64 protein-coding genes (1 of these 64 only partly in view) are annotated in these 54,359 nt (G+C 70.4%); 27 read left to right on the plus strand and 37 right to left on the minus strand.

Annotated elements, in window-relative coordinates; translation table 11 throughout:
* The first annotated feature begins 79 nt into the window (after nt 1-79).
* Nucleotides 80-1,315 (plus strand): ribonuclease D, encoded by a 1,236-nt coding sequence (locus C8E96_RS32250; protein WP_091371466.1) that lies wholly within the window; start codon nt 80-82, stop codon nt 1,313-1,315.
* 3 nt (nt 1,316-1,318) lie between these two features.
* Here C8E96_RS32250 and C8E96_RS32255 read toward each other — a convergent pair whose 3' ends face one another.
* Nucleotides 1,319-1,765: a nitroreductase family deazaflavin-dependent oxidoreductase gene (locus C8E96_RS32255; RefSeq protein ID WP_091371247.1), complete on the minus strand. Its 447-nt coding sequence runs from the start codon at nt 1,763-1,765 to the stop codon at nt 1,319-1,321.
* Between the two features lie 152 nt (nt 1,766-1,917).
* On the opposite strand from C8E96_RS32255, the gene C8E96_RS32260 reads away from it, so the two are divergent.
* From C8E96_RS32260 to C8E96_RS32270, 3 genes are all read left to right on the plus strand, one after another.
* Nucleotides 1,918-2,616: a TetR/AcrR family transcriptional regulator gene (locus tag C8E96_RS32260; protein WP_091371245.1), complete on the plus strand. Its 699-nt coding sequence runs from the start codon at nt 1,918-1,920 to the stop codon at nt 2,614-2,616.
* 100 nt (nt 2,617-2,716) lie between these two features.
* Nucleotides 2,717-3,946, plus strand: a complete 1,230-nt coding sequence (locus C8E96_RS32265; RefSeq protein ID WP_091371244.1) for a thiolase family protein — start codon at nt 2,717-2,719, stop codon at nt 3,944-3,946.
* On the plus strand, nt 3,946-6,054 hold the full coding sequence (locus tag C8E96_RS32270) for a 3-hydroxyacyl-CoA dehydrogenase NAD-binding domain-containing protein (RefSeq protein WP_091371242.1): 2,109 nt from the start codon (nt 3,946-3,948) through the stop codon (nt 6,052-6,054). Before C8E96_RS32265 ends, C8E96_RS32270 begins: the two co-directional genes overlap by 1 nt.
* Nucleotides 6,055-6,064: 10 nt before the next feature.
* Here C8E96_RS32270 and C8E96_RS32275 read toward each other — a convergent pair whose 3' ends face one another.
* The gene (locus C8E96_RS32275; protein WP_228769724.1) at nt 6,065-6,547 is read right to left on the minus strand and encodes a methyltransferase family protein; all 483 of its coding nucleotides are present in this window, start codon (nt 6,545-6,547) and stop codon (nt 6,065-6,067) included.
* Nucleotides 6,548-6,566: 19 nt separating this feature from the next.
* On the minus strand, nt 6,567-7,226 hold the full coding sequence (locus C8E96_RS33650; protein ID WP_166658198.1) for a hypothetical protein: 660 nt from the start codon (nt 7,224-7,226) through the stop codon (nt 6,567-6,569).
* A 171-nt stretch (nt 7,227-7,397) separates the two neighbouring features.
* Between C8E96_RS33650 and C8E96_RS32290 the strand changes: the two genes are divergently transcribed.
* The gene (locus C8E96_RS32290) at nt 7,398-8,204 is read left to right on the plus strand and encodes a DUF72 domain-containing protein (protein ID WP_091371238.1); all 807 of its coding nucleotides are present in this window, start codon (nt 7,398-7,400) and stop codon (nt 8,202-8,204) included.
* A 20-nt stretch (nt 8,205-8,224) separates the two neighbouring features.
* On the opposite strand, the gene C8E96_RS32295 is transcribed toward C8E96_RS32290, so the two are convergent.
* The 6 genes from C8E96_RS32295 to dxs form a co-directional block, all read right to left on the minus strand.
* A complete protein-coding gene (locus C8E96_RS32295; RefSeq protein ID WP_091371463.1) occupies nt 8,225-8,617 on the minus strand; it encodes a type II toxin-antitoxin system VapC family toxin in 393 nt (130 codons plus the stop codon).
* Nucleotides 8,614-8,898: a type II toxin-antitoxin system Phd/YefM family antitoxin gene (locus tag C8E96_RS32300; RefSeq protein WP_091371237.1), complete on the minus strand. Its 285-nt coding sequence runs from the start codon at nt 8,896-8,898 to the stop codon at nt 8,614-8,616. Before C8E96_RS32300 ends, C8E96_RS32295 begins: the two co-directional genes overlap by 4 nt.
* 109 nt (nt 8,899-9,007) lie before the next feature.
* The gene (locus C8E96_RS32305) at nt 9,008-9,673 is read right to left on the minus strand and encodes a hypothetical protein (protein ID WP_091371235.1); all 666 of its coding nucleotides are present in this window, start codon (nt 9,671-9,673) and stop codon (nt 9,008-9,010) included.
* Between the two features lie 64 nt (nt 9,674-9,737).
* Nucleotides 9,738-10,868 carry a sensor histidine kinase gene (locus tag C8E96_RS32310; protein ID WP_091371234.1) on the minus strand — a complete coding sequence of 377 codons (1,131 nt, stop codon included), beginning with the start codon at nt 10,866-10,868 and terminating at the stop codon, nt 9,738-9,740.
* Nucleotides 10,865-11,539, minus strand: a complete 675-nt coding sequence (locus C8E96_RS32315; protein WP_091371232.1) for a response regulator transcription factor — start codon at nt 11,537-11,539, stop codon at nt 10,865-10,867. The genes C8E96_RS32310 and C8E96_RS32315 overlap by 4 nt, the downstream gene beginning before the upstream one ends.
* Before the next feature lie 45 nt (nt 11,540-11,584).
* On the minus strand, nt 11,585-13,504 hold the full coding sequence (gene dxs / locus C8E96_RS32320) for a 1-deoxy-D-xylulose-5-phosphate synthase (RefSeq protein ID WP_091371229.1): 1,920 nt from the start codon (nt 13,502-13,504) through the stop codon (nt 11,585-11,587).
* A 182-nt stretch (nt 13,505-13,686) separates the two neighbouring features.
* Here dxs and C8E96_RS33655 point away from each other — a divergent pair, with 182 nt between their 5' ends.
* Nucleotides 13,687-14,679, plus strand: a complete 993-nt coding sequence (locus C8E96_RS33655; RefSeq protein WP_166658199.1) for a hypothetical protein — start codon at nt 13,687-13,689, stop codon at nt 14,677-14,679.
* Between the two features lie 182 nt (nt 14,680-14,861).
* Here the strand turns inward: C8E96_RS33655 and C8E96_RS34355 are convergent, their stop codons facing one another.
* Entirely contained in the window at nt 14,862-15,491 is a 630-nt protein-coding gene (locus tag C8E96_RS34355) for a TetR/AcrR family transcriptional regulator (RefSeq protein ID WP_133794933.1), read from the minus strand.
* Nucleotides 15,492-15,631: 140 nt separating this feature from the next.
* On the opposite strand from C8E96_RS34355, the gene C8E96_RS32335 reads away from it, so the two are divergent.
* The 3 genes from C8E96_RS32335 to C8E96_RS32345 are packed head-to-tail and all read left to right on the plus strand — an operon-like array spanning nt 15,632 to nt 18,001.
* Nucleotides 15,632-16,057 (plus strand): hypothetical protein, encoded by a 426-nt coding sequence (locus C8E96_RS32335; protein WP_091371227.1) that lies wholly within the window; start codon nt 15,632-15,634, stop codon nt 16,055-16,057.
* Entirely contained in the window at nt 16,054-17,232 is a 1,179-nt protein-coding gene (locus C8E96_RS32340) for a PPE domain-containing protein (protein ID WP_091371225.1), read from the plus strand. Before C8E96_RS32335 ends, C8E96_RS32340 begins: the two co-directional genes overlap by 4 nt.
* The gene (locus tag C8E96_RS32345) at nt 17,225-18,001 is read left to right on the plus strand and encodes an ESX secretion-associated protein EspG (protein ID WP_166658200.1); all 777 of its coding nucleotides are present in this window, start codon (nt 17,225-17,227) and stop codon (nt 17,999-18,001) included. The genes C8E96_RS32340 and C8E96_RS32345 overlap by 8 nt, the downstream gene beginning before the upstream one ends.
* A gap of 204 nt (nt 18,002-18,205) precedes the next feature.
* On the opposite strand, the gene C8E96_RS32350 is transcribed toward C8E96_RS32345, so the two are convergent.
* Nucleotides 18,206-19,402 carry a class I SAM-dependent RNA methyltransferase gene (locus C8E96_RS32350; RefSeq protein WP_091371220.1) on the minus strand — a complete coding sequence of 399 codons (1,197 nt, stop codon included), beginning with the start codon at nt 19,400-19,402 and terminating at the stop codon, nt 18,206-18,208.
* Nucleotides 19,399-21,405 (minus strand): APC family permease, encoded by a 2,007-nt coding sequence (locus C8E96_RS32355; RefSeq protein WP_091371218.1) that lies wholly within the window; start codon nt 21,403-21,405, stop codon nt 19,399-19,401. Before C8E96_RS32355 ends, C8E96_RS32350 begins: the two co-directional genes overlap by 4 nt.
* Before the next feature lie 123 nt (nt 21,406-21,528).
* Between C8E96_RS32355 and C8E96_RS32360 the strand changes: the two genes are divergently transcribed.
* Nucleotides 21,529-22,194: a potassium channel family protein gene (locus C8E96_RS32360; protein ID WP_091371215.1), complete on the plus strand. Its 666-nt coding sequence runs from the start codon at nt 21,529-21,531 to the stop codon at nt 22,192-22,194.
* Nucleotides 22,194-22,850 carry a potassium channel family protein gene (locus tag C8E96_RS32365; RefSeq protein ID WP_091371213.1) on the plus strand — a complete coding sequence of 219 codons (657 nt, stop codon included), beginning with the start codon at nt 22,194-22,196 and terminating at the stop codon, nt 22,848-22,850. The genes C8E96_RS32360 and C8E96_RS32365 overlap by 1 nt, the downstream gene beginning before the upstream one ends.
* A 50-nt stretch (nt 22,851-22,900) precedes the next feature.
* Here the strand turns inward: C8E96_RS32365 and C8E96_RS32370 are convergent, their stop codons facing one another.
* From C8E96_RS32370 to C8E96_RS32380, 3 genes are all read right to left on the minus strand, one after another.
* Nucleotides 22,901-23,851, minus strand: a complete 951-nt coding sequence (locus C8E96_RS32370; protein ID WP_091371211.1) for an acyl-CoA desaturase — start codon at nt 23,849-23,851, stop codon at nt 22,901-22,903.
* A gap of 165 nt (nt 23,852-24,016) precedes the next feature.
* Nucleotides 24,017-24,727, minus strand: a complete 711-nt coding sequence (locus C8E96_RS32375; RefSeq protein WP_091371209.1) for a DUF3159 domain-containing protein — start codon at nt 24,725-24,727, stop codon at nt 24,017-24,019.
* On the minus strand, nt 24,724-25,101 hold the full coding sequence (locus C8E96_RS32380; RefSeq protein ID WP_091371207.1) for an OB-fold nucleic acid binding domain-containing protein: 378 nt from the start codon (nt 25,099-25,101) through the stop codon (nt 24,724-24,726). Before C8E96_RS32380 ends, C8E96_RS32375 begins: the two co-directional genes overlap by 4 nt.
* A gap of 64 nt (nt 25,102-25,165) precedes the next feature.
* Here C8E96_RS32380 and C8E96_RS32385 point away from each other — a divergent pair, with 64 nt between their 5' ends.
* Both C8E96_RS32385 and C8E96_RS32390 read left to right on the plus strand, forming a co-directional pair.
* A complete protein-coding gene (locus tag C8E96_RS32385) occupies nt 25,166-25,915 on the plus strand; it encodes an alpha/beta fold hydrolase (protein WP_228769723.1) in 750 nt (249 codons plus the stop codon).
* On the plus strand, nt 25,891-26,202 hold the full coding sequence (locus tag C8E96_RS32390; protein ID WP_228769722.1) for a hypothetical protein: 312 nt from the start codon (nt 25,891-25,893) through the stop codon (nt 26,200-26,202). The genes C8E96_RS32385 and C8E96_RS32390 overlap by 25 nt, the downstream gene beginning before the upstream one ends.
* 374 nt (nt 26,203-26,576) lie before the next feature.
* On the opposite strand, the gene C8E96_RS32395 is transcribed toward C8E96_RS32390, so the two are convergent.
* The 3 genes from C8E96_RS32395 to dut all read right to left on the minus strand — a co-directional run bounded on the left by C8E96_RS32395 (nt 26,577) and on the right by dut (nt 28,214).
* A complete protein-coding gene (locus tag C8E96_RS32395) occupies nt 26,577-26,948 on the minus strand; it encodes a single-stranded DNA-binding protein (RefSeq protein ID WP_091371200.1) in 372 nt (123 codons plus the stop codon).
* A gap of 147 nt (nt 26,949-27,095) precedes the next feature.
* On the minus strand, nt 27,096-27,737 hold the full coding sequence (locus C8E96_RS32400) for a DUF3710 domain-containing protein (protein ID WP_091371197.1): 642 nt from the start codon (nt 27,735-27,737) through the stop codon (nt 27,096-27,098).
* Complete coding sequence (gene dut, locus C8E96_RS32405) at nt 27,738-28,214, minus strand: dUTP diphosphatase (protein WP_176926727.1); 477 nt, start codon at nt 28,212-28,214, stop codon at nt 27,738-27,740.
* 24 nt (nt 28,215-28,238) lie between these two features.
* On the opposite strand from dut, the gene C8E96_RS32410 reads away from it, so the two are divergent.
* Nucleotides 28,239-28,733 (plus strand): DUF3093 domain-containing protein, encoded by a 495-nt coding sequence (locus C8E96_RS32410; protein WP_091371193.1) that lies wholly within the window; start codon nt 28,239-28,241, stop codon nt 28,731-28,733.
* 73 nt (nt 28,734-28,806) lie between these two features.
* Here C8E96_RS32410 and C8E96_RS32415 read toward each other — a convergent pair whose 3' ends face one another.
* Entirely contained in the window at nt 28,807-29,115 is a 309-nt protein-coding gene (locus C8E96_RS32415; protein WP_091371191.1) for a DUF4193 domain-containing protein, read from the minus strand.
* Nucleotides 29,116-29,629: 514 nt separating this feature from the next.
* On the opposite strand from C8E96_RS32415, the gene cei reads away from it, so the two are divergent.
* Nucleotides 29,630-30,313 carry an envelope integrity protein Cei gene (gene cei, locus C8E96_RS32420; RefSeq protein WP_228769721.1) on the plus strand — a complete coding sequence of 228 codons (684 nt, stop codon included), beginning with the start codon at nt 29,630-29,632 and terminating at the stop codon, nt 30,311-30,313.
* Here the strand turns inward: cei and C8E96_RS32425 are convergent.
* Nucleotides 30,310-31,110: an inositol monophosphatase family protein gene (locus C8E96_RS32425; protein WP_091371186.1), complete on the minus strand. Its 801-nt coding sequence runs from the start codon at nt 31,108-31,110 to the stop codon at nt 30,310-30,312. The genes cei and C8E96_RS32425 overlap by 4 nt on opposite strands.
* Before the next feature lie 80 nt (nt 31,111-31,190).
* On the opposite strand from C8E96_RS32425, the gene ppgK reads away from it, so the two are divergent.
* Both ppgK and C8E96_RS32435 read left to right on the plus strand, forming a co-directional pair.
* A complete protein-coding gene (gene ppgK, locus C8E96_RS32430; protein WP_091371184.1) occupies nt 31,191-31,940 on the plus strand; it encodes a polyphosphate--glucose phosphotransferase in 750 nt (249 codons plus the stop codon).
* A 175-nt stretch (nt 31,941-32,115) separates the two neighbouring features.
* Nucleotides 32,116-33,429, plus strand: a complete 1,314-nt coding sequence (locus C8E96_RS32435) for an RNA polymerase sigma factor (RefSeq protein WP_091371181.1) — start codon at nt 32,116-32,118, stop codon at nt 33,427-33,429.
* A gap of 65 nt (nt 33,430-33,494) precedes the next feature.
* Here C8E96_RS32435 and C8E96_RS34360 read toward each other — a convergent pair whose 3' ends face one another.
* The 3 genes from C8E96_RS34360 to C8E96_RS32445 all read right to left on the minus strand — a co-directional run bounded on the left by C8E96_RS34360 (nt 33,495) and on the right by C8E96_RS32445 (nt 35,089).
* Nucleotides 33,495-33,641, minus strand: a complete 147-nt coding sequence (locus C8E96_RS34360) for a hypothetical protein (protein WP_228769720.1) — start codon at nt 33,639-33,641, stop codon at nt 33,495-33,497.
* A gap of 67 nt (nt 33,642-33,708) precedes the next feature.
* Complete coding sequence (locus C8E96_RS32440) at nt 33,709-34,257, minus strand: phosphotransferase (RefSeq protein ID WP_228769719.1); 549 nt, start codon at nt 34,255-34,257, stop codon at nt 33,709-33,711.
* A gap of 7 nt (nt 34,258-34,264) precedes the next feature.
* Nucleotides 34,265-35,089, minus strand: a complete 825-nt coding sequence (locus tag C8E96_RS32445) for a hypothetical protein (protein WP_133794935.1) — start codon at nt 35,087-35,089, stop codon at nt 34,265-34,267.
* Between the two features lie 43 nt (nt 35,090-35,132).
* Here C8E96_RS32445 and C8E96_RS32450 point away from each other — a divergent pair, with 43 nt between their 5' ends.
* Nucleotides 35,133-36,146: a quinone-dependent dihydroorotate dehydrogenase gene (locus C8E96_RS32450; RefSeq protein ID WP_091371460.1), complete on the plus strand. Its 1,014-nt coding sequence runs from the start codon at nt 35,133-35,135 to the stop codon at nt 36,144-36,146.
* On the opposite strand, the gene C8E96_RS32455 is transcribed toward C8E96_RS32450, so the two are convergent.
* The 10 genes from C8E96_RS32455 to rimO all read right to left on the minus strand — a co-directional run bounded on the left by C8E96_RS32455 (nt 36,121) and on the right by rimO (nt 43,594).
* Nucleotides 36,121-37,392 carry a uracil-xanthine permease family protein gene (locus tag C8E96_RS32455; RefSeq protein WP_324187086.1) on the minus strand — a complete coding sequence of 424 codons (1,272 nt, stop codon included), beginning with the start codon at nt 37,390-37,392 and terminating at the stop codon, nt 36,121-36,123. The genes C8E96_RS32450 and C8E96_RS32455 overlap by 26 nt on opposite strands.
* A gap of 128 nt (nt 37,393-37,520) precedes the next feature.
* The gene (locus C8E96_RS32460; protein ID WP_091371174.1) at nt 37,521-37,817 is read right to left on the minus strand and encodes a hypothetical protein; all 297 of its coding nucleotides are present in this window, start codon (nt 37,815-37,817) and stop codon (nt 37,521-37,523) included.
* An 18-nt stretch (nt 37,818-37,835) separates the two neighbouring features.
* Entirely contained in the window at nt 37,836-38,096 is a 261-nt protein-coding gene (locus C8E96_RS32465; protein ID WP_091371172.1) for a hypothetical protein, read from the minus strand.
* 59 nt (nt 38,097-38,155) lie between these two features.
* On the minus strand, nt 38,156-38,929 hold the full coding sequence (pspM, locus tag C8E96_RS32470) for a phage shock envelope stress response protein PspM (protein WP_091371170.1): 774 nt from the start codon (nt 38,927-38,929) through the stop codon (nt 38,156-38,158).
* A 7-nt stretch (nt 38,930-38,936) separates the two neighbouring features.
* Nucleotides 38,937-39,779 carry a PspA/IM30 family protein gene (locus C8E96_RS32475; protein WP_091371168.1) on the minus strand — a complete coding sequence of 281 codons (843 nt, stop codon included), beginning with the start codon at nt 39,777-39,779 and terminating at the stop codon, nt 38,937-38,939.
* Between the two features lie 153 nt (nt 39,780-39,932).
* Complete coding sequence (locus C8E96_RS32480) at nt 39,933-40,319, minus strand: hypothetical protein (RefSeq protein ID WP_091574967.1); 387 nt, start codon at nt 40,317-40,319, stop codon at nt 39,933-39,935.
* A gap of 12 nt (nt 40,320-40,331) precedes the next feature.
* Nucleotides 40,332-40,772, minus strand: coding sequence for a helix-turn-helix domain-containing protein (locus C8E96_RS32485; RefSeq protein WP_091371164.1), 441 nt, complete (start codon nt 40,770-40,772; stop codon nt 40,332-40,334).
* A gap of 244 nt (nt 40,773-41,016) precedes the next feature.
* A complete protein-coding gene (locus tag C8E96_RS32490; RefSeq protein ID WP_091371161.1) occupies nt 41,017-41,526 on the minus strand; it encodes a CinA family protein in 510 nt (169 codons plus the stop codon).
* Complete coding sequence (gene pgsA, locus C8E96_RS32495; RefSeq protein ID WP_091371159.1) at nt 41,523-42,161, minus strand: CDP-diacylglycerol--glycerol-3-phosphate 3-phosphatidyltransferase; 639 nt, start codon at nt 42,159-42,161, stop codon at nt 41,523-41,525. Before pgsA ends, C8E96_RS32490 begins: the two co-directional genes overlap by 4 nt.
* A complete protein-coding gene (gene rimO / locus C8E96_RS32500) occupies nt 42,158-43,594 on the minus strand; it encodes a 30S ribosomal protein S12 methylthiotransferase RimO (RefSeq protein ID WP_091371157.1) in 1,437 nt (478 codons plus the stop codon). The genes pgsA and rimO overlap by 4 nt, the downstream gene beginning before the upstream one ends.
* A 198-nt stretch (nt 43,595-43,792) precedes the next feature.
* On the opposite strand from rimO, the gene C8E96_RS32505 reads away from it, so the two are divergent.
* Entirely contained in the window at nt 43,793-44,146 is a 354-nt protein-coding gene (locus tag C8E96_RS32505; RefSeq protein WP_091371156.1) for a VOC family protein, read from the plus strand.
* On the opposite strand, the gene C8E96_RS32510 is transcribed toward C8E96_RS32505, so the two are convergent.
* A complete protein-coding gene (locus tag C8E96_RS32510; RefSeq protein WP_091371154.1) occupies nt 44,147-45,355 on the minus strand; it encodes an acetyl-CoA C-acetyltransferase in 1,209 nt (402 codons plus the stop codon).
* A 120-nt stretch (nt 45,356-45,475) separates the two neighbouring features.
* Between C8E96_RS32510 and C8E96_RS32515 the strand changes: the two genes are divergently transcribed.
* The 8 genes from C8E96_RS32515 to C8E96_RS32550 all read left to right on the plus strand — a co-directional run bounded on the left by C8E96_RS32515 (nt 45,476) and on the right by C8E96_RS32550 (nt 51,009).
* On the plus strand, nt 45,476-45,751 hold the full coding sequence (locus C8E96_RS32515) for a hypothetical protein (protein ID WP_091371153.1): 276 nt from the start codon (nt 45,476-45,478) through the stop codon (nt 45,749-45,751).
* Between the two features lie 9 nt (nt 45,752-45,760).
* Nucleotides 45,761-46,261: an amino-acid N-acetyltransferase gene (locus tag C8E96_RS32520; protein ID WP_091371151.1), complete on the plus strand. Its 501-nt coding sequence runs from the start codon at nt 45,761-45,763 to the stop codon at nt 46,259-46,261.
* Nucleotides 46,262-46,324: 63 nt separating this feature from the next.
* Nucleotides 46,325-47,182: a MerR family transcriptional regulator gene (locus C8E96_RS32525; protein WP_091371149.1), complete on the plus strand. Its 858-nt coding sequence runs from the start codon at nt 46,325-46,327 to the stop codon at nt 47,180-47,182.
* A complete protein-coding gene (locus C8E96_RS32530; protein ID WP_091371147.1) occupies nt 47,179-47,961 on the plus strand; it encodes a hypothetical protein in 783 nt (260 codons plus the stop codon). Before C8E96_RS32525 ends, C8E96_RS32530 begins: the two co-directional genes overlap by 4 nt.
* Nucleotides 47,958-48,473, plus strand: a complete 516-nt coding sequence (locus tag C8E96_RS32535; protein WP_133794937.1) for a hypothetical protein — start codon at nt 47,958-47,960, stop codon at nt 48,471-48,473. The genes C8E96_RS32530 and C8E96_RS32535 overlap by 4 nt, the downstream gene beginning before the upstream one ends.
* The gene (locus tag C8E96_RS32540; RefSeq protein WP_091371144.1) at nt 48,470-49,669 is read left to right on the plus strand and encodes a YcaO-like family protein; all 1,200 of its coding nucleotides are present in this window, start codon (nt 48,470-48,472) and stop codon (nt 49,667-49,669) included. Before C8E96_RS32535 ends, C8E96_RS32540 begins: the two co-directional genes overlap by 4 nt.
* A gap of 5 nt (nt 49,670-49,674) precedes the next feature.
* Nucleotides 49,675-50,400 carry a nitroreductase family protein gene (locus C8E96_RS32545; RefSeq protein ID WP_091371142.1) on the plus strand — a complete coding sequence of 242 codons (726 nt, stop codon included), beginning with the start codon at nt 49,675-49,677 and terminating at the stop codon, nt 50,398-50,400.
* Between the two features lie 75 nt (nt 50,401-50,475).
* The gene (locus C8E96_RS32550) at nt 50,476-51,009 is read left to right on the plus strand and encodes a phospholipase (RefSeq protein WP_091371140.1); all 534 of its coding nucleotides are present in this window, start codon (nt 50,476-50,478) and stop codon (nt 51,007-51,009) included.
* On the opposite strand, the gene C8E96_RS32555 is transcribed toward C8E96_RS32550, so the two are convergent.
* The 3 genes from C8E96_RS32555 to C8E96_RS32570 all read right to left on the minus strand — a co-directional run.
* A complete protein-coding gene (locus tag C8E96_RS32555; RefSeq protein ID WP_091371139.1) occupies nt 50,937-51,383 on the minus strand; it encodes a hypothetical protein in 447 nt (148 codons plus the stop codon). The two genes, C8E96_RS32550 and C8E96_RS32555, sit on opposite strands and share 73 nt — an antisense overlap.
* A 105-nt stretch (nt 51,384-51,488) precedes the next feature.
* Nucleotides 51,489-52,142 carry a DUF5684 domain-containing protein gene (locus C8E96_RS34365; RefSeq protein WP_228769718.1) on the minus strand — a complete coding sequence of 218 codons (654 nt, stop codon included), beginning with the start codon at nt 52,140-52,142 and terminating at the stop codon, nt 51,489-51,491.
* A 138-nt stretch (nt 52,143-52,280) separates the two neighbouring features.
* Nucleotides 52,281-54,359, minus strand: partial view of a DNA translocase FtsK 4TM domain-containing protein gene (locus tag C8E96_RS32570; protein ID WP_091371137.1) — the 3' portion only. Its footprint extends 354 nt past the window's final position; only the last 2,079 of its 2,433 coding nucleotides appear in the window; the start codon falls outside the window, past its right edge; its stop codon occupies nt 52,281-52,283.

Consider the following 54,359-nt stretch of genomic DNA (forward strand, 5'->3'; position numbering starts at 1 on the left):
CGCGATCTTGCTCCGTCGTGCCGTAGGGTCATTCGCCGTGACTACCCCCGGACCAGGACCCAGCTCAGGCTCGGCAGCCATCGACCCCGCTGCTCCGGCTCCGGTGCTGCTCACCGAACCCCGAGAAGGCACCCCCGACGTCGTGGCCGACGCCGACGCCCTGCGTCGCGCGGCCGAGCGCATAGCCGCCGGATCCGGCCCCATCGCCGTCGACACCGAGCGAGCGTCGGGCTACCGGTACTCCCAGCGCGCCTATCTCGTACAGATCCGCCGTGAGGGCTCCGGCACGTGGCTGGTCGACCCGGTCGCGATCAACGACGAGATCGACCCCCTGATCGACGCGCTCGACGCGGACGAGTGGGTGCTGCACGCCGCGTCCCAGGACCTGCCGTGCCTGGCGGAGCTCGGCCTGCGGCCGCGCAAGCTGTTCGACACCGAGCTGGCGGGAAGGCTCGCCGGGTTCGACCGGGTCGCCCTGGGCACCCTGGTCGAGCTGCTGCTGGGCTACCACCTGGAGAAGGGCCACGGCGCCGCCGACTGGTCGCGCAGGCCGCTGCCGCTGGACTGGCTGAACTACGCGGCGCTCGACGTCGAGCTGCTCGTGCCGCTGCGCGACGCGCTCGAGGAGGAGCTGCGCAACCAGGGCAAGCTGGAGTGGGCCCTGGAGGAGTTCGAGGCGCTGCGCACCGCCGGGCCACCGGCGCCCCGCAAAGAGCCCTGGCGGCGCACGTCGGGCATCCACAGCGTCCGGACAGCCCGCGGCCTTGCGGGCATCCGCGCGCTGTGGGAGGCGCGGGACACGATGGCCCGCGACCGCGACATCGCGCCGGGCCGAGTCCTCCCCGACAGCGCGATCATCCAGGCCGCGTCGGTCAACCCGGCCGACGAGCAGGCCCTGCTGCAGCTGCCGGTGTTCAAGGGCCGCGCCCAGCGGCGGCTGGCGGGCACCTGGATGCGCGCGCTGCGGGCGGCGGCCGAACTGCCCAAGTCGGAACTGCCGGACCCGTCGCCGCCGAATGACGGACCGCCGCCCGCGAACCGGTGGGCGGACAAGTTCCCGGAGGCGGCGGCGAGGCTCTCGGCCGCCCGCACGGCGCTGACCGCGATCGCCGAGGCCAACCGGCTGCCGATGGAGAACCTGCTGCAGCCGGACCTGGTCAGGCGCACGTGCTGGCAGCCGCCGACGGAGACGGACCTGGACACGGTGTCGGAGACGCTGCGCGCCGGTGGGGCCCGCGAGTGGCAGATCGGCCTGACCGCGGACGCGCTCGCGGTCGCCCTGCGGGCCAAGCCCGCCACTGCGAGCGCCGACTGAAACTCAGCTGAGGACGACCTTGAACGCCGGGTGGTCGGGGGCGATGCGGCGCAGGTCGGCCTCCGGCGACTTGTCGTCGACACCGTCGAAGAACATGCCGACCTCGAACTTCCAGCGCTTGAGGTAGGCGCGCAGCAGGTCGGGCTTCTCGTCGTCGGCGAGTTCGGTCGCGGTGAAGGGCTGGACCCTGCGGCCGAGCCGCAGTTCGCCCTCACCCGCCGCACGCAGGTTGCGCACCCACTGGGTGTGGCCGCGGGGCGCGACGAGGTAGTGGGTGCCGTCGACGACGAGCAGGTTGACCGGGGTCGAGCGCATCTCCCCCGACTTCCGCCCACGCACCGAGAGCACCCGCGAACCCCAGACGTTGACGCCGCGCCGCACGAGGAACGCGACGATCCGGTTGAAGACGCTCTTGGTGAACACGCCCGGGCGCTGGTAGCGAGTCGACATGATCTTCCTCCCCTAAAGCGAGAGCACTGCTCTCGTTTGTGAGCACTGCTCTCTGTTGTGAGCAGTGAACACGAGAGCAGTGCTCACAGTCAAGAGCGCTGCTCACAATGGAGAGCAGTGCTCACAAACGAGAGCAGTGATACATTTACCGAATGAGCGCAGGTAGAACCGCACGCGAGCGGGCACGAGCCGAAGTGGCCCAGGAGATCAAGGACGAGGCCCGCAGGCAGCTCGTCACCGATGGGGCTCAAGGCCTCTCGTTGCGGGCGGTCGCGCGCAGCCTTGGCTTGGCCTCCTCCGCCCTGTACCGCTACTTCCCCAGCCGGGACGACCTGCTCACCGCCCTGATCATCGACGCGTACGACGCGATGGGAGCGGCTGCGGAACACGCTGACAGCGAACTCCGAAAGGGCCGCGGCAACGGCTCACGCGACGAGGCTGAGCCGCGTGATCGATGGCTTGCCGCGTGCCGGGCCGTGCGCGCCTGGGCCGTGACCCACCAGCACGAGTACGCGCTCATCTACGGCTCCCCCGTCCCCGGCTACCAGGCCCCGAAGGACACCGTCGCCCCCGCCGCCCGCGTCCCGCTCCTGCTCACCGCGATCGCGACAGCCGGGAAGATCGAGGACAGCGGCGTCGGCCATGGCCTGCGCAGCCAGCTCAGCTCGGTCATCGCCATGAACTCGATCGACTTGCCGCCCGGCGCGCTGGCGCGGGTAATGGTGGCGTGGACACAGCTGTTCGGCGTGATCAGCTTCGAGTTGTTCGGCCAGCTCGTCGGCTCGGCGGACCCGGCGGACGACTTCTTCGACTTCTCGGCCTCCGCGATGGCGGACTTCGTCGGTCTGTGACCCACTCCATAGCCGCGTCAACATGTTACTCACTGGTAACCAGGGCTAGAGTAGCCCTTGTTACCAGTCGGTAGCCCATATTCGACTAAGGAGCACCCCCGTGGCCGCACCCGCTGCATCCGCAGCCGCGCGCGCCGTTCGGAACGTGGTCTTCGTCGACGGTGTACGCACGCCGTTCGGCAAGGCCGGCCCGAAGGGCATCTACGCGGAGACCCGCGCCGACGATCTCGTCGTGAAGGTCATCCGTGAACTGCTGCGCAGGCACCCAGAACTGCCCCCGGAGCGGGTGGACGAGGTCGCGATCGCGGCGACCACGCAGATCGGCGACCAGGGCCTGACCATCGGCCGCACCGCCGCGCTGCTCGCGGGCCTGCCCAAGTCGGTTCCGGGCTACGCCATCGACCGCATGTGCGCGGGCGCGATGACCGCCGTGACGACCAGCGCCAGCGGCATCGCCTTCGGCGCCTACGACGTGGTGATCGCCGGCGGTGTCGAGCACATGGGCCGTCACCCGATGGGCGAGGGCGTCGACCCGAACCCGCGCATCGTCGCCGACAAGATCGTCGACCCGACCGCGCTGGTCATGGGCCAGACCGCGGAGAACGTGCACGACCGCTACCCGGCGATCACCAAGCAGCGCTGCGACGAGTTCGCCGCGCGCAGCCAGGAGAAGTACGCCGACGCGGTCAAGGCGGGCAAGATCGGCCCCGAGCTGGTCCCCGTCTCCACCCGCTCCGCCACCCTGGGCTGGGGCCTGGCCACCGAGGACGAGCCGCCGCGCCCGGGCACCACGCTCGAGCAGCTCGCCGCCCTCAAGACGCCGTTCCGTCCGCACGGCCGCGTCACCGCGGGCAACGCGGCGGGCCTCAACGACGGCGCCACCGGCTGCATCCTCGCCGAGGAGGAGACCGCCAAGGAACTGGGTCTTCCGGTCGGCATGCGCCTGGTCGGCTACTCGTTCGTCGGCGTCGAGCCCGAGGTCATGGGCGTCGGACCCGTTCCGGCCACGGAGAAGGCGCTCAAGCGCGCCGGTCTGTCCATTGAGGACATCGGCCTGTTCGAGCTCAACGAGGCGTTCGCGGTGCAGGTGCTCGCGTTCCTCGACCACTTCGGCATCGACCAGGACGACCCGCGGGTCAACAAGTGGGGCGGCGCCATCGCGTGCGGCCACCCGCTCGCGTCCTCCGGCGTCCGGCTGATGACCCAGCTCTCGCGCCAGTTCGCCGAGCACCCCGAGGTCCGCTACGGCATCAACTCGATGTGCATCGGTATCGGCATGGGCGGCACCGTGATCTGGGAGAACCCGCACTGGAACGGTGGTGGCAACTGATGCTGACCCAGGAACAGGCTGTCGCAGCCTTCCCCGATGAGGTCGTCACCCACGCGGTGACCCGGCTGATCAAGGTCCCCGGCCTCGACAAGCCGGTCGCGTTCATCACCATCGACAACGGCCACGACCACACCCGGCCCTCGACCTTCGGGCCGCAGAGCCTGGTGTCGCTCAACGCCGCGTTCGACGTCGCCGTCGCCGCCGAGCCCGCCGCGATCGCGGTCACCGGCAAGCCGTTCATCTTCGCCGTGGGCGCGGACCTGTCCGGTGTGGAGCAGATCGCCGAGCGCCAGCGCGCGCTCGACATCGCCCAGACCGGCCACGACGTGTTCCGCCGGTTCACCGAGTCCGACATCCCGACCTTCGCCTTCGTCAACGGCGCGGTCATGGGTGGCGGCCTGGAGCTGGCGCTGTCGTGCCACTACCGGACCCTGTCCTCGGGGGCGGCGGCCATCGCGCTGCCCGAGGTCTTCCTCGGCCTGTTCCCGGGCTGGGGCGGCACGCAGCTGCTGCCGAACCTGATCGGCCCGGACGCGGCCGTGACGGTGATCTTCGAGAACGCGCTGTCGCAGAACCGCATGCTCAAGCCGAAGCAGGCGCTCGAACTGGGCATCACCGACGCCCTGCTCGACTCGGCGGACTTCCTCGAGCAGTCGCTGCTGTGGCTGTCGAAGGTCGTCAACGGCGAGATCACCCCGACCCGCCGCGAGATCGACCGCGGCGCCGAGTGGGACGCCGCCGTGGAGCGCGCGAAGACGATCGTCCACGGCAAGACCAAGGGCGCGTCCCCGGGCGCGAACAAGGCGATCGAGCTGCTGGAGCTGGCCCGCGAGAACGACCTCGACCGCGGCTACGCGGCCGAGACCGAGGCGCTGGCCGACGTGCTCATGACGGACACGCTGCGCGCGGGTCTGTACTCGTTCAACCTGGTGCAGAAGCGGGCCAAGAAGCCCGCGGGCGCCCCGGACAAGTCGCTCGCGCGTGCGGTCACCAAGGTCGGCATCGTCGGCGCGGGCCTGATGGCCAGCCAGATGGCGCTGCTGTTCGCCCGTCAGCTCAAGGTGCCGGTCGTGCTGACCGACATCGACCAGGCGCGGGTCGACAAGGGCGTGGGCTACGTCCACACCGAGATCGACAAGCTGGCCGCCAAGGGCCGGGTCTCCCCGGACGGCGCGAACCGCCTCAAGGCGCTCGTGTCCGGCTCGTTGGACAAGGCCGCGTTCTCCGACGCCGACTTCGTCATCGAGGCCGTCTTCGAGGAACTGGGCGTCAAGCAGACGGTGTTCGCCGAGGTCGAGGAGCACGTCAGCGCGGAGTGCGTGCTGGCGACGAACACCTCGTCGCTGTCGATCACCGACATGGCGTCGAAGCTGAAGCACCCGGAGCGGGTCGTCGGCTTCCACTTCTTCAACCCGGTCGCGGTCATGCCGCTGCTGGAGATCGTCCGCGCCGACCGCACCGACGACGCCACGCTGGCGACGGCGTTCGCGGTGGGCAAGGCGCTGCGGAAGTCCTCGGTGCTGGTCAAGGACGCCCCGGCGTTCGTGGTCAACCGGCTGCTGACCCGCTTCATGGGCGAGGTGGTCCAGTCGATCGACGAGGGCACCCCGTTCGAGGTCGCGGACAACGCGCTGGAGCCGCTGGGCCTGCCGATGAGCCCGCTGGTGCTGCTGCAGCTCGTGGGCGCCCCGGTGGCGCTGCACGTGGCCGAGACGATGAACCGCGCGTTCCCGGACCGCTTCGGCGTCTCGGACAACATGAAGAAGTTCGTCGCGGCGGGCAAGAACGCGGTGTGGACCTGGGACGCCTCCGGCAAGCCCAGCGTCGACCCCGAGGTCCAGGCCCTGTGGGAGTTCGGCGACGCGCCGCTGACCACCGACCAGGTCCGCGCGCGGGCACTGGAGGGCTTGGCCGAGGAGATCCGCATCATGCTCGACGAGGGCGTGGTCGCGGAGGCGCAGGACATCGACCTGTGCATGATCCTCGGCGGCGGCTGGCCGTTCTGGCTGGGCGGCATCACGCCGTTCCTGGACCGTGAGGGCATCTCGGAGAAGGTGAACGGCAAGCCGTTCCTGGCCCCCGGCGTGGCCTCGGTCCCGACGGCCTGATCCAGGCGGTTCAAAGCGCCCCTGGTGTCTCCCTCGGAGACACCAGGGGCGCTTTTGTCTGTCGGAGGTAGCGCGGGACCCGCCGCTCGTAGCTCGACTCCTGCTCGCCGAACCGGTCGGCGAGCAGGTGCTCCTCGCGGAGGACGGCGCGGTGGACCAGGGCGGCGACGAACGGCCAGCTCGCGAGCACCCAGGGCGAGCGGGCGGCGAGCCCCGCGCCGACGTGGAGCAGGGTCCAGCCGACGTACATCGGGTTTCGGGTGAACGCATAGGGCCCGACGGTCACGAGCCGGTCCGGATCTTCGAGGTCGCCCGCTCCCCGCGCTTTGACCGCCCACGCGTTGAGGCCCACTCCGGCGGCCAGCAGGGCCCAGCCTGCCGGCACGAGGGGCCTGGGCAGCCGTGTGCGGGTGCGCGCGTTCAGCAGGAGGCCCGCGACCATCGGGACCGCGTGCTCAAGCGGGAGGGGCATCCGGTTCCAGAGGACCGACACGGGCCCACCGTAGACCCGCTCAGCAGGTGACGGAGACCTTCGCGCCGGCGCGGAAGGACACGTGGACGTGGTCGTAGTGGTTGGCCGTGGCGCCGCCGCGGTCTTCCATGGCCGACCAGCCGCTGCCGTCGTTGTAGCGCTGGCGCCAGATCACGTAGGTGACGGCGAAGGCTCGGCGGTTGGCCAGGACGTAGTCGGCGATGGCGTTGCCCTTGGCGGTGTCGACCATGAAGTCCAGGGCCAGGCCCTCGGGGTGGTCGCTGGTGCCGCTGCGGCCCGCCGCGCCGCCGATGTCGTCGACGCCGAACTTCGCGGCGATGTGGTTGCCGACCTGCGCCACGTGCGGCTGCGCGCCGTCCAGCTTCGTCGAGCACGACGCGGCCGGGGGTGGCGGCGGGGGCTTCTTCACCGTGGTGGTGGTGACCGGGGGCGGGGTGGTCGTGACCGGGGGCGGGGTGGTGGTCGTCGTCGTGGGGGCGACGGTGGTGGTGGTCGTCGTCGTGGTCGTGGTCGACGAGGTCGTCACCGGCGGGGCCATGGCCATGGCGGCGCTGGCGTTCTGCACGTCCGGGTTGGTGCCTGCGACCCAGGCCGTGGCCGCGAGCACCGCGCCGGTGGTGACGGCGAGCGCGACTGGCATGTGCCAGTTCGCGGCCTTGCTGCTATGTCGACCTGCCATATCGTGGATCACCGCTATGCGTCGGGGACGGGGCTGGGCTCTTTCGAGCCCGAGGCAACGTAACGAAACGGCCACGGCAATGTCTCGCCAGGGTGTCGGCCGCCACATTTCCGCAGGTAGGCTTGACGCTGTGGCCAGCAGGTATCGCGGTTCGTGGTGGGCCGATCACCCATGAGCGACGTGCGAATCGGGACGTCGGGCTGGCTTTACCCGCCCTGGCGGGGGACGTTCTACCCGAAGGGCCTCACCCACAAGCGCGAGCTGGAGTACTTGTCGCGGCAGGTGTCGTCGATCGAGATCAACGGGTCGTTCTACTCGCTGCAGCGCCCGGAGAGCTACCAGCGGTGGCGGGACGAGACGCCTTCGGGATTCGTGTTCTCCGTCAAGGGCCCCCGGTTCATCACGCACATGAAGCGCCTCAAGGACGCCGACGTGACGCTGGCGAACTTCTTCGCCTCAGGGGTGTTGGCACTGCGGGACAAGCTCGGCCCGATCCTGTGGCAGCTGCCGGAGAACTTCCGCTACGACCGCGACCTGTTCGCGGGCTTCTTCGATGAGCTGCCAAGGACGACCAAGGCCGCCGCGAAACTGGCCGAGTCCCATGACTCCCGCTTGGACGGTCGCGCGTGGACGGAGACCGACGCGGACCGTCCCCTGCGGTACGCCCTGGAGGTCCGCAACCCGAACTACCCGCGTGAGGAGTTCGTGGAGTTGTTGCGGGACAACGCGATCGCGCTCGTGGTCGCGGACACCGCGGGCCGGTGGCCACTGTTCGACGAGGTGACGACGGAGTTCATGTACGTGCGGCTGCACGGGGACGAGGAGCTGTACACCAGCGGCTACACGGACAAGGCGCTGGACGAGTGGGCGAAGAAGGTCAAGCGGTGGCGGAAGCAGGGGGACGTGTTCGTGTATTTCGACAACGACGTGAAAGTCCGCGCCCCCTACGACGCCAAGGGCCTCATCGAGCGACTGTGAAGCCCTGAGCAGCGCTCGTCTCAGATCGAGACCACGTCAAGAATCCGCTCCAGGCCATGGAAGTCCACCGCGTTCCGGGTGAGCAGCGGCAATCCGTTCGCCGCCGCGGTCGCGGCGATCTGAAGGTCCATCCGACGCGGTCGCGGGTTGCGCCCGGAGCGTTTGACCAGGGCAGCCATGGTTCCGTAGAGCTTCGCCGCCGGAATGTCGAATGGCAGCACGTCGAATTGCTCGAGGGTGGCGTAGTAGCGCTCGGTTCGGGCACTGCGTTCGATCGGATCGTCGACATCAAGGCCGTAGGCCAGTTCGGCGATCGTGACCGCGCTGACGAACGCGGCGGCCGAGGCGTTGTCGCCAAGGCTCAGCCGGTCGAGGTCGATGATCACGCAGGTGTCCAGCAGGACACTGATCATCGGGACCACACGTTGTCGACCGGGTCATCGGACCCGAAGACCTGGTCGTCGGCTTCACGCTCACGGCGCCAGCGTTCGGCGTCCATGGGCGGGAGCCCGCGGAACGCCGCCTGCGCGTCGGCCAGGGTGCGCCGCTTGGCGGCCTGCTCAGCCTGGTGCGGAACGAGGTCGGCCACCGGCTTCCCGTTACGGGTGACGGTGAATCGCTCGCCTGCCTCGACTCGCCGCATGATCTCGGCGTTGTCGTTGCGAAGTTCGCGCTGGCCGATGACCTGACTCATGCCACCACTGTAGCAACTATCCGGGGAGTGTGCTACAGATGTGCTACTCCGCGAGGACGAGGGTAGTGCCAGGCGCCGGCAAAGACATCGCACGTCGCGTTTCTCGACTTCATCGGGCGACAGTGACGGGTTGGCGGACCTTGCGGGTGATCAGCCAGGCAGTGAGCACGACCAGCGACACCACAGGCATCGGCCGACCCGTCCAGACGCTCAGGGCGATATCGCAGAACGGCACGATGACGATCGCCGCGAACACCCACGTCGGCGCGGTGGGCAGTTTCGGTGGGCGTTCCGGCGTCCACGGTGTGCGGTTCCACGGCTTGGCCACCGAAAGCCAGGCCTGGAAGGCGATCGCGCCCGCCATCAGTGCCGTCCCCACGACAAGAGGGACCGGTGTCGGGGCCGGGTTGCCCGCCTTGGCCGCGATCACCGCTTCGTTCAGGGCGCCGGACAACACGAAGATACCCAAATAGAGCTGCGCCAACGTGATCACCAGTTTCCCCAGCACCCACCAGTGCCGGTAGAAACCCCAGGCGGTCGAGGCCGAGAGCATGAAACCGGTGAACGCCGACGCGTTGGCCATGGGCGTGAGCAGTGCGTTGTCGAGTGTGTGGGCCATGGTCGTGGCGCTGACGCGGATTGCGGCGTCGTCGGTCGTGAGGCTCACGGTCAGCAAGGTGAACAACGCCAAGGCCTGACTCATCCAGCCGACGGACGTGATCACGTGCAGCCACACGGCGCCCTGGCGCCATCGTTTCGGATTCCCCCAAGTCATGGCCCCAAGCGTCGCCGGGAGCGGTCCGGCGCACATCCAGGATGTCCCTGGGTCCGACCCTGATTCAGGGCAGGGACGGCAGGTGCACGGTGACGGTCAAACCGCCGCCCCGCACAGGTTCCGCGGTGACATGGCCGCCATGGGCGCGGGCGACGGCGCGCACGATCGACAGCCCGAGACCCGTTCCCGTGTGCGCTGTCCGGTCGACGCCGCCGCGACGGAAGGGCTCGAACAGCTCGGCCACCCGCTCCGGTTCCACGACCTGACCGGACGATGACACGGTCAACATTGTCCACTGTGGACCATGCGCGGTTCGGACGTCGATCCAGCCGCCGTCGACGTTGTGCCGCACGGCGTTCTCCAGCAGGTTTCCCGCGACCCGTTCCAGGAGAGCGGCGTCGCCGGCGACCCGGGCGCCGGACTCGTGGAAGGTGGCCCGCACACCACGGCGTTCCGCCTCCACCCGGGCCGACCGCCAGGCGCCCGCGATGACGGTCGACAGGTCGACCGGGCCGGTCACGTTGACCCCGAGGCCGTCAGTGCGGGCCAGCACGAGCAGGGCCTCCACCAGCTCGCCCGCGCGCAGGGTCGCCGAGCGCACGACCTCGGCCATGCGCCGCAGCTCTGCCTCGTCGGCGTCCGGGTCGGCCAGGGTGACGTCGAGTTCGGTGCGGATCACCGCGAGCGGGGTCCGCAGCTCGTGGCTGGCGTTGGCGACGAACTGGCGTTGCGACGAGAAAGCGGCCTGCAACCGGTCGAGCATCGCGTCGAAGGTGTCGGCGAGTTCGGCGACCTCGTCGCGGGCGCCGCGGTGGCCGATGCGCGCGCCGAGGGACTCCACCGACAGGCGCTGCGCGGTCGTGGTGACCTCGCGCAGGGGGCGCAGGACGCGGCCGGTGATCACCCAGGCGAGCAGTGCGGTCGCGGCGACGACACAGACGAACGCGACGGAACCCGCGAGCAGAACGCGTTCGCGGGCGTTCTCGGCCAAGGCGTCCGCGAGTTGGTCGGCGCGGACGCGGATGCCGCCGACGACGACCGTCGACCCCTCGGGCAGCGATGGCACCGACGCCACCACACCACCGGCGAGCAGCCAGCCCAGCCACAGCAGCAACGCGCTGACCGCCGCCACGAGCCCCGTGGTGAGCAGCGTGATCCTCGCGCGCAGCCCCAGGCCGCGGCGGCGTCCGCTCATTGACTGCCCGCGGAAGAGGGCACGCGGTAACCCGACCCGACGACGGTGTCGATCACACCGGGCTCGCCGAGCTTCTTGCGCAGCGTCATGACGGTGACGCGGACGGTGGTGGTGAACGGGTCGGCGTTCTCGTCCCAGACCCGCTCCAGCAGTTCCTCGCTGCTGACCACGGAGCCGCGGGCGGCGAGCAGGACCTCCAGGACGCCGAACTCCTTGCGGGTCAGCTCGATGGGCTGCCCGGCCCGCGCCACCGTCCGCCGCGCCGGGTCCAGCTCGACGTCACCGGCGACGAGCACCGGGGGCGTCACCGGGGTCGCCCGCCGGGCCAGGGCCCGCACCCGGGCGACCAGCTCGGGGAAGGCGAAGGGTTTGGCGAGGTAGTCGTCGGCGCCCAGGGAAAGGCCCTCGACCCGGTCCTCGACGGCGTCGCTGGCGGTCAGCATCAGCACCCGCGTGAGGGCGCCGGACGCCACGATCTCCCGGCACAGCTCGTCGCCGTGCATGCCGGGCAGGTCGCGGTCGAGCACTACCACGTCGTACCGGGTGAAGCTCGACTTCTCGTGGCCGTCGTCTCCGTTCAGGGCGACATCGACCGCCATGCCTTCACGTCGCAGGCCACGGGCGATCGCCTCGGCCAGCGCTGGTTCGTCTTCAACGATCAGGATCCGCACGGGTACAACGGTGCCACACCACTGTGGACAAGGGCGTCCCGAGCCCTACGGCAGGGCCCGGTCGACCTGTTCGGCGTTCTCCTGGTCGTGGCTGCCGATCAGGTCCGAGGCCCAGCCGGTGACCCGACGGGCGACGTCCTGAGCCGTCAGTCCCAGCCTGACCAGGACCTCGTCCCGTGAGCCGTGGGCGTGGAATTCGTTCGGGATGCCCAAGTCGCGCAAAGGCACATCCACGTCGCTGTCGCGCAGCAGGGCCGCGAGGGACCAGCCGAAGCCGCCGTGCCTGCCGCTGTCCTCGACCGTCACCACCAGGCGGTGCTTGGCGGCCAGGTCGACCAGTTCACGCGGCACGGGGGCGACCCAGCGCGGGTCCACCACCGTCACGCCGATGCCCTGGTCTGCCAGGCGGTCGGCGGCTGCCAGGCCCAGTTCCGCGAAGGAGCCGACCGTCACCAAGAGCACGTCCGACGTCTCGCCTCGGCGGAGGATGTCGACCGGGCCGACGCGTTCGACGGCCAGGATGTCGTCGCCGACGGTGGCCTTCGGGAAACGCAGGACCGAGGGGCCGTCGTCGATCGCCACCGCCTCGCGCAGTTCCTCGCGGAGGGTGAGGGCGTCGCGGGGGGCGGCGATGTGGATTCCCGGGATCACGCCGAGGATGGACAGGTCCCACATGCCGTGGTGGCTGGCGCCGTCCGGGCCGGTGATGCCCGCGCGGTCAAGGACCACCGTGACCGGCTGCTTGTGCAGCGCGACGTCCATCAGGAGCTGGTCGAACGCCCGGTTGAGGAACGTCGAGTAGATGGCGACGACCGGGTGCAGGCCCGCCATGGCCATGCCCGCCGCCGAGGTGATCGCGTGTTGCTCGGCGATGCCCACGTCGAAGCAGCGCTCCGGGAACTTCTCGGCGAACGGGGCCAGACCGGTCGAGCGCAGCATGGCCGCGGTGATCGCCACGACGTCCTCGCGCTCGGCGCCGATCTTGGCCAGCTCGTCGGCGAACACCGACGTCCAGACCGTCCCCTTGGACTTGCGGGGCTTGCCGGTGACCGGGTCGATCGGGTCGGTCTGGTGCATCTGGTCGAGCTCGTCGTTCTCGGCCAGCGGGTAGCCGTTGCCCTTGCGGGTCACGGCGTGCACGATGACCGGCCCGCCGAAGTCCTTCGCGCGGCGCAGGGACGACTCCAGCGACTCGAAGTCGTGGCCGTCGACCGGGCCGATGTACTTCATGCCCAGGTCTTCGAACATGGCCTGCGGGCTCAGCGCGTCCTTGATGCCGCGCTTGGCCGCGTGCAGCGCCGCGTAGAGCGGCTTGCCGACGACTGGCGTCCCCTGCAGGACCCGCTTGCCCTCCTCGAGCGCCCGCTCGTAGCCGGGACGCAGCCGCAGCGCGGCGAGGTGGTCGGCGACACCGCCGATGGTCGGCGAGTAGGAGCGGCCGTTGTCGTTGACCACGATGACGACCGAGCGGTCGGTGCCCGCGGCGATGTTGTTGAGCGCCTCCCAGCACATGCCGCCGGTCAGCGCGCCGTCACCGACGACGACCACGGCGCTGCGGCGCTCGCCGCGCAGCTCGTAGGCCTTCGCCAGACCGTCGGCATAGGACAGCGCGGCCGAGGCGTGGCTGTTCTCGACGTGGTCGTGCTCGCTCTCGTCACGGCACGGGTAGCCGGAGATGCCGCCCTGCTGGCGCAGGTCGTCGAAGCCGTCGCGGCGGCCGGTGAGGATCTTGTGGACGTACGCCTGGTGGCCGACGTCGAAGATCAGCGTGTCCCGCGGGGAGTCGAACACCCGGTGCAGGGCGATCGTCAGCTCGACGACGCCGAGGTTGGGGCCCAGGTGGCCGCCGGTCTTGGTGACCTTGTCGACGAGGAAGGCGCGGATCTCGATGGAGAGGCGATCCAGCTCCTCCGGCGTCAATCGGGTCAGATCAGCCGGTTCGTGCACGGACTCCAGCAGCGTCACCGCGTGGTCACCTCGTCGTCCTTAGTCGGCTGTTCCTGCGGCATCCAGTCTACGAGGGGCGTCCGTGTGCTCGCCGGAGGCGTCGCACACATCCACGCGATCATCACCGAACGTGCACACCGACCCCACACGCCCGGTATGGTTCCGCTCGCACGTATGGGGGGATCTGTGGTGGGGGAACGATGACGGAACCGCAGCCGGTGATGGACCCGGTCGAACAGAATCGGCTGACCAAGGACGTCGGCCGGGCGATGGTGCGCGTCGCCGGCCAGCACTGGCAGAAGATCCGCGCCGAGTACCGCTCCGCGGGTCGCCACGTCGAGGTCGACCTGACGATCACCGCCCATGACGGGCAGGAACACGCGATCCGCCCGCCGACCGAGGTGGTCTCCGGCTTCGCCCGGCTGCGCGGCGGGATGTACCGGCCGGGTCGGGGGACCTGGCTGGTCGCGGTCTACGAGATCGAGCCGCCCGGCGGGTTCGCGGTGGAGTTCGAGCCGGACGTCGAACCGGTGTGGCGACGCGTGCCGCCGCCGATCGGGTTCATGGACGAGCTTCGGTTCTTCCCCCGTTCGGAGGAACATATCCCCGATTGGCTGCGGGCCCGGGCAGGCATGCCGCCCGCGGTCTCCGCGGAGACCCAGGCGGCGCACACGCCCGCAGGCGGTATCCCGGCGCCTGGCGGACCTGTTCCCGCTGGTCAGACCCCTGGAGCTGGACCGGCGCCCTCGGGTCCTGCCGGTCCCGCGACTCCCCTGCCCGGTGGGCCTGGCGGGCCCGCACCCGGCGGTCCCGCAGCTCCCGCACCCGGCGGACCGGGCGGTCCCGCGGCTCCGGTGCCCGGTGGACCCGGCGGTCCCCCGACTCCCGCACCCGGCGGCCCCGCGGTGCCCGCTCCCGGTGGACCCTCCGCTCCCGGCCCCGGAGGACCCGGTGGTCCCGCCCGGCCCGGCCCGATTCCGCCCGCGCCGGGCCGACCGCCGATGCCTCCCGGCCCCGGCGGCCCCGGACCAGTCCCGCCTCGAGGCCCGGCCGGTCCCGGTGGTCCGTTCCCCGGCGGCGGCATGCCCGGACCAGGCCACCCGCCCGCGGGGAACCGCCCGCCCCACCCTGGCTTCCCGCCGCCCAACGGCCCAGGCTTCCCCGGCCGCCCGCCAGGACCCCCACGCCCCTGACCGACCCGCTCACAGCGACGGCAGATCCGAGCCCGCGAGTCGCCCCTCCCAGCAAACGAGTCGCCCCTTCCAGCGAGTGAGTTCGACATTCGCCCGACCCGAATGTCGAACTCACTCGCCTGGAGGGGCAACTCACTTGCCGGGAGGGGCGACTCAGTTGCCGGGGAGGGCGACTCGCGGGGTTAGGGCGCGGCGGGGGGTGGGGTGGAGATCGCGGACATGATGTAGCCGACGAGTTCGCCGTAGAACTCGGGGCGGACCGCGCCGGGCACGATCCAGTGGTCGATTCCCAGGCCGATGCTCAGGGCGTGCAGGCCGATCGCCAGTTCCATCGGGTCGACGTCCGCGCGGATGCGGCCCGCCCGCTGTTCGGCCGCGATGATCTCGGCGACCGCACGCGGGATCGACTCGATCCGGTCGGCGAACTTGGTGCGCAGCGCGGGATCTCGGGCGGCGACGATCGAGAACTCGAGATTCAGCAGGAACCGGTCGGGGTCGGCGTGAACCTGGCGGGTGCTCTCGTCGGCGAGCAGCTTGACGCGCTCGGCGAACGTGCCGCCCGCGGCGGCGAAGAACGCCTTGATCACCGCGACCCGGTCTTCGGTGCTCTCCGTGAACAGGGCGAAGAACAGGTCCTGCTTGCTCTCGAAGTTCGAGTACACCGCGCCGTGGCTGTATCCCGCTTCCTCGGCGATGTCGGCGATCGAGGCGCCCGCGTACCCGCGGCGGGCGAACACGCGCTTGGCGGCGGCCAGCAGTTCCTCCCGGGTCTGCGCGGCCCGCTCGGCCCGAGGCAGTCGGCGAGGTGTCACTGCTGTTGTCTCCACTGAGTCGATCTACGAGTGCCGAGAGGGTACCTGGCGCATTCGAGACATTTCCCCGCTACCAAGCGAGCACGCCCGGTAACATTAGGCTCGTAATCTGGATGACAAGCATAATCTGGGGGTTAGCAGTGCGCGGACCGAACGACCCGGACTTCGCCGATTCCGCGGGCGCGTTGGCCGAGCTGATCGGGCGGCAGAGCCAGATCGAGACCCTGCTGCACACCGACCGGTTCAGCGTCGATCCCGACGGAGCCCGCCGCGCCGCCAAGGCCTGCCGAGACCAGGTGCACCGCATCGACAGTGCCCTGGAGACGGCCCGAGGGCTGGTGCGCACGGACAACTTCGGCCAGTGCGCGGTCGGCGAGTCACTGTCGAACAAGTTCATCGCGAAGGCGGGCGATGGTCCCGACTCGCTGATCAGCCTGCTCAGCCAGGCCCGAGACCTGCTCGCCCGGCTCGGCGCGAGCTACGACAACGCGGCCGCGGGCTACGACCACACCGACGAGTCGGCCGCCACCCACTTCCGGAACCTGGCGGAGAGGACCGGCGCGTGAACCCCGTCGAACAGCTGCTGGCCCCCGTCCTGGAAGTGCAGTCAGCCTTGGTCGGCACCGACGGCCCGAGCGCGCGCGACGCGCAGGCGCGCGGCCAGGCCGCGGCCACGGCGGACAGCGGCGCCCGGCACGACGCGCTCGCGGCCCAGGGCGACAAGCAGGCCGACGCGGCGGGCGCGGGCTACGACGCCCCGACGATCGCCGAACTCGACAACTGGCAGGCGTGGCAGCTCGAGGAGATGCGCGCGCTGCTCGACGCCATCAGCCCGGACGCGATGGCCGAGACCGGGTCGACCTGGCAGGCGCTGGGCAGTCAGATCGCCGACAGCTTCGAGACGTTCCGCCGCGAGGTGACCGAGGCCGTCGCCGAGACGTGGACCGGTCCCGCCGCCACGGCCGCCGAGGGGTACTGCACCGCCTTCGCCCAGTGGGGTTCGGCGTTCGGCGCGGCGGTCGACGGCACCGGAATCCGGATCCACCAGGCGGCGGCCGCGGTGGACCTCGCCAAGATCAACCTGCCGGAGCCGCAGGACTTCAACTGGCAGCGACTGCTCGTCGTGGCGGCCGAGGGGGCCATCATCGGCGGTGTGGTCGGTGCGATCGCCGGAGCCGCCGCGGGCCCGGCCGGGATCGCCGCGGGCGCGGCACTGGGCGCCGCCGCGGGTGGGGCGGTCGGCGGCGGTGGCGACGTGTTCAAGCAGTTCGTCGAGCAGCAGCAGGCCCAGCAGCGCGGGGCCGAGGTGATGGAACGCTTCTACTCCAAGGGTTACGTCGACGTCGACTCGACCACGCCCGCGTTCGCGACGGCGGTGTCGTCGACCAGTCCGGGTGCCGCGGGCACGTCGGCCAGTTCGTTCGGCCAACTCCCCGGCGGAGGCGGGTCGGCGGGGATCACCTCCGGGCTCTCGGGTGGCGGGCCCGGCAGTGGGGCGGACAGCAGGCTGGGCGGCGGGTTCGGCGCGGGGGCGGGCATGCGGCCCGCGGGTCGCGGCGGCATCGGCGCGGGACGCGGCGCGGGCGGACGCGCGGGCGGGCTCGGCGGCCCGTTCGGCGGCGGCGGAGGCGCGCGCGGGCAAGGCGATGAGGACGAGGAACGCTTGACCAAGTTCGTGCAGAAGGACGATGGGCTGTTCGCGTCCGACGAGCCGTGCGCAAGGCCGATCATCGGTGTCTGAGCAGCCGTGGTCGCTGACCACCACCGAGTTCGACTACGTGTGGCAGACGCTGAACCTGGGCGACTACCCGTTCCCGCTGCAGGTCCCCAGTTTCGGGCGGACCGACCGCGACCGTGTGTCCATCGCGCTGCGCGTGCGCGACAGCCTGCGTGACCGCGGGCTGTTCCACGTCAGCGCCCCCGACCCAGGACTGGAACGGGCGCTGCGAGTGGTGGCCGCCGCCGAGCAGTGGCTCGACTCGGTGTGGCTCGCGGGCGAGAACCTGGCGTCGCCGGTGCGGGTGATCACCGCCCGCACCGATGGGCGGACAGTCCTGTTGCGACAGGAACCAGGCCCCGACTCGCACGCGGGCGGCACGTTGACGCTGACGGAGATCCCACCGCAGCGACTCGTCGATGCCGCCCTCGACGAACTGCCCGAGGGCAAACCGGGCGCGTGGCGGCCGGAGCCGATGGCGGCGGATGCCTTGGCGGGCACGGTTCCCGAGGAGACAAGTCCGTGGGAGCCCAAGGACCGGGCTCCGCATTTGCGGGAGCTGATGAGCGGCACGCATCGGGCGGGCGGACAGATCGGGATCAACCTGCGGGAATCCGGCCGGCGTCGGCGCGCGCTCGCGGCCCGGTGGTTCGACCGGGCCGACGACGGGCGGTATTTGGCCATCAACACGGCCGGGGCGGACGGACGGCCGTGGATCACGGTCGCGCCCGCCGACCGGACGGCCATGCGGACCCGGATCACCGAGACCATGGGCGAACTGACCGCACTCTGAGCGGAGTGGCCCGCCCAGATCGGGACGGGCCATCCATCAGCGCGCCAAGGACCAAGCCCTCACCGGCACGGCCCGCCCAGACCAGGGCAGGCCATCCCTCAGCGCACCAAGGACCAAGCCCTCACCGGCACGGCCCGCCCAGACCAGGGCAGGCCATCCCTCAGCGCACCAAGGGCCGCGCGCTTGACCGGTGCGGCCCGCCCGTCAGCGCTCCAACAGCGCCACGCACTCCACGTGGTGCGTCATCGGGAACGTGTCGAACGCGCGGAGCCGCGTCAGCCGGTAGCCGTGGCCCGCGAACGACGCCACGTCCCGGGCCAGCGAAGCCGGGTCGCACGCCACATAGATCACGCGCTCCGGTGACCGGGCCGCGATCGCGTCCACGACTTCCCGGCCCGCGCCCTTGCGCGGCGGGTCGAGGACGACCACGTGCGGGTCGGGCAGGTCGCCGTCGACCAGGACCTGTTCGACCATCCCGGCGAAGACCCGGACCTGGGGCAGGTCGCTCAGGTTGTCGGCGCCGTCCTCGGCCGCCCGGCGGGACGACTCGATCGCGATGACCGAACCTTCCTGCCCGACCTGCTCGGCCAGCACCGCCGCGAACAGGCCGACACCGGCGTACAGGTCCCACGCGCACGCTGACGGCTTGACGCCCGACCACTCGGCGACGACCTCGGCCAGCATGTCCGCCGCATCCGGGTGGACCTGCCAGAAACCATGTGCGTCGAGCCGCCAGTCGCGGCGGGCGGCGCGTTCGACGGCGACCGCGGAGCCGGCGACCCGGCGCGACACCGTCTCGCGGCGGACCTCGGTGATCTCGCTGATGTGGGTGCGGCCGTTCGCGTCGACCGAGACGTCGACTTCGGCGCGCGGCTTCCACTTCTTGCCGACGACCTGGTCGACGGTGCCCGGCGCGGCGATGTAGCAGTGCTCCACCGGGATCACCTTGTGGCTGCGGTGCGCGCGGAAACCCGGGCGGCCCTGCCGGTCGACGGCGAGCCGGTTGCGGGTGCGCCAGTGCAGCAGGCCGCCCGCCAGTTCCTCGACTTCGACGTCCCAGTCGAGGCCCGCCAGTCGCTTCAACTGCTCGGCGACGACAGCGGCCTTCAAGTTCCGCTGCTCCACGCCGGTGGCGTGCTGCCAGTCGCAGCCACCGCAGCCGCCCGGCCGGGCCAGCGGACACGGCGGCTCGACGCGCGCGGGTGACGCGGTCAGGACCTCCACCGCGTCGCCGCGGCAGAACGAGCCGCCCTTGTCGTCGGTGATCTCGACGATGACACGTTCCCCCGGCAGCGCGTGCCGGACGAACACGACCCGCCCCTCGGCCCGCGCGACGCAGTGGCCGCCGTGCGCGACCGCGCCGACCTCCACTTCGACCCGTCGTCCCGTCCAGTCGGTCACCGGCGTTCTTCCTCCTCGTCGACGGCCAGGCCGCGGCGCACCAGGCCGGGTGCGACCACGTCGTCGACGTGCACACCCGCCGAGGACGCCAACTGCCACGGCACACTGGTCACCATCACGCCAGACTGGAACAGCAGCCTGCCCTTGAGCCGCAGGGCGCTCTGGTTGTGCAAGAACTGTTCCCACCAGTGCCCGACCACGTACTCGGGGATGAACACGGTGACCACATCGCGTGGGTTGTCGGTTCGGACCCGCTTGACGTAGTCCAGCACCGGTTTGGTGATCTCACGGTAGGGCGACTCGATCACCTTGAGCGGCACCGTGAAGTTCTGCTTGTCCCACTCTACGACCAGCCGCTTGGTGTCGAGGTCGTCGACGTTGACGGTGATGGCCTCGAGCACGTCCGGCCGGGTCGCCCTGGCGTAGGCCAGCGCGCGCCTTGTCGGCAGGTGCAGCTTGGAGACGAGCACGATCGAGTGGATGCGCGACGGGAGCAGGATCGGCCCCGCGCTCTCCGCCTTGACCAATTCCGCCGTGACCCGGTCGTAGTGCCTGCGGATGGCGGTCATCATCGCGTAGAGCGCGGCCATGGCGGCGATGGCGATCCAGGCCCCCGACAGGAACTTGGTGATCAGCACGACGATCAGCACGGCGCCGGTCATCGCGAGGCCGAACGCGTTGATCGCCTGCGAGCGGCGCATCCGGCGGCGTTCGACCGGGTCGGTCTCCGAGGCCAGCTTGCGGTTCCAGTGCCGGATCATGCCCGTCTGACTCATCGTGAACGAGACGAACACACCGACGATGTAGAGCTGGATGAGCCTGGTGACCTCGGCGTCGAACGCCACGACGAGGATGATCGCGAACGCCGCGAGCCCGATGATGCCGTTGGAGAACGCGAGGCGGTCGCCGCGGGTGTGCAGCTGGCGGGGCAGGTAGCGGTCCTGGGCGAGGATCGAGCCGAGCACCGGGAACCCGTTGAACGCGGTGTTCGCGGCGAGCACGAGGATCAGGGCGGTGACGATGGTGACGAACCAGAAGCCCGTCGGGAAACCCGAGAACACCGCGCTCGCGATCTGGGCGACCATCGTCTTCTGCTCGTAGCCCTCAGGGGCGTTGACCAGCTGCGCCGGGTCCTCGGCGACCTTCACCCCCGTCAGCTGCGCGAGCACGATCAGGCCCATCAGCATCACCACGGCGATGAAGCCCATCAGCAGCAGCGTCGTCGCGGCGTTCTTCGACTTGGGCTTGCGGAAGGCGGGGACTCCGTTGCTGATCGCCTCGACACCGGTCAGCGCGGCGCAGCCGGAGGAGAACGCACGCAGGATCAGGAAGACCAGGGCCAAGCCCATGAGTTCGCCGTGCTCGGCGTGGAGTTCGAAGTTCGCGCTCTCGGCGGGCATGTCCTGGTCGAGGACCAGGCCGCGGAACAGCCCGTAGCCGATCATCCCCATGATGCCGATCATGAAGGCGTAGGTCGGGACCGCGAACGTGGCGCCGGACTCGCGGATGCCGCGCAGGTTGATCGCGGTCAGCACCACCATGGCGAGGACGGCGAATTCCGCCTTGTGGGTGGCGACGTAGGGCACCGCCGAGCCGATGTTGGACATGGCCGCGGCGATGGAGACGGCGACGGTGAGCACATAGTCGACGAGCAGCGCGCTGGCCACCGTCAACCCCGCCTTGCGGCCCAGGTTCACCGTGGCGACCTCGTAGTCACCGCCGCCGGACGGGTAGGCGCGCACGTTCTGCCGGTAGCTGGCCACCACGGTGAGCATCACGACCACGACGACCACACCGACCCACGGGGCGAAGGTGTAGGCCGACAATCCGGCCACCGACAGCATCAGGAAGATCTCTTCCGGCGCGTAGGCCACCGAGGACATCGCGTCGGAGGCGAACACCGGCAGCGCGATGCGCTTCGGGAGCAGGGTGTGCGCCAGGCGGTCACTGCGAAACGGCCGTCCGACGAGCAGTCGCTTGACCGCCGTTGAGAACTTGGACACGGGTGCACAGCGTAGGCGGTCGCGTCACACAAACGGAGCAGGCACCGGTAGGTTCAACCGTGGCGTCCGCCGACTGCTCGACGGACGTCCGTTTCGGGCGTTTTACCCGCGAGGAGGCTGGTCGTGCACGTGGTGATCATGGGCTGCGGCCGCGTGGGGGCCTCGATGGCCCACGCGCTGGAGCGCCTGGACCACACCGTCGCCGTGATCGACAAGGACGCGCAGGCCTTCCGCAGGCTCGGCGCCGACTTCCACGGCCAGCAGGTGGTCGGTCCCGGCTTCGACCGCCAGGTGATGATCGAGGCGGGCATCGAGCGCGCGGGCGCCTTCGCGGCGGTCTCCAGCGGCGACAACTCCAACATCATCTCCGCCCGGGTGGCCCGGGAGACCTTCGGCGTCGACCACGTGGTCGCCCGCATCTACGACCCCAAGCGCGCCGAGGTCTACGAGCGCCTGGGCATCCCGACCGTGGCCACCGTGCCGTGGACGACCGACCGGTTGCTGCGCACGCTGCTGCCCGACGGCGTCGCCTCGGCCTGGCGGGACCCGTCGGGCAAGGTCGCGCTGCTGCAGGTGCCGGTGCACGAGGGCTGGGTCGGCCGCACGGTCCGCGACTTCCAGAGCGCCACGGGCTGCCGGGTCGCGTTCATCATGCGGTTCGGCACCGGCGTGCTGGCCGAGTCGAAGACGGTCATCCAGGCCGACGACCAGGTCTATGTCGCCGCGCTCTCCGGCACGGTCACCGACGTCACGACGGCCGCCGCCCAGGCGCCGGAGGAGGGTCACTGATGCGCGTCGCGATCGCCGGAGCAGGCGCTGTCGGCCGCTCCATCGCCGCCGAACTGGTCGGCGGCGACCACCAGGTGATGCTCATCGAGCGTGAGGCCAAGCAGTTCGAGCCGCACACGGTCGAGCAGGCCGAGTGGGTTCTCGCCGACGCCTGCGAGCTGGCCTCCCTGGAGGACGCGGGCATCCAGCTGTGCGACTGCGTCATCGCCGCCACCGGCGACGACAAGGTCAACCTCGTGGTCTCGCTGCTGGCCAAGACGGTCTTCGCGGTCAAGCGCGTGGTCGCCCGGGTCAACGACCCGTCCAACGAGTGGCTGTTCACCTCGGCCTGGGGTGTGGACGTCGCCGTGTCGACCCCCCGGGTGCTCGCGGCGATGGTCGAGGAGGCGGTGAGTGTCGGCGGGCTGGTGCAGCTGCTGACCCTGCGCCAGGGCCAGGCCAACCTGGTGGAGATGACGCTGCCGCACGACACCCCGTGGGCCGGGCGGGCGGTGCGCGAGATCAAGCTCCCGCGCGACGCCGCCCTGGTGACGATCCTGCGCGGCGGCCGGGTCATCGTGCCGCAGCCGGATGACTCGCTCGAAGGCGGCGACGAGCTGCTGTTCGTGGCTTCCGCGGATGTCGAAGGCGAGATCAGAAAGGCCCTCGGCCACTAGAACGACGAAAGGCCCGCACCGATCGGTGCGGGCCTTTCGCTTTTGAAGGCTTACTTCGCGACGCGCAGCTTCTCGATGCGCTGCGGGGTGGGCCAGCGGACGTTGGACGCCCAGCCCAGCTTCTCAAAGATCCAGATCGTGCGCGCCGAGATGTCGAGTTGGCCGCGCAGCACGCCGTGGCGGGCGCTGGTCGGGTCGGCGTGGTGCAGGTTGTGCCAGGACTCGCCGAAGCTCAGGATCGCCAGCGGCCAGAAGTTGGACGCCTTGTCGCGGGACTTGAACGGCCGCTCGCCGATCATGTGGCAGATCGAGTTCACCGACCACGTCACGTGGTGCAGCATCGAGATCCGGACCAGGCCCGCCCAGAAGAACGCGGTCAGCGCGCCCCACCAGGACCAGGTGATCAGGCCGCCGAGGACCGCCGGGAGGACCAGCGAAAGCGTCGTGAGCAGGATGAACAGGCGGTCGACGGCCTTGAGGTCGTCGTCGGCGACCAGGTCGGGGGCGAAGCGGTCGACGGTCGTGCAGTCGCGGTCGAAGAGCCAGCCGACGTGCGAGTGCCAGAAGCCGCGGGCGATGGCGACCGGTCCGGTGCCGAAGAGCCACGGGGAGTGCGGGTCGCCCTCCTTGTCGGAGAACGCGTGGTGGCGGCGGTGGTCGGCGACCCACTCGATGACCGAGCCCTGCGCGGAGAGCTGACCCGCGACGGCGAGCGCGATCTTGAGGCCGCGGTTCGCCCGGAATGAGCCGTGGGTGAACAGGCGGTGGTAGCCGATGGTCACGCCGAGGCCGCTGATCACGTAGAACGTGGCCGCGAGGGCGATGTCGACCCAGCCCAGGCCCCAGCCCCAGGCGAACGGCACGGCCGCGGCGAGGGCGAGAAAGGGGATCACGACGAAGGCGTAGACCGCGGCCTGCTCGGCGAAGCCTCTGCGGCGGTCGGTGAGGGGTTTCGATCCGGGTGCGGCGGGTGGCGGTGTGGCTTCGAGAGTGGTCGTCACTGCTGGCTACCTCGGATTTCCCGGCGTCTCCCCCAAGACGTCCCTACGGTTACGTAACCGTAAGTCTACGCGACGGCGGGCTTCCGCAGAATGGCTGGAAGGGAAACTTCTCCGGGTACGAAACAGGCCACCACCCCGTGGGTGATGGCCTGCTCGACGTCGGTGTCAGGAGGTCTCGCCGTATTTGGCGCGCAACCGGGCCTCGACCTGCTCGTCGGTTTCCTCGGTGGCCTCGCGCAGTTCCTGGCGGTGCTTGGCGCGGCGGACGGCCCACACCGTCACGGCCAGCGCGACGGCGAAGAGCGGGTAGCCCATGGCGAGGCGGGCGACGGCCAGCCAGCCGGTGAGGTCCTCGTCGTAGAGCCACTTCTGCACCACGTACCGCGCGGCGAACACGGCGACGAAGGTGAGCGTCGCGATGTCATAGGCCTGGCGCGACGGCTTGTCCTGGCGCCAGCTCTGGCCCAGACCGTTCAACAGGGACCAGATCACGCCGACCAGCGGCCTGCGGATCAGCACCGACAGCAGGAAGACCCCGCCGTAGACCAGGCTGGTCCAGATGCCGAGCAGGAAGAAGCCCTTGGCGGAGCCGGTCTGGTTCGCGATGAACGCGGCGATCGCGACCCCGAAGAAGCCGGAGATCGCGGGCTGCAGCGCCTCCTTGCGCACGACGCGCAGGACGGTGATCAGCACGGCGACGCCGATGGCGCTCCAGATGCCGACCGTGAGGCCGAACAGGGCGTTGGCGAGGACGAACACCAACACCGGGACGGACGAATAGATCAGCCCGCTGACTCCGCCCATCTGCTCCAGCAGCGTGGGCATGGGCTGATCGTCGTCGGCGGGCTTGTTGACCTCAGGGGCCGGTTGCGTCATGTGGTGGTCTGCAGCTCGTAGTAGGGGTTGTACAGAACCTTGCGGCCGTCGCGGACCGCGATCCGGCCCTGCGCCTTGACGGTTCGGCCCGGCTCGATCCCCGGGATCCGGCGACGACCGAGCCAGACTAGTGTCACGCCCTCGGTCCCGTCGAACAGCTCGGCCTCCAACGTGGCCACCGCGTCCCGCGGACACAGCTCGACGCTCCGCAGCCGGCCGAGAACAGTCACCTCGTCACCGGAGTGACACTCACTCGCCCGCCGCGCGCCGTGCGCCTGGGCCTGTTCGGACAGGTCGTCAGCGTCGAGCACGTCCACGTCGGTGGTCAGTCGTTTGACCAGACGGTGCCAATAACCGTCCCCCTTGGTGCCCATGTGAATCCGCTTCCGTGGTGGGGTCGGCCCCGACGAACGACCCATGCACAATCAGGTTAACCGCGTGGGGTACGAAGAGGACAAGGAACGAGGCGTCAGTGTGACCCAGCCGCCGACTGGCGCCCGCACCGCCGTACTGCTGCCCGGGACCGGCTCCGACGACGTGTTCGTGCGCTCGGTGTTCGACGTGCCGCTGGCCGCCGTCGGCCTCAAGGCGGTCCTGCCCGCGCCGATTCCCGGAGCGGACCTGGTCAGCGCCCATCTGGCCGCCCTGGACGAAGCCGCCCGGGACGAACCGATCGTCGCCGGAGGCATCTCCCTGGGCGCCCACCTGGCAGCCGAATGGGCCCTGCGCAATCCCGACCGCTGCGCGGGGCTGCTGCTGGCCCTGCCCGGCTGGCACGGCAAGCCGGAAGCAGCACCGGCCGCCGTCGCAGCCCGCTACAGCGCCGCCTCCGTCCGGGCGCTGGGCCCCACAGCCGCCATCGCCGCCGCGATCGCCGACGTCCCCGGATGGCTGGCCACAGAGCTGACGCGAGCCTGGACCGGCTACGGCGACGCCCTGGCCGACTCCCTGGACACCGCCGCCGACCGACCCGCCCCCACCCTCGACGAACTGGCGGGCCTGACCATGCCGTGCGGCGTGGCGGGCTGCACGGACGACGCCATCCACCCGCTGGAGATCGCCACCGCCTGGACCCGAGCCCTCCCCCGAGCCGCCTTGTGCACGACCCGACTGGAGATCATCGGCGTGGACCCGGAGGCCCTGGGCCGGGCCACGGTGCTGGCGTGGCTGAAGGCGAGCCAGGGGTGATCGAGTACGTCGCTGTCGCCCGCATCCCCGAAGGCGGCCTCGAAGCGTTCCTCGCCTATGAGTCGACCGTGCTTCCCCTCCTCTCCGACCACGGCGGCCGTCTCGACCGCAGACTCCGATCACTCGATGAACGCACCGAGGTGCACCTGCTGTCCTTCGCCGACGAGTCCGGCCTCACCACCTACCGCGCCGACCCCCGCCGCGCCGCTGCGGCGCATCTGCTGGCGGCCTCGGGTGCGACGGTTGAGCTGGTGCCGGTCGTTGAGGTGGCGGCCGAAGAGCCGTAGGCCACTCCCCGCGGGCGCAGGGGTCGGCCAGTCGTAGCCACTTGCCTGCCGGTCACCGACGAGCCGTGGGCCTCGGGCGGCTGCCCTGGGTTTTGGGACGTGGTTGCGCACCACGAGCAGGTAAGCCGGGTGCTTTCTCGGGCTGGTGCCTGTTCGGGTGGTTCGCCTTGATTTGGGGCCCCTCGAAATGGGCCGTGCGGGTCAAAAGGCGAGCTCAAGGAACCTCACCCGCACCGCGATTTTGGCCCATTTCACCCCAAATCAAGGCGAACCACCCGAACAGGCCGTTGGGATCGGCCCCTTGCGTTGCCGGGGTAGCCGCACCACCCTGTGCGGGCAGCTCCGGGCTGGGGCCTGGCTGGGTGGGCCCGTCCTCAGGCCGCCGCCTTCTCCTCCCGGCTCACCATCACCGCGCACCGGGACAGATCCGGTCCCACCGATCTGGCGTCCAGTTCGACGCTGAGGCGCTGCCTGCCCTCGGCCAGGTGTTCCCGGTGGTACAGCCTGCCGGTGACGATGACCGGATCGCCTCTCTTCAGGGAGGCGGACACGTTCTGCCCCAGCGTGCGCCAGCAGTGGACGGACAGGAACATCCGCTCGCCGTCGGACCACTCGCCGGTGTCGCGGTCGTACCGCCGCTCCTGGGCCACCATGCGAAAGCTGACCACCTGGACATCGTCCCCGGTGCGCCTGCGCGTGAGCTCGCCGCAGATCCAGCCCACGACCGTCACCACCGTCTCGAACACGTTCCCGCTCCTTCCGCCGCTGCTGTCCCGACCACGTTGCCGCGGCAACGGTGGGGACGGCCAGAGGGCAGGGCGGAGCTGTGGACCGAGCCTCGGTCGCTGTGGACCACCGGGGCTCGGCCGGCGAGAAGTGTCAGACCTGTGTGCTCACTGCTCCGCTTGGGCGATGTGTTCGGCGATGGCCTGCGGCAGGTCGATCTGCAGCGGCGTGCGGACCGGCATCGGCTGGGTGCCGCGCACGACGACGGTGCTGCGCACCATGGCCCGCAGGGCTTCGGCGCTGGTGTCGGCCAGGTCCGGGGGGCCCGCGACGACACCGCGCAGCATCCAGCGGGGGCCGTCGACGCCGACGAAGCGCAGGGAGACCTCACCGAGGGACGCGCTCAGTTCCTGCCCCCAGTCGCCGACCTGGCTGCGGACGGTGGCGCCGTCGGAGCGAAGCTGCTCGGCCAGTTCGCCGCAGACCTCGCGCCAGAGGCCGCCGGACTTGGGCGCCGCGTAGGCGTTCAGCGTGAGCTGGCCGACCGGGGTGAGCACGTGCACCGCCCGGACCGGGCCACTCGGGTCCATCTCGACCTGCAACTGGGCGCCGTCGGGCACCGGGATGCGGACCGACCCCAGGTCGAGCCGGGGGAAATCGTCCTCGGGGGCTTCGGACTCGTCGAACGGCCCGTCGTCGCGGGCCACGAGTTCGTCAGAGGCGTCAGAGTCATCGGAATAGTCGTCGAAGTCCTCATCGACGACGGCCGGTTCATCGGCAGTGCGCTTGCGGCGCCCGAACAGTCCCACCTAGTCCTCCGTCCCCGCCGAGCCGGTGAGCACCTGGTGCCCGCCGGTCGACCCGTATCCCCCGGTGCCGCGCCGGGACTCCCCCAGCTCGTCCACCTCGCGGAACACCGCGTGCTCCACCCGCTGCACCACCAGCTGCGCGACCCGGTCTCCGCGTCGCAGGCTGATCGGTGTGGTCAGGTCGTGGTTGATCAAACAGACTTTGATCTCCCCGCGGTACCCCGAGTCGATCGTGCCAGGCGTGTTCACCACGCTCAGCCCCGCCTTGGCGGCCAACCCGGATCGCGGATGGACGAAGCCGGCGAACCCCTCGGGCAGGGCGATGGCGATGCCCGTTCCGACGGTCACCCGCTGTCCCGGGGCGATGATGACATCCACGGTCGTCACCAGATCGGCCCCCGCGTCGCCCGGACGGGCGTATGACGGCAGGGGGACGTCCGGATCGATCCGGGTGAGCAGGACCTCCACGCTGGGCACGAGCGGCGAGACTACCCTGGCTTCGTGACAGATACCTCAGGCACGGGTGCGCGCGCACCCCAAACCACCGGCGAGCGCTACCGCGAGCGCCTGTATGTGACCTGGTACTGGTGGCCGCTGCCGCTCATCGCCGCGGGCCTGCTGGCCGCCGAGATCCACATGGGCTACCCGGGTGTCCGGGCGTGGCTGCCGTACCTGGTGATCGTGCCGCTGGCGCTGTTGCTCATCGTGAAGTCGGGTCGCACGAAGGTGGCCGTCGAGGACGGCGAGCTGCGGGTGGCCGACGCGCACCTGCCGTTGGAGTTCGTCGGCGAGGTCGAGGTCTTCGGGGCCAAGGACAAGCGCCGCGTGCTGGGTCCGAACCTCGACCCGGCCGCGTTCATGCTGCACCGGGGCTGGGTGGGGCCGCTGGTGCGGGTTCAGGTCACCGATCCCGCCGACCCCACGCCGTACTGGGTGTTCAGCACCCGCAGGCCCGAGGAACTGGCCGCGATCCTCCGAGGCAACAGCACGGCATGAGGACAGCCGGGCTCCCCGAAGGGAGGCCCGGCTGTTCCAGGTCGTGCTCGTCCGACGCGCTGCGTTGTGGGCTTTACGCGCAGTCGCGGCAGACGTACGTGCCGCCGTTGTCCTCGGCCAATCGGCTGCGGTGGTGCACAAGGAAGCACTTCGAGCAGGTGAACTCGTCGGCTTGCTTGGGCACCACGCGAACGGTGAGGTCTTCACCCGAGAGCGCGGACAGATCGGCACCAGGCAGCTCGAAGCTCTCCGCCGTGTCCGTCTCGTCCACATCGACGACACCGGATTGGTTCTCGTTCCGCCGCGCCTTGAGCTCTTCAAGAGAGTCCTCAGCGAGATCGTCCGCCTCGCTGCGGCGCGGTGCGTCGTAGTCGGTAGCCATCTTCTTTCACCCCTGCGGTCCATCAGGATGTGGGTCGTGCCGCTGGTCAACGTTCCAGCACCCCGGTTTGTGCCCGCCACTAGAGTGACGGTGGTCTCGCCGGTCGCGTCGGCTTGGCACAGCCGTCCGAATCGATTCGGCAGGCTTCTTCGGCGACCGGAGCGGGCAGAGGGTAGCTCATAAGCGGCCGCTCATGCACAGCATCACCCGAGTGGGGGTGTTTCGGGCGCGTCGGGAGCCCGGATGAGATCATCTAAAGCGTGTTGCGGTCCGGACACGTTCCTTGCCCACCAGCGGGTGGCGTGGTGCGATTCCCCGAAATGGATCACGTTTAGGGCGGCCCCGGGAGGACAATCCTGGAGCCGAGGTCCGCGAACACAGCCCGGGCTGCGAAATCCGCGGATTCCAATAGGCTGATCAGCAGCGACAGTCGAGTCGGGACAACCGGCTCCCAATGCCTACGGGGGTAGGGCATGGTGTTCGTAGGAAGGGCGCGATCGTGGCGGCCGGCAACGTGACGCGAAGCGCGCCTGGAGGCCGTTACCGCAAGCGGCGTCCGCTCCCGGCGCTGATCCTCATCGTGATCCTCGGCGTCGCCGCGGGCATCGTCTGGCTCCAGGTGATCAAAGCCGACCGGTCGACCGCGCACGAGATGACCTGTTCCCCGCCGCCCGCGGTCACCGCCGACGGCACCACACCCCCGCCACTGGGCGAGACCCTCGACCGCGCGGGCCTCGACAAGACCCACCCCGCCCCCGCGGGCACCGCGCTGGTGCGCGTGATCAACGCCAGCGGGCAGAACCGCCAGGCGGGCGCCGTCACCGAGACCCTGCGCGAACTCGGCTTCACCCAGATCGCCGACCCGGCGAACGACCTGGTCTACCCGCGGGGGTCGCTCGACTGCCGCGCGCAGATCCGGTTCGGGCAGCAGGGCATGTCAGTCGCACGGACGCTGAACATCCTGGAGCCCTGCGCGGAACTGGTCCGCGACGAGCGCCAGGACGCCACCGTCGACTTCGCCATCGGCCAGAAGTTCGACCACCTCAAGCCGAGCCCGGAGGCCCGCAAGGTCGTCGAGACGCTCGCCGAGTGGGCCGCGTCGAACCCGGACGCCCAAGGCGGCCTGCTGGCCGACGGCAGCTCCGCCGCCCCCATCCCGCAGGACCTGATCGACGGCGCCCTAGACCAGCGCTGTTAATAATCGCCGCCGGCTCCGATGTCGATGAGGGTCGCGCGCAGCGGGTCCGCGATGGCCGGTGCGGCGGCGTAGACGGCGTCGTGGCCGAGTTCCGGGTCCTCCCCGGGCAGCGACACCAGAGCGCCCGCCTCGGCGGCGATGAGGGCACCCGCGGCCCAGTCCCACGGCGAGAGCCCCCGCTCGTAGTAGGCGTCCACCCAGCCCGCCGCCACGGCGCACAGGTCCATGGCCGACGACCCGCCCCGGCGGATGTCGCGGACCCGGGCCAGCAACCGGGCCGCGACCGCGGCCTGAGCCGTGCGCCGCTCCCGCGAGTACGCGAAGCCGGTCGAGACGAGTGACAGCTCGACCGACTCCGGCGTGGCCACCCGCAGCGGCCTGCCGTCGAGCCAGGCGCCCTCGCCCTTCGCCGCCGTCCACACCCGCCCGCTGACCGGCTCGACGATGGCCCCCGCGACCGAGTGCCCGTCGACCCGCGCGGCGACCGACACGCAGTACCAGGGGTAGCCGTAGAGGTAGTTGACCGTGCCGTCGATCGGGTCGACGACCCAGGTGACCCCGTCGCCGATGGCGCCGCCGTCCTCCTCGCCCAGCACGGCGTCCTCGGGACGCAGTTCGGCGATGCGCTCACGGATCAGGCGTTCGGCCGCGCGGTCCGCGGCGGTGACGACGTCGGTCGCGGTCGACTTGGTGTCGACGTCCTGGATGGCGCTCTCGCGGGCGGTCCGGGCGAGGTCGGCCGCCTGGCAGGCGACGTCTACCGCGATCTTGAGCAAGTCGTGTGGGGTGAGAGTCACGCGGCCTATCCGACCACACGCCCCGGACGACGGCTAATGTCTGCGGACATTGGTTCTGAATCGAACAGGAAGGTCGAGCGATGGGTGCGGCAGCAGGCCAGGGCTTCGGCGTCGACATCGGCGGATCCGGCATCAAGGGCGGCGTCGTGGACCTCGCGACCGGCAGGCTGATCGGCGAGCGCGTGCGCATCGCGACGCCGAACCCGTCCACCCCGGACGCGGTCACCGAGGTGGTCGCCGAGATCGTGGCCAAGTTCGCGTGGGACGGGCCGGTCGGCGTGACCCTTCCCGCGGTGGTCAAGAACGGCGTCACGCACTCGGCGGCCAACATCGACAAGGCGTGGCTCGACACCGACGCCGCCGCCGTGTTCGGAAAGCGGCTCGAACGTGACGTAGTCGTGCTCAACGACGCCGACGCCGCCGGGATGGCCGAGATCCGCTACGGCTGGACGGGCGACCGGGAGGGCGTGGTGGTCCTGCTGACCTTCGGCACGGGCATCGGCAGCGCGCTGTTCCTCGACGGCAAGCTCGTCCCGAACACCGAGTTCGGCCACCTCGAGATCGACGGCCACGACGCGGAGACGCGCGCGGCGGCGTCGGTGAAGGACGAGGAGGACCTGTCGTGGACAGAGTGGGCGCAGCGGGTCACCCGCTACATCTCGGCCCTGGAGAACCTGATCTGGCCTGACCTGATCATCGTGGGCGGCGGAGTCAGCAAAAAGGCCGATAAGTGGCTTCCGCTGCTCGAAGTGCGGACCAAGATCGTCGCCGCGGAATTGCGCAATGACGCGGGCATTGTCGGTGCGGCGGTGGCCGCGGCCGGGGCCTGAAAGCACGACTCGGGCGACTTTCGGTCTTGGCGTGTCCCGGCGACACGCCGCGCGTCGCTACAATGGAACACGCCCATGGCTCAGGCAGCCGCAGGGCACTCCCCCGAACTCCGGCAGCGACCAGGTGTTTTTCCAGTTTGGCGCCGCTGTGATGGACAGTTGTGAAAGGGCGTACGTGGCAGCCGCACGAACCGCAACCCGACGCTCCACCGCGTCGGCAAGCGCCGCCAAGACGACCAAGAGCGAGCCGTCGGAAGAAGACCTGACCGCCGCGACCAAGACGCCGGCCAAGAAGGCCGCGGGCGCCAAGACGCCGCGCGCGCCGAAGAAGGCCGCCGCGGGCAAGGCCGCGCCGAAGAAGGGCGACGGCCCCGAGGGCGAAGAGCCCGAGGACGCCGACAACCCCGACTTGGCCGACCTCGAAGAGGTCGAGGTCGAGCCGGTGGAAGAGGTCGCCGAGGAGCCCGAGGAGAAGGACCCCAAGGAGCCCGGCAAGGACGGCGACTTCGTCTGGGACGAGGAGGAGTCCGAGGCGCTCCGCCAGGCCCGCAAGGACGCCGAGCTGACGGCGTCGGCCGACTCGGTGCGCGCCTACCTCAAGCAGATCGGCAAGGTCGCGCTGCTCAACGCCGAGGAGGAGGTCGAACTCGCCAAGCGGATCGAGGCGGGCCTCTACGCGGCGGAGCGGGTGCGCAAGTCCGAGGACGAGAGCGAGAAGCTGCAGCCGCAGATGCGGCGCGACCTGCGCTGGATCGTCCGGGACGGCGAGCGGGCCAAGAACCACCTGCTCGAGGCGAACCTGCGGCTCGTGGTGTCGCTGGCCAAGCGCTACACCGGCCGCGGCATGGCGTTCCTGGACCTGATCCAGGAAGGCAACCTGGGCCTGATCCGCGCGGTCGAGAAGTTCGACTACACCAAGGGCTACAAGTTCTCGACCTACGCGACGTGGTGGATCCGCCAGGCCATCACCCGCGCGATGGCCGACCAGGCGCGCACCATCCGTATCCCGGTGCACATGGTCGAGGTCATCAACAAGCTCGGCCGCATACAGCGTGAGCTGCTCCAGGACCTGGGCCGCGAGCCCACGCCCGAAGAGCTCGCCAAGGAAATGGACATCACCCCGGAGAAGGTGCTGGAGATCCAGCAGTACGCCCGGGAGCCCATTTCGCTCGACCAGACGATCGGCGACGAGGGCGACAGCCAGCTCGGCGACTTCATCGAGGACTCCGAGGCCGTCGTGGCCGTGGACGCGGTGTCGTTCACCTTGCTGCAGGACCAGCTCCAGTCGGTCCTGGCCACGCTGTCGGAGCGCGAAGCGGGCGTCGTCCGCCTGCGCTTCGGCCTCACCGACGGCCAGCCGCGCACGCTGGACGAGATCGGGCAGGTCTACGGGGTGACCCGTGAGCGCATCCGCCAGATCGAGTCGAAGACGATGTCGAAGCTGCGCCACCCGTCGCGCTCGCAGGTGCTTCGGGACTACCTCGAATAAGCCGAGGACCGCTTACGGACGCCGTCCGCTCCTTCGTGGAGCGGACGGCGTCTTTGTCTTCGGGTTCAGTCGAGCAGAGCACGCGCCCAGGTTTCGGCGTGCCGCTCGATGTGGTCCGCGGCGAGCCGCCACGTCGTGCCATGGCCCTCCAGCCAGAGGCGGGTCCACGGCTGGGTGCCCGCGGCGGCCTGGGCGGCCAGGAAATCGTGCATCGATCTGGCTCGCGGGCCGAGAAGACGAAGCAGCGCGTGCCGTTGCGGTTCATCGAGGCCGTAGGCGTCAACCAACGACTTCAATCGGCGGGCCGCCACGGTCGTGGCCGTCGTAGCCGACAGCTGGGCGAAACCCTGCGCGGCGTAGGCCGGCGTCCCACAGGCGGGTTCCGGGGGCGGCGGTGTCCCAGTCGATGAAGGCCCAGCGCCGCTCACTCACCACCAGGTTCCACGGCGCGAGGTCGTGGTGGGCGATGGTCTCAGCCCCGTCAGCCGGGATGAGCACCTGCCACGTCGAGTCGGCGGGTGGGACGAAGTCCGCGACCGCGTCGTGGAAGTCTCGGATCAATCTGCCCACACCCACCATCGCCCGGTCGGGCTCCAGCCGGGTGCCCGCGACCGGCCAGGGCACCTCACCGGGCACGAATTCCAGGACCTCCCGGCCCCGCTCGTCAATGCCCAGCGGTCGGGGCGCGCCGGGGAAGCCGACCGATCGCAGGTGTGTCAGCAGGGCGTGCACCGATGGCGTCCAGGGGCCTACCGGGCGGCGCACGGTGTCTCCGACTCTGACGACGCCGGTGCTCGCGTTTCCACCGGTGAGCGGGATCTCCTCCACGACGGACCTAATCCCCTGAGCTCTCCTCTATCTGCTGCATCTTGCGCCAAGCGAGTCCCGCTGCCCGTTCGGCCTCTTTCGCGTCCCGGCGGGCCAGCTGGAGGGTGCGGCGGGCCTCTAGTTCGGCCACCTCCGCGGCGTCGAGCTCCGCGTTGAGGTCTCGGACGCGTTTTTCGGCTGCTGTCACAGCGTCCTCGGCTTTTCGGATGGCCTTGTCTGCCGCGGTGCGTTCGGCTTCGGCGGCTTTTACCTGGGCCTTCGCCTCGGCCAGGGCCTGGCGGGCGGCGGCCTTGCGGGCGCGGGCGTCGTCGGGCTTGGCGCGCGGTTTGGGTTTCTCCGCGGGCTTCTTGGCGGCGGGTTTCGACGGCGGGGACAAGGACAGGCCGGGCCAGGTGGGGGCGATGGCCAGGTCGCGGGCGGTGGTGATCCGGCCCGCGCGCAGGACTTCGGCGGCTTCGGGGGTGGCGACGGCGGCGGTGAACATGTCCTCGAGTTCACGGGTGATCGCGTCGGTCAGCTTGGTGCCGCCCGCCAGGCCGACGAGGGTGCCGATCAGCTCGGTGCGCTGCCGGGTCAGTGCCCTCAGCTCCGAGCCCGACGCGTTGCCCGTGGCCTCACGGAGTTCGTCGCCGAGGGAGATCAGGGACTCGATCTCGTCCGGGTGTTCGCGGGCCAGCCGGTTGACCAGCCAGGCGGCCGTGGTGGGCTTCGCCAGCTTCTCGATGGCCGCCGCACCCTCTTTGTCGCCCGCCTCCCTGGCCTGGCGGGCGAGTTCGCGGCGGGCGGGGATGAACTCCTCCCGCGGCAGCCCGTACAAGTCGTCGACGCTCACACCGACCATCATGTCCGAACCGGGCGGGTGACACGATGTGGACGTGGTCTACCAGCAGCTGATTCGAAGCACCCTGTTCAAACTCGGCGGCGGCGATCCCGAGATCGCCCACACCCGCACGATTGCGGGCCTGACCCGCCTGGCGAAAGTCCGCCCGGCCGTGTCCGTCCTGCGCCGCTACTTCGGCACGTCGAAGACCGTGCGGGCGTTCGGTGTGGACTTCCCCGGCGTCGTGGGGCTCGCGGCGGGGATGGACAAGGACGGGCACGCGTTGCGGGCTTGGCCCGCGCTCGGGTTCGGGTTCGTCGAGGTCGGGACGGTCACCCAGCACCCGCAGCCGGGCAACCCGAAGCCGCGGCTGTTCCGGCTCACCGACAGCGAGGCCATCGTCAACCGGATGGGCTTCAACAACGCCGGCGCCGACGCGCTAGCCTCGCGGCTGCGCGCGACCGGGCCGGTCGGGGTGCCGCTGGGCATCAGCATCGGCAAGTCCAAGGTGACGCCGGTCGACGAGGCCGTGGAGGACTACCGGCACTCGCTGCGCGCGCTGCACGAGTTCGGCGACTACTTCGCGATCAACGTCAGCTCCCCCAACACCCCCGGGCTGCGGGGGCTGCAGGACCGGGCGGCGCTGGACGTGCTTGTCAGCGAGCTGCGCAAGGAGTCGACGAAGCCGCTGCTGGTCAAGATCGCCCCCGACCTGACCGACGACGCGATCGCCGAGGTGCTGCAGGTCTGCGCCGACCACCGGGTCGACGGGATCATCGCCACCAACACCACGCTCAGCCGCGAGGGCCTCGCGCCGTCCGACGTCGAGACGGGTGAGGAGGCAGGCGGTCTGAGCGGGCGGCCGCTCGCCGAGCGGGCGCGCGACGTCGTGGCTTTCGTGCACAAGGAGAGCGGGCTGCCGGTGATCGGCGTGGGCGGGATCTTCGACGCCGACGGCGCGCTGCGGATGCTCGACGCGGGCGCCACCCTGGTGCAGCTCTACACCGGGTTCATCTACGAGGGTCCGCCGCTGGTGCGCCGGATCAACCGCGCGGTCGCCGCACGATGACCTCGTCGCCGCGGCCGCGCCACCAGCGCAGCAGCGGGTAGGCCAGCACGATGAACATCGAGCCCCAGGCGATGCCCTCGATCGTGAGCTCGCCGATGGTGATGGTCAGGTTGCCGACGCCGGCGACCACGGCCGCCGCGGCGACGAGCTGGTTGACCGGGTCGGTGAAGTCGACCTTGTTGGCCATCCAGATGCGGACGCCGACCAAGCCGATCATCCCGTAGAGCAGCAGCGTGGCGCCGCCGAGGACACCGTCGGGCATGGTGTTGACCAGCGCGCCGAACTTCGGGACCAGGGACAGCAGGATGGCGGTCAGCGCGGCGACGGCGTAGGTGGCGGTGGAGTAGACCTTGGTCAGTGCCATGACGCCGATGTTCTCGGCGTAGGTCGTCGTGCCCGAGCCGCCGCCCGCGCCCGCGAGCGTGGTGGCCAGGCCGTCGGCGATGAGCGCGTCGCCGACGCTGCCGTCGAGGTTGCGGCCGGTGACCGTGCCGACGGCTTTGACGTGCCCGGCGTTCTCCGCGACGAGCACGATCACGACGGGGATGACGAGTAAGACCACCGACGGACGCAGCTGCGGACCGCTCAGTTCGGGCAGGCCGAACCAGGGCGCGGCGGCGAGCGCGGCGACCCGGTCGTCGCTCAGCGCGTCGGTGAAGACGGCGAACGCCCAGCCGACCAGCATGCCGATCAGGATCGAGACGCGGGAGAGCAGACCGCGCGCGACCCCGCAGACCAGGATCGTGGCGAGGGTGACCACGGCGACCACGGGCTGCTTGGCGAACGACTGGGTGGCGGTGGGCGCGAGGTTGAGGCCGACCAGGACGACGACCGCGCCGGTGACGACCGGGGGCATCACCGAGTCCAGCAGCCGCACGCCGAGGGCCTTGACCGCGACGCCGACACCCATCAGCAGCAGACCGGCTGTGAGCACGCCTCCGAGCTGCGCGGCCATGCCCTCGTCGCGGGTGGCCATCAGCGGTGCGATGAACGCGAACGACGAGCCCAGATAGCTGGGCACGCGGTTGCGGGTGATGATCAGGAAAAGCAGGGTGCCGACGCCGGAGAACAAGAGCGTGGTCGTCACCGGGAAACCGGTGAGGGCGGGCACCAGCACCGTGGCGCCGAACATCGCGGCCACGTGCTGCAGTCCGAGCCCGATGGTCAGCGGCCAGCTGAGCCGTTCGTTCGGGGCTACCTGATCACCATCACGGACGCGGCGGCCGTCACCGTGCACGGACCACACCGTCAATGCCGCCTCCACCCACGCCCGGGATTTGTCGGTGCATGGTGCCACAGCAGGTAGTCGCCAAGTCGATACGACACCGTGATGTTCACACAGATGCCCTAGTGACCGGTGGTGAGCCGGTAGCTCTAGGCAGGCATCCAGGACAGGGCGAGGGCGTACGGGTCGACGACGTCGCCGCGACCGGTGCCGATCCACTCGACCGCGACGTCGAGCATGCGGGAGGCGCGGGTGCGGTCGATGTCGCTGTTGTCGACGATGTCCCAGAAGCGGTCCTCGTAGGCCGCCGCTTCGGCCACGCGGTCGGCAACGGTCTCACGCAGTGCTGCCAGGTCGATAGCGGCCACGGCGGGCTCCCCTCGGGTCGGTTCGAAGAGGAGACGGTGGATCCGGGCGGCCATGACGTGGTGCTGGGCAGTGATCATGGGCACAGCGTCGGCGGCTCAGGAGGACGGCGGTCGTTCGCTCTCGGCCGCCAGGGCGTCGCCGAGGGTTTGGATCCGGGCCCAGCAGGCCACGGCGGGCAGGCCAAGGACGAAAGCGGCGGAGAGTGACCGGTTGAGCTCGACGGTGCCCGGGTGCGGGAGGAACCCCATCCACACGGCCACCACCGGTGCCATGAAGAAGGCCGCCGCGGCGAGCAACAGGGCCATCACGATCCGCATGCGCAGCTGTCGGCGCAGCAGTTGGCTTCGGTCGTCCATCTCGCCCCCCTCGGGTCGTTAGTGGGACGCACGTCCGGCCCGGTTCGCTCCCCCAAGCGTCAGGAAAGCTCACGCAGTGCGTGGGCGAGGCCGGCGAGGTGGTCGGTTGCGTCGACGAGTTCGGTTCGACCGTGGCTGGGGGTGCTGGCGGCCAGGGCGTGGCCCGCGGCGGCGACCAGGCGGCAGTAGCCGTCGATGCCCTCGTCGAGGTGGGTCCGTAATCGCCGGACGCCGTCGGAGAGGGCCGCGCGGTCGGACGACGGGGCGTGGTCTCGGGCGCGTTCGACGGCGTGGAGTTGGGCGGCCGTGGCGCGCAGTGCCGTCGCCGCGTCGGCTCCGGTGCGTCGGGCCTGGTCGACCGAGTCGGCCGGGACCATGGCGCCGCGGGCGAGCTGCGACAGCAGTTCGTGGAGGGTGTCCTCGGCCTCCTCCAGGCGACGCATCGGTTCGCGGGCCTGGGAGCCTCGGGCGGGCAGTGGCGCGGGGACGCGGATCGGCTCCGGCAGCGGCTGCTTGTGCAGCCGCCTGGACTGGATGCCCGCGCTGACCGCCATGAAGCCCGCGATGACGGTGGCGCCGATCAGGACGCCGGGGCCCGCGCCAGGGGACTCGACGGCGGTCTGCAGGACGGCGGCGCCGCCACCGGTGGTGACACCGGTGGCGGTCCACAGCCTGGTACGTCTCGCCGCCTTGCGGCGCTCCCGCACGGCCTTGGCCCGCGGATCACGCCACTTGGCGACTGCGCCGCGGAGCTGGTCCACGTAGGGGCCGCGCACGTGCTGGCCTACCAACTCTCCGAGCTTGATCAGCTCGCGCCTGCGCGACCCCGTCATCGTCTGGTCAGGAACCGGCCTGCGGGTTGGCCTTCTGCTCCTGGGCCACCCGCTGCTGGATCTCCGCCTGGATGTTGGCCGTCGGCGCGGACGCCGCCGGTCCGCTGGTGACCTCGCCCGCGACCTTGCCGCCCGCCATGGACGCGCGGATCTGCTCGAGCCGCGAGTGGCCCGCCATCTCCGTGGTGGAGGCCTGGACCTCCATCATCCGGCCCTGCACCGAGTTCTGCGCGAGCTCGGCGGAACCGAGGGCGGTGGTGTACCGCTTCTCGATCTTGTCGCGGACCTCCTCGAGCGACGGGGTGTTGCCCGGCGCGGCGAGCTCGCTCATCTGGTTGAGCGACTTGGAGACCTGCTCCTGCATCTTGGCCTGCTCGAGCTGGCTGAGCAGCTTGGTGCGCTCGGCGAGCTTGTTCTGCAGGACCATCGCGTTGCGCTCGACGGCGGTCTTCGCCGAGCCCGCGGCCTGCAGCGCCTGGTCGTGCAGCGTCTTGAGGTCCTCGATGCCCTGCTCCGCGGTGACGAGCTGGGTGGCGAAGGACTGCGCGGCGTTCTCGAACTGCGTCGCCTTCTGCTCGTCGCCCTTGGACCGGGCCTCGTCGGCCAGCACGAGGGCCTGCCGGGCCGAGGCCTGCAGCTTCTCGACCTCACCGAGCTGGCGGTTGAGCTTCATCTCCAGCTGGCGCTGGTTGCCGATCACCGCCGCGGCCTGCTGTGAGAGGGCCTGGTGCGCGCGCTGCGCCTCCTCGATGGCCTGCTGGATCTGCACCTTCGGGTCGGCGTGCTCGTCGATCTTCGACGAGAACGACGCCATGAGGTACTTCCAGAACTTCACGAACGGGTTGGCCATCTCCTCCGCCTGCCTTCTTCGTACCTGCCGGATCACTGGACCCCGCTGCCGACCACGAAACGGCAACGCTCCGGCACCGTTGTGGGTTCCATCGTGTCAGGTGCGTGGAAGCCGTACCACCAGACCCAGCAGATTTCAGGGTTCCCTCTGAGATCAACCCTGATGCCCGGACCGGCTCTGCGGGTGATCCCCGACCAGGGCGGCGGTCAGCGCGGCCAAACGGGCGGCCAATACCGCGGGATCGGGGTGTGGCCCGCGGATGTCGTCGCGCACCCCGCGCAGTCCGTCCACGGCTGTGACCTGCGCCGACGCGTCGGCGGCTCGCTCGATCGCGGCGACAAGCTCCGCCGCGGCCCGACGGACCGGACCCAGCGTCGTGGATCTCAACGCCACATCATCGATATCGGCCAGCAGTCGTCGGGATCGCGCGGTCGCGGAATCAGCCCGTGCTCGGCCGGGCGCGCCCATGGGACGCCGGTGCGCGCCGGTCAGTACGGGAATGGCGGCCGCCACCACGACGGCGGCCGCGATCGCGACCATGGCCCACACGGGTCAGGCGGCGAACACCGCGCCCGCCCTGGTGCCACCCAGGGAGGTCTCGATCCGGTGCGACAGCGCGGGCTGGATGCGCAGATCGGCGAGGTTCTCGCCGACGATCGCGGGGACGAGCCTGCCGCCCTCGACCGAGGCACGTGGGCCCGTCGACCTGGTGGACTCCTCGACGGCCGCCTGCTCCGGCATGGAGTGCTCCACCGCGGTCAGCGCGCCGATGTCGGCGGCCACCTTGTGGAGCAGTTCCGACAGCGGCAGGGCAAGGGCGTCGCAGATGGCGGCCAGGAGTTCACTGGAGGCCTCCTTGCGCCCGCGTTCTACCTCGGAGAGGTAGCCCAGGCTGACCCGCGCGGAGCGGGAGACCTCCCGCAGCGTGCGCTGCTGGTTGGTGCGGGCGTGTCGGAGCCGATCACCGATCGCCTCTCGCAACAGCACGGTCATCGCGCACCTCCCTTCCTCCTGCGGAACCAGTCCGAACGCCGTTCCCTTCCCGGTCGGTGACCGGCTCGGGGACAACGCGTGGCCGTCTCCTCCACAACGTTACCGACTGACGGCGACGAAACGCAGCGCCTTTGCGGGTAGTCCGCCAAGAGCGAACGATCGAAGAGGATCGAATGTTCCCTGGTGGACACCGGTTCGCCGGTTTCGGACGTGATCATGTCAGGCACGCTTGGTGACGACAACCTCACTCGATGAGCGTATCGAGATCGGCCGTGAGCAGGTCCAGCGCACCTTGCACAGCGCCCGCGCGGACCTCTTCGCGATCTCCGGACAGTGTCAGCAGCGCCACACTCGGGCCGCGCGCGCTGATCAGCGCCACCCAGACCGTGCCTGGCGTCACACCGTCCTGCCCGTCCGGTCCGGCGACGCCGGTGAGGCCGATGCCGATGCTCGCCCGGCACCGGTCGCGCGCGCCCGCGGCGAGTTGCACCGCGACGTCGGGGTCGACCGGACCGTTCGTGGCGAGCAGCGCGGCGTCGACTCCGGCGAGGGACGATTTGAGGTCGGTGCCGTACACGACGAGCCCGCCGCGCACCACGGCGCTGGAGCCGGGAACGCTGGTCAGCACGGCCGTGAGGAGCCCCGCGGTGAGCGACTCGGCGGTGGCGACGGTCTCGCCGCGCTCGCGGAGGCGATCGATCAGCGCGGCGACAGGCTCCGCCGTCAGACCGGGGACCAGCGCCAGCGGCGTCATGATCCGACGGCCCGCTTGCCCAACGCGCGCAGCCGGACCGCGCGCACCACGTAGTCGACGCCGGTCACGACGGTCAGGCCGATCGCGACGCCCATGATCGCCCAGGCGACGGTCAGCCAGCCCGCGGGCAGCGGCAGCAGGAACAGGGTGATCGCGAGGATCTGCGTCAGCGTCTTGAGCTTGCCGCCGGGGCTGGCCGGGATCACGCCCTGGCGGATCACCCAGAAGCGGAGCAGGGTCACCCCGATCTCGCGGGCGGCTATGACCAGTGTCACCCACCACGGCAGGTCGCCCAGCACGCTGAGCCCGACGAGCGCGGCCCCGGTGAGGGCTTTGTCGGCGATCGGGTCGGCGATCTTGCCGAAGTCGGTGATGAGGCCGTGTTTGCGGGCCAGCCAGCCGTCGACGTGGTCGGTGACCGACGCGATGCCGAACACGGCGGTGGCGATGAGCCGCCAGGTGGTGTCGTGGCCGTCGCCGACGAAAAGGGCGGCCAGGAACACCGGGACAAGAGCGAGCCGCGACAGGGTGAGCAGATTGGCGATGTTGAGCACCGGGACCTGGGTGGGCTCCGGTAACACCGGCCGCGTCGGTTCGGCGGCGGGCGCGTCGTCGCCGGTCGCGGCCGGGCTCATGGCGACGCCACTGCCGCGCGCGGGATGACCTCGAGGGGCTCGACGACCAGGTCGACACCCTCGCTGTCGATCACGCGGCAGCGCACGAGGTCGCCGACCACCAGGTCTTCCACCGCCGGGCCGTCCTCACCGTCGACCACGACACATTCGCCGTCGACTTCGGGGGCCTGGTGCGCGGCGCGTCCGCTGCAGTCCTCGTCCTCGGACTCCTCGCGCTCGATGAGCACGACGACCTCCGAGCCGATGCGGTCCTCGGCGCGCTGCGTGGTCAGCTCCTCGACCAGCGCGGAGATCCGGGCGACGCGCGCGCCGATGGTGTCGGCGTCGAGCTTGTCGCCCAGGTTCTCGGCCTCGGTGCCGTCCTCGTCGGAGTAGCCGAACACGCCGACCGCGTCGAGCTTGGCCTCGGTCAGGAAGCGGGCGAGTTCGTCGACGTCGTCCTCGGTCTCGCCGGGGAAGCCGACGATCACGTTGCTGCGGATGCCCGCGGCGGGCGACAGCTCGCGGATCTGCTTGACCAGGCCGAGGAACGACTCGGTGTTGCCGAAGCGGCGCATGCGGCGCAGCACGGTCTCGCTGGAGTGCTGGAAGGACATGTCGAAGTAGTCCGCGACACCCTCGGTGGTCGCGATAGCGCGGACCAGGTTCGGGCGGGTCTCGGCGGGCTGCAGGTAGGACACGCGGACGCGGTCGATGCCGGGAATCGCGGCCAGACGGGTCAGGACGGCTTCGAGGGCGCCCTGTCCGGCGTGCTCGCGGCCGAGGTCCTTGCCATAGGAGGTGGAGTTCTCGCTGACCAGGACCAGCTCGCGCACACCCTGCTCGGCCAGCCACGCGCCCTCGGCGACGATCTCGTCGGGGATGCGGGAGACGAAGGAGCCGCGGAAGGACGGGATCGCGCAGAACGAGCAGCGGCGGTCACAGCCGGAGGCGATCTTCAGCGAGGCGACCGGGGCGTCGTCGAGGCGCTTGCGCATGACGCGGGGGCCCCAGCCGTGGCCGGGGACGGTGACGTCGGTCGCGGCTTCCTGGCGCTGCACGGGCGTGATCGGCAGCAGCGTGCGGCGGTCGACCGGCGTGTGCGAGGGGATTGCGTGGCCCTGGACGATGTCGCCGAGGCGTTCGGCCAGGTCCGGGTAGTGGTCGAAGCCGAGGACCGCGCTGGCCTCGGGCAGGCTCTCGGCCAGTTCGGCGCCGTAGCGCTCGGCCATGCACCCGACAGCGACGACCTTCGCGCCGGTGTCGGCTGCGGCGAGGAGCGTGTCCACGGAGTCCTTCTTGGCGGACTCGACGAAGCCACAGGTGTTGACCACGATCACGTCCGGGGACGCGTTGTCGCCTTCGAGGTCGACCAGGTCCCAGCCGCCGCCGGAGAGGCGACCGGCGAGTTCCTCGGAGTCGACTTCATTGCGGGCGCACCCGAGGGTGAGCATGGCGACACGGCGTGACGTGGTCGGAGAGGGCACGGACACAGGGTAACCGCCTTGGACAGCCACTTTGACCAGAGGCGGTCACGGGTCCTTCGAGGGCGGCCGGGGCACTGGGGTTGGTCAGCGCCACCGGCCGCCATCGGTAATGGTGCCATCTTAATTCCCAGCGGAGCTCACCAGGCCGCCGATAGGGTGCCCACCATGGGTTTGGAATGGGAACAGGTCATGGTCGACTCCGCGGATCCGGAGGCGCTGGGGCGATGGTGGGCGGAGGCACTCGGCTGGGTGGTGGTGTGTGACGAGCCGAACGAGTTCGAGATCCGGCCGAGCGAGGATCAGCTGCCTGGCCTGCTGTTCACGACCGTCCCTGAGGCGAAGGTCGTGAAGAACCGTCTGCATCTCGACTTTCGGCCGAAGGACCAGGCAGCTGAGGTCGCACGACTCCTCGCGCTTGGGGCTTCGCGGGTGGACATCGGGCAGGGGGACGTGCCGTGGGTGACCTTGGCGGACCCTGAGGGCAATGAGTTCTGCGTGCTCACGCAGCGGGCGGGCTGATCAGACCCGCTCGAAGATGGCGGCCAGGCCTTGGCCGCCGCCGATGCACATGGTCTCCAAGGCGTAGCGCGAATCCCGTCGGTGCATCTCGCGCAGCAGCGTCGAGAGGATTCGGACACCGGTGGCGCCCAGCGGGTGGCCCAGGGAGATGCCGGAACCGTTGACGTTGGTGCGGTCCCAGTCCGACTCGGTGAACTTCCACTCGCGGGTGCAGGCCAGCACCTGGGCGGCGAACGCCTCGTTCAGTTCGATCAAGTCCATGTCCGCGAGGGTCAGGCCGGCCCGGTCCAGTGCCTTCGCGGTGGCGGGGACCGGGCCGATGCCCATGGTGCGGGGCGGGACACCGGCGCTCGCCCACGTCACCAGCCTGGCCAGCGGGCGCAGGCCCAGTTCGGCGGCCTTCTCCGGCGTGGTGACGATGCAGGCGGCGGCGCCGTCGTTCTGGCCGCTGGCGTTGCCCGCCGTCACCGTCGAGTCGGGGTCCTGGCGGGCCATGATCGGCTTGAGGGCGCCCAGGCTTTCCATCGTGGTCTCGGGTCGCGGGTGCTCGTCGCGGTCGATGACCGTGTCGCCGCGGCGGCTGGAAACGGTGACGGGGACGATCTCGTCGGTGAAGCGGCCCGCCTCGATGGCGGCGACGGCGAGGGTGTGCGACCGCAGGGACAGTTCGTCCTGCTCTTCGCGCGGAATCGAGTACTCGCGGCGGAGGTTCTCCGCGGTCTCCAGCATTCCGCCATCGACCGGGTGGTTGACGCCGCCCGCGGTCACTCGGGCGCGGGCGAGGCGGTCGTGCAGTTCGACGCCGGTTCCCTTGACGCCCCAACGCATCGCCGAGGAGTAGAACTCGACCTGGCTCATGCTTTCCGCGCCGCCCGCGAGCACGACGTCGTTGACGCCGGTCTGCACGCGCATCGCCGCATCGATCACCGCCTGCAGGCCGGAGCCGCAGCGGCGGTCGAGTTGGACGCCGGGGACCTCCACGGGCAGGCCCGCGTCGAGCGCGGCGACCCGGCCGAGCGCGGGGGCGTCGCCGTTGGGGTAGCACTGGCCGAAGACCGCGTCCTCGATGACGGCCGGGTCGATGCCGGTGCGCCGCAGGAGTTCGCGGATCACCGTCGCGGCGAGGGTGGTGACGGGGACGTCCTTGAACACCCCGCCGAACCTTCCGACGGGAGTACGGACGGGCTCACAGATCACTGCCTCGCGCATGGTTCTCCTTGGTTCGGTGCCGCCCCACGATTCTGCCCGCTCACCCGAACCGTCGAACTACATACCCTGATCAGGGATTACCCCGATGCGCGACGGACTGCGCGGGGTCATGGTGGAAAGGTGACGTTTGCCGGAGTTCCGCTGTGGATCCCGGGGCTGGCCGCGCTGGTGCCCGCGATCGTGTTCCTGTTCGTCTACCCCCATGTGGCGGCGAACGGCCTTCGCGCGTGGCTGCTGCGGTGGGGGCATCCGCTGGCCTGGGTGCTGATCTCCGCCGCCGCCTTCGTCGGGTACCGGTTCTCCGGTGAGCTGGCGTACTACACCGCCCTGGCCGGGCTGACGGCCTTCCTCGGCTTCTTCGGTGCGTGGAGCACGGCCACGCAGGCGGAGGGCTAGATTTTCGGTGTGAAGCCGTCTCCGCTGGTGCGCCGCGCCAGGACCACCGATGTCCGCGCGATCAAGGCCGTCGTCGACACCTACGTCGGGCGAGTGCTGCTCGCGAAGGAACTGGTCACCCTCTACGAGGACGTCCAGGAGTTCTGGGTCGCGGAAGTCGACGGCGAACTGGTCGGCTGCGGCGCCCTGCACGTGCTGTGGGAGGACATCGCCGAGATCCGGACGATCGCGGTGCTGCCCTCGGCCGTCGGGCTCGGAGTGGGCCACGCGCTGGTGGAGCGGCTGGTGGCGACCGCGCGGGAGTTGGAGCTGTCGCGGATCTTCGTGCTCACGTTCGAGACGGAGTTCTTCGCCCGGCACGGGTTCGTCGAGATCGACGGCACCCCGGTCAGCCCGGAGGTCTACGAGGAGATGCGCCGGTCGATGGACGAGGGCGTCGCGGAGTTCCTCGACCTGCCCTATGTGAAGCCGAACACCCTGGGCAACACCCGCATGCTGCTCAAGCTCTGATTGTTCGAGTAATCACTCGAAGAGTCTTGACTAGATGAGTTGCGGTCCGACAGGATCGTGGCTGTGGGACGAGACGCCGCGTTGACAGTCGAACAGCTGGCCGCCGAGGCCGGGCTGCCGACGAGCACGATCCGGATGTACCAGACGAGGGGACTGCTGCATCCGCCTCGGCGCGAGGGCCGCACGGCCCGTTACGACTCGTCCCATGTCGAGCGGCTCGGGCTGGTGAACAGGTTGCAGCAGCGGGGTTTCTCGCTGCCCGCGATCGCCGAGCTGATCGCCGCGCGGGACCTGGGGGCTCGCGTCGGCGACGTGCTCGGCCTGACCGGTCAGGGGGGCCCGGACGACTGGGTGCCGGTCGGCATGCGGGAGCTGCGGGCGTTGGTGTCGGTACGAGACCTTCGCCCGCAGCTGTTCCGCCGGGCCAGCCGAATGGGCCTGATCCGTTGGGAGCGCGGCAAACCGTTCGTCCGGCGCTGGGCGATGGACTCGGGCACCGCGATGACCGGGATGGCCATGCCCCCACGTGAGATCCTCGACGCGTTCGAGCGGCTGCGCGTGCAGACCGACCGGATCGCCGCCGATTTCGTCGACGTCTTCGAACGCGTCATCTGGCCGCGGCTGGCCGACCAGGCGGGCAGCGACGACCAGCTCGACCGGGTCCGCGCCCTTCTCGTCGAACTCACCGAGACCGCCCAAGGCGTGGTGGCGGGCGCTTTGCGGGACTCCATTCGGGACTCCGCGGAAACCTTCGCCCGCAAGCACAATCTCCTGCCCGAGGACCGGCCACCCGCCTGGGCCGGGCACACCGTCCCAGTCCTGGCCGAACGCCTCGAAGGCGCGGCGGCCCACCCAGACGAGCCCGCCGACGCCGACATCGACCGCTTCCTTGCCGAAGCAGACGCGGAGGAGACACCGTGACCGCGAAACTCGTCGCCGATCCGGCGTGGCGGGCGCAGGCCCGCGACGAAGGGCTGGTCGTCTTCGCCGGGGCCGACCTGATCTACCTCGTACCCGACGTGCCGCGGGCCGACGCCGAGCAGCTCGCGGCGGCGTTCGACGGGCGCGACATCGATCCGGGGGTGCTGACTTCCTCCGCCCGGGATGTGCTGCCACAGCTGCGATCCCTCGGCGCCTTACGGCCTGCCGCATTGCCCGGGCCAGGGCAGTCGCGGACGCTGAGCATCGGCGCCCAAGTCCTCGGGGACGCCTCTCCTGACCTCACCGCGGCCCTGGCGAAGGCGTTTCCGCCGGTCGGTGACCCCGACGTGCTCGTGGTGGTCCGCACGACCGCCCGACTGGCCGAACTCGTCGGCCTGAGCGCCGGACTGGTCCGAAGTGGACAGATCCACGTCCTGCTCGACCTCGCCTTCCACCACACGATCGCGCTCGGGCCGCTGGTCGTCCCGGGCGCAAGCGCTTGCCTGGAGTGTCTGGCCCGCCGCGCCGGGAGTCGCTGGGGCGACCCGAAACCGCCGCCCGCGCCGAAGGCCGCCGCCGAGCCGGACCTGCCGATCGCATTGGCCGCGCACGCGTTGCGCGAACTGGGTGACGGCTCCCTGGCCCTGTTGCAGCGCAGCGTGTCCTACGACTTGCGGACGCTGGGCAGTACCACCGAGGACGTCCTGCCCAGCGCCGACTGCGAGTCGTGCAGCAGGCCGCATCCTGGTCGGATCACCCTGCCGTGGGAGGCGGCGTGAGCGCCTTACGCCTGCCCGACCAGTTCACCCCGGGCGCGCTCAGCGCGACCGCCGCGACGCCCACCTGTTGCTGTTGCTGCTGTTGCTGCCTCGCCTCGACACTGACCACGCCGATCGTCCTGCACGGCGGACTCGGCCGGGATCTGGCGCGGGTCGCCGAGCGCCCGGAGCGCCACAAGAAGGCCCGCGCCTACTCCGTCCTGGTCTGGTTCGCCGCACTTCTCGCCACCCTGCTGATCGCCATGAACCTGACGGTGTCGGGTGAAGCCTTCTTGGTACTCGTCACCGCCATCGTCCTGATGTCGGCGGCGGCGGTCGCGTCGATCGCGTCCTGGGCAGGCTCGACCAGACCCGTGGTGCCCGCGGCCCGGCTGGTGGTGGGCGCGTTCGCGTTCGCCGGTGAACTCATCGCCGGCGCGTTTCTGGTCATCCAGGGCTTCGGCTACCTGTTGATCGGTCTGGTGATCGTCGTGATCTCCGTGGCGGTCGCGATGAAGGTGTACCGGTCATGAGGCCGCCGCTGTCGTCGGTTCTGCTCGACCGCGCGGTCGGGTGGCGGCAGGGAGTGGTGTCGCGGCTGCAGCCCACTCCGCCTTCCTTGTCCGATGTGGACATTCCAGGGTTCGCCGCGGTCCCCGACCCGTCCACGACAGGCGGCACCTCCGGCGGCGCGGGGTTCGACGCCGAGTCCGCCCGGCTGGCCGCGCTCGCCGAGGCCCTCGAACGGCACGCCGCCACCCGCTGTCCACTGGAAACCGTGGACACCGACGGCCCGCGGTGGGACCTCGACGAGTTCACCCTGCACTCCCCCGAACAGCGCACCCGCAAGGACTTCCCGTACGCCGGATACGAGAACCCCGACTACACCACGGCTTGGACGCTGCCCGACAACGAGCCCATCCAGGTGCCCGCGGGACTGATCTCCCTGGACGGCAGGCACCGGCTGCCCGCGACCTCATCCGGTCTCGCCGCCGGGCCTTCGGCGAGCGCGGCGCTGCTGAGCGCGGTCAGCGAGATCGTCGAGCGCGACGCCCTGGCCACGGTCTGGCTGCACGGCCTCGCCCCGGCCCGAATCCCCCTCCCCGACCGGCTCACCGAACCGGTGCGCGCGCTCGGTGGCGAGATCACCGCGTTCGACCTGACGCCCGCCTACAGCCCCTACCCGGTCGCCGCCATCGCCGGAACGCTTCCGGTGGCGGGCGAACTCCGGCCCACGTTCGGTCTCGCCTGCCGGGCGACCTGGGCCGACGCGGTCGACAAGGCGTGGCTGGAGTGGTGTCAGGGCACCGTGTTCATCCGGGTCTGGCTCGCCGGCGACGACACCGCGGCCAGGCGACCGGACGAGGTGACCGACTTCGACCGCCACGCCGTCTACTACGCCCGCGCCCTCGACGCCTGGGCCGACCTCCCGCTGTGGGCCGGAGACCTCGGAGAGCCGCCCGTGGACGCCACCGAGCCGGGGCTGCGACCGTTCGTCGACGCCCTCACCCAGGCCGGTGTCCGCCTCGCCTACCGGGACCTAACCACACCCGAACTGAGCGCCGTGGGCCTGCGCTGCGTCCGCGCGCTCTCCCCCGACCTGACCCCACTGCACGCCGACCACCGGTGGCCCAACCTGGGCGGCCGGGCGGCGGAGCTGTCCTGGCGCTACCCCGACCTGGTGCCGCGCACCGGGTTCCCGTCGCCGTATCCGCATCCCCTGGGGTGAGCCTGATGTCCTTCGACGAGTTCTGGACCGAGAGCGGCCTGAGCACGCTCACCCAGCGGGCGTTCGCGGAGCGCCTGGGCGAGTACCGTGACGCGCCGTCGCCGCTCGACCCGTTCGTGCTGCCCAGTCCCCCGATCGCGTTACACCGACCGAAGAACGCCCTCACCAAGCTGTTCGCGAAGCGGCGCAGCGAGCGGGGATTCGGCACCGGCCCACTGCGGGCCCGCGACCTCGGCGCCGTGCTCGCCGCGCTGGCCGAGACCGCGCCGGGCAGGCGTTCGTACCCGTCCGCGGGCGGGCTCACGGCGGTCCGCGCGTACCCGATCCTGCTCGACGCCGACCACGCCCTGTCCGGTCGCATCACCCGCTACGACCCGCGAACCCATGCCCTGCAGGACATCGCGCCCTGTCCCGAGTGGACGGGGCTGGCCGCGCTGGTCGGCGCCGCGCCGGACAGCCCGGCTCCGCAGCTGGTCGTGGTGCTGGTGCTCGCCGACATCGAGCTGTTCGCCAAGTACGGGCCGCGCGCGGGCCGGTTCGGGCTGGTCGAGGCCGGTGCCGCCGCGCAGTCGCTGGCGCTGGCGGTCGCCGACCGCGGGCTCGGCGGGTACTTGCTCGGCGGCGCCGCCGACCGCGAACTCCTGGCGGCGCTGGGTTTGGCGCCGGAGCAGGCGCGACTGGCCGTGACGTTCGCGTGCGGCCGAACTTCACCCGATGTTGGTGTCCGCTGACCCGAACGGCGGTCGCCAAACACCGCGGGTGCCATGAGTGAATAGGCGCAGCGTCGACGTCACCGAGGAGTTGTCATGCTCGCCGTCCGAGCCCTGCTCGCCACCGTGATCATGCTGGTCATCGGCGCGGGAACCGCCGCGGCGGACCTGCCGCAGACCGAGCTGCGCGCGACCACCGACATGTTCCTCTTCTCCCTGGAGCTGCCGCAGTTCGCCAAGACGCGGGCGGCCCAGCCGTTCGCGGACCAGCTCGACTGGTCGTCCGACGGCTGCTCCAGTTCGCCGGACACGCCGCTGGGGTTCGACTTCCGGTCCGCCTGCCACCGGCACGACTTCGGCTACCGCAACTACAAGGCGCAGACCCGCTTCGACGAGTCGGCCCGGTTGAGCATCGACAACGTGTTCCGGGCCGACCTGTACTCGGTCTGCGGCCGGAACTGGCTGTGCAAGCGCACGGCCGACATCTACTACGCGGCTGTCCGCGAGTTCGGCGGCGGCTACCGCAGCACCGCCGAAACCCTGCGGCACGCCCGGAGTCAGGCCGCTTTGCTCACCAGCAGGGTCGCCACGTCGCCCGCGGTGTCGAGCCGGACGAGCTTGATCCGGTAGCCCTCGGACACGACCGACGTCGCGAAGTCGCGGTGGGTGTGCAGTTCGATCGCCTCGGGGCCGCCACCCTTGTTCACCGTGACCCTGATGGTCGCGTCACCCTCCCAGACGCACACCTGGCCGGGCTTGCACCGGCTGTCGTCCACAAGCGTCTGGTACCCGACCGTGAGGCCCTCTGCGGACAGGGTCTGCGACTCGCCTTTGCGCAGCGGGAAGTCGGCGTCGAGCGCCGGACCCGGCGGCTGCGTCGTCGTCGGCGTCGTCGGATCGGTGGTCGGCGAGCCCGGCTGGGCGGCACCACCGGGCGTGCACGCCGTGAGCATGAGCAGCGCGGCCAGCGCCACGACACGGGTCAACCCGTTCACCATGGTCATTCCTCCAGTCTTCACCGCTCAGACGGAATTCGCGGCCCATGCGGTTGCCTGAGACGCACAACGGGCGCCCCGGCGATGCCGGGACGCCCGTGTGGAGAGCTGGACTTACTGGCCGTACGGCTGCTGCGGGTAGCCGCCCTGCTGGGGGTAGCCCGGCTGCTGCGGGTAACCACCCTGCTGCGGGTAGCCGGGCTGCTGCGGGTAGCCAGGCTGGGCGGGCGCCTGCTGCGGGTAGCCGGGCTGCGCCGGGTAACCGGGCTGCTGCGGGTAACCGGGCTGCGCGTAGGCCTGCTGCTGCGGGTAGCCACCCTGCTGCGGGTAACCGCCCTGGGGGTATCCGCCGTGCGGCGGGTAGCCGCCACCGGCAGCGAAGGCCGGGTCGGCGACGGGGCCGACGTAGCGGGCGCTACCGAAGCCGAGGATGCAAAAGCCGATGAAGCCGAAGAGGATCAGCACGACGGCAAAGCCGCCGCCCTTGCCGAACGCCTTCGCCAGGTCGATCATGATCATGATGATGATCACGAGGTTGACCAGCGGGATCAGCAGCAAAAGCAGCCACCAGCCGGGCCTGCCGACGATCTTGAGCACGATGTAGGTGTTGTAGAACGGGATGATCGAGGCCCAGCCAGGCTGTCCCGCCTTGGTGAACACCTTCCACATCGCGACGACAATTACCGCCATGACGGCAAAGCCCAGAATCGTGACCGGCAATACGGCCGCCGCATCCGGTCCCGAGTTGTAGCTGTAGTCGTACTGCACGCGTGTCCTTCCGTCGATCATGCCGCTACGACGGCACGCCACATTCGTCCGCCGGTACCTTCGCCGCCAATACGCTCCCCTGGGGCGAATATCCACCGGTCGTTAGCAATTCGAGACCTAAGAGGACTTCACACCCCGTCAGTCGTCGGGGTCGTCGTCGGCGGGCGCGCCGCCGCGCATCGTCCACAGGACGTTCTCCAGCTCGTCCGGCTTGATCAGCACCTCGCGGGCCTTGGAGCCCTCGGACGGCCCGACGACGCCGCGGGTCTCCAGCAGGTCCATCAGCCTGCCCGCCTTGGCGAAGCCGACGCGCAGCTTGCGCTGCAGCATCGACGTCGAGCCGAACTGGGAGGTGACGATCAGCTCGGTGGCCTGCAGCAGCACGTCGAGGTCGTCGCCGATGTCGTCGTCGATCTCCTTCTTCTCGCCCGCCTTGGCCGCGGTCACGCCGTCCTGGTAGTCCGGCTGTGCCTGCTCCTTGGTGAACGAGACGATCGCGGAGATCTCCTCGTCGCTGACGTACGCGCCCTGGATGCGGACCGGCTTGGAGGACCCCATCGGCAGGTACAGCGCGTCGCCCATGCCGATCAGCTTCTCCGCACCGGGCTGGTCGAGGATGACCCGCGAGTCGGTGAGCGAGGACGTGGCGAACGCCAGCCGCGACGGGACGTTGGTCTTGATCAGGCCGGTGACGACGTCGACCGAGGGCCGCTGGGTCGCCAGCACCAGGTGGATGCCCGCGGCACGGGCCTTCTGGGTGATCCGGACGATCGCGTCCTCGACGTCGCGCGGGGCGGTCATCATCAGGTCGGCCAGCTCGTCGACGATGGCGAGGATGTATGGGTAAGGCCGGTAGACGCGTTCGCTGCCGGGCGGGGCGGCGATCTCGCCGGTCTTGACCTTCTTGTTGAAGTCGTCGATGTGCCGGACCTTGTTGACCTGCATGTCCTGGTAGCGCTGCTCCATCTCCTCGACCAGCCAGGTCAGCGCGGCGGCCGCCTTCTTGGGCTGGGTGATGATGGGCGTGATCAGGTGCGGGATGCCCTCGTACGGCGTCAGCTCGACCATCTTCGGGTCGATCAGGATCATCCGGACCTCGTCGGGCGTAGCCCGCGCCAGCAGCGAGACGAGCATCGAGTTCACGAAGCTGGACTTGCCGGAACCGGTCGAGCCCGCGCACAGCAGGTGCGGCATCTTCGCCAGGTTCGCGGTGATCATGTGGCCTTCGATGTCCTTGCCGAGGCCGACCACCATCGGATGGGTGTCCTTGATCGCGGTGGCGCTGCGCAGCACGTCGCCGAGGCGGACCATCTCGCGGTCGCTGTTGGGGACCTCGATGCCGACCGCGGACTTGCCCGGGATGGGCGCGAGCAGCCGGACGTTGTCGGTGGCGACGGCGTAGGCGATGTTCTTGGTCAGCGCGGTGATCTTCTCGACCTTCACGCCCGGCCCGAGCTCGACCTCGTAGCGCGTGACTGTCGGGCCGCGGGTGAAGCCGGTGACCTGGGCGTCGATGGCGAACTGGTCGAGGACGCCGCTGATCGCCTCGATCATCAGGTCGTTGGCCTTGCTGCGGGTCTTGGGCACGTCGCCGTCGGCCAGGATCGACGGGTCGGGCAGCCGGTAGTCGCCGTCGACGACCCGGGTGACGGTGATCGCGTCCTTGGGCTTCTTCGGCTCGGTGGCGGGCTTGTTCTCCTTGACCTGCTCCGGGCGCACCCGGGGGGTCGGCTCGTCGATCGGCAGCTCGGGCTGCACGGCGCCGTCCTCGGCGGCCGCCCCGACCCGGCGCCGTGAGGGCCTGCGCAGCTTGACCGGCTCCGGCTCGGCCTCTTCGAGGTCGTCGAGACCTTCGTCATCCGGTTCCATGCCCGCGAGTTCGCGCAGCCGGGTCGGGATCTCGCGGATACGGGTGCCGGTGAAGACGAGGACGCCGAAGCCGAGCATCAGGACGAGAACCGGGATCGCCACCCACGCGGTGACACCCTTCGCGAGCAGGCCACCGGAGACGTAGCCCAGCGCGCCGCCCGCGAACATCCGCCCGGCGTTGTCGGTGGGCAGGTCACTGATCACATGCAGGACACCAAGCAGCGAAAGGATGATCAGCAGCGCGCCGACGACGAGTCGGGGGCGTTTCTCCGGCTGGGGGTCCGAGCGCATCAGGACGATGCCGGTGACCAGCAGCATCAGCGGCAGCGCCACGGCCAGCGCGCCGAA

Source organism: Actinokineospora alba (assembly GCF_004362515.1).
GTDB lineage: Bacteria > Actinomycetota > Actinomycetes > Mycobacteriales > Pseudonocardiaceae > Actinokineospora > Actinokineospora alba.

Excerpts from the sequence above, each read along its gene's own strand:
- C8E96_RS32255 (WP_091371247.1), bottom strand. The coding sequence starts at position 1,765 with ATGTCGACTCGCTACCAGCGCCCGGGCGTGTTCACCAAGAGCGTCTTC.
- C8E96_RS32260 (WP_091371245.1), top strand. The coding sequence starts at position 1,918 with ATGAGCGCAGGTAGAACCGCACGCGAGCGGGCACGAGCCGAAGTGGCC.
- C8E96_RS32270 (WP_091371242.1), top strand. The coding sequence starts at position 3,946 with ATGCTGACCCAGGAACAGGCTGTCGCAGCCTTCCCCGATGAGGTCGTC.
- C8E96_RS33650 (WP_166658198.1), bottom strand. The coding sequence starts at position 7,226 with ATGGCAGGTCGACATAGCAGCAAGGCCGCGAACTGGCACATGCCAGTC.
- C8E96_RS32290 (WP_091371238.1), top strand. The coding sequence starts at position 7,398 with ATGAGCGACGTGCGAATCGGGACGTCGGGCTGGCTTTACCCGCCCTGG.
- C8E96_RS32295 (WP_091371463.1), bottom strand. The coding sequence starts at position 8,617 with ATGATCAGTGTCCTGCTGGACACCTGCGTGATCATCGACCTCGACCGG.
- C8E96_RS32300 (WP_091371237.1), bottom strand. The coding sequence starts at position 8,898 with ATGAGTCAGGTCATCGGCCAGCGCGAACTTCGCAACGACAACGCCGAG.
- C8E96_RS32305 (WP_091371235.1), bottom strand. The coding sequence starts at position 9,673 with ATGACTTGGGGGAATCCGAAACGATGGCGCCAGGGCGCCGTGTGGCTG.
- C8E96_RS32310 (WP_091371234.1), bottom strand. The coding sequence starts at position 10,868 with ATGAGCGGACGCCGCCGCGGCCTGGGGCTGCGCGCGAGGATCACGCTG.
- C8E96_RS33655 (WP_166658199.1), top strand. The coding sequence starts at position 13,687 with ATGACGGAACCGCAGCCGGTGATGGACCCGGTCGAACAGAATCGGCTG.
- C8E96_RS32365 (WP_091371213.1), top strand. The coding sequence starts at position 22,194 with ATGCGCGTCGCGATCGCCGGAGCAGGCGCTGTCGGCCGCTCCATCGCC.
- C8E96_RS32375 (WP_091371209.1), bottom strand. The coding sequence starts at position 24,727 with ATGACGCAACCGGCCCCTGAGGTCAACAAGCCCGCCGACGACGATCAG.
- C8E96_RS32380 (WP_091371207.1), bottom strand. The coding sequence starts at position 25,101 with ATGGGCACCAAGGGGGACGGTTATTGGCACCGTCTGGTCAAACGACTG.
- C8E96_RS32415 (WP_091371191.1), bottom strand. The coding sequence starts at position 29,115 with ATGGCTACCGACTACGACGCACCGCGCCGCAGCGAGGCGGACGATCTC.
- ppgK (WP_091371184.1), top strand. The coding sequence starts at position 31,191 with ATGGGTGCGGCAGCAGGCCAGGGCTTCGGCGTCGACATCGGCGGATCC.
- C8E96_RS34360 (WP_228769720.1), bottom strand. The coding sequence starts at position 33,641 with ATGCACGATTTCCTGGCCGCCCAGGCCGCCGCGGGCACCCAGCCGTGG.
- C8E96_RS32460 (WP_091371174.1), bottom strand. The coding sequence starts at position 37,817 with ATGATCACTGCCCAGCACCACGTCATGGCCGCCCGGATCCACCGTCTC.
- C8E96_RS32465 (WP_091371172.1), bottom strand. The coding sequence starts at position 38,096 with ATGGACGACCGAAGCCAACTGCTGCGCCGACAGCTGCGCATGCGGATC.
- pspM (WP_091371170.1), bottom strand. The coding sequence starts at position 38,929 with ATGACGGGGTCGCGCAGGCGCGAGCTGATCAAGCTCGGAGAGTTGGTA.
- C8E96_RS32475 (WP_091371168.1), bottom strand. The coding sequence starts at position 39,779 with ATGGCCAACCCGTTCGTGAAGTTCTGGAAGTACCTCATGGCGTCGTTC.
- C8E96_RS32480 (WP_091574967.1), bottom strand. The coding sequence starts at position 40,319 with ATGGTCGCGATCGCGGCCGCCGTCGTGGTGGCGGCCGCCATTCCCGTA.
- C8E96_RS32485 (WP_091371164.1), bottom strand. The coding sequence starts at position 40,772 with ATGACCGTGCTGTTGCGAGAGGCGATCGGTGATCGGCTCCGACACGCC.
- C8E96_RS32490 (WP_091371161.1), bottom strand. The coding sequence starts at position 41,526 with ATGACGCCGCTGGCGCTGGTCCCCGGTCTGACGGCGGAGCCTGTCGCC.
- pgsA (WP_091371159.1), bottom strand. The coding sequence starts at position 42,161 with ATGAGCCCGGCCGCGACCGGCGACGACGCGCCCGCCGCCGAACCGACG.
- rimO (WP_091371157.1), bottom strand. The coding sequence starts at position 43,594 with ATGCTCACCCTCGGGTGCGCCCGCAATGAAGTCGACTCCGAGGAACTC.
- C8E96_RS32505 (WP_091371156.1), top strand. The coding sequence starts at position 43,793 with ATGGGTTTGGAATGGGAACAGGTCATGGTCGACTCCGCGGATCCGGAG.
- C8E96_RS32510 (WP_091371154.1), bottom strand. The coding sequence starts at position 45,355 with ATGCGCGAGGCAGTGATCTGTGAGCCCGTCCGTACTCCCGTCGGAAGG.
- C8E96_RS32540 (WP_091371144.1), top strand. The coding sequence starts at position 48,470 with ATGAGGCCGCCGCTGTCGTCGGTTCTGCTCGACCGCGCGGTCGGGTGG.
- C8E96_RS32545 (WP_091371142.1), top strand. The coding sequence starts at position 49,675 with ATGTCCTTCGACGAGTTCTGGACCGAGAGCGGCCTGAGCACGCTCACC.
- C8E96_RS32550 (WP_091371140.1), top strand. The coding sequence starts at position 50,476 with ATGCTCGCCGTCCGAGCCCTGCTCGCCACCGTGATCATGCTGGTCATC.
- C8E96_RS32555 (WP_091371139.1), bottom strand. The coding sequence starts at position 51,383 with ATGACCATGGTGAACGGGTTGACCCGTGTCGTGGCGCTGGCCGCGCTG.